The 57,483-nt window shown below is 60.3% G+C and carries 52 protein-coding genes and 1 tRNA gene (2 of these 53 running past the window's edge); 17 read left to right on the top strand and 36 right to left on the bottom strand.

The genetic code is table 11. The features are described from left to right. The 3 genes in view from glgB to CAF87_RS04175 are tightly spaced (at most 39 nt apart) and all read right to left on the bottom strand, a layout consistent with a single transcriptional unit that may run on beyond the window. On the bottom strand, window positions 1-1,823 hold the 5' portion of the coding sequence (gene glgB / locus CAF87_RS04185) for a 1,4-alpha-glucan branching protein GlgB (RefSeq protein ID WP_085731138.1). 409 nt of this gene lie to the left of the window's left edge; only the first 1,823 of its 2,232 coding nucleotides appear in the window; its start codon is at window positions 1,821-1,823; its stop codon lies off the left edge, out of view. Between the two features lie 2 nt (window positions 1,824-1,825). Then, complete coding sequence (treS, locus tag CAF87_RS04180) at window positions 1,826-5,167, bottom strand: maltose alpha-D-glucosyltransferase (protein ID WP_085731139.1); 3,342 nt, start codon at window positions 5,165-5,167, stop codon at window positions 1,826-1,828. 39 nt (window positions 5,168-5,206) lie between these two features. After that, window positions 5,207-7,204 (bottom strand): alpha-1,4-glucan--maltose-1-phosphate maltosyltransferase, encoded by a 1,998-nt coding sequence (locus tag CAF87_RS04175; RefSeq protein WP_085731140.1) that lies wholly within the window; start codon window positions 7,202-7,204, stop codon window positions 5,207-5,209. A 218-nt stretch (window positions 7,205-7,422) separates the two neighbouring features. Here CAF87_RS04175 and CAF87_RS29205 point away from each other — a divergent pair, with 218 nt between their 5' ends. Then, complete coding sequence (locus CAF87_RS29205; RefSeq protein ID WP_167443771.1) at window positions 7,423-7,581, top strand: hypothetical protein; 159 nt, start codon at window positions 7,423-7,425, stop codon at window positions 7,579-7,581. Here CAF87_RS29205 and CAF87_RS04170 read toward each other — a convergent pair whose 3' ends face one another. Beyond that, window positions 7,582-8,082 carry an MgtC/SapB family protein gene (locus CAF87_RS04170; protein WP_085731141.1) on the bottom strand — a complete coding sequence of 167 codons (501 nt, stop codon included), beginning with the start codon at window positions 8,080-8,082 and terminating at the stop codon, window positions 7,582-7,584. A 122-nt stretch (window positions 8,083-8,204) separates the two neighbouring features. Here CAF87_RS04170 and CAF87_RS04165 point away from each other — a divergent pair, with 122 nt between their 5' ends. From CAF87_RS04165 to mapR, 3 genes are all read left to right on the top strand, one after another. Beyond that, window positions 8,205-8,438, top strand: a complete 234-nt coding sequence (locus CAF87_RS04165; protein ID WP_085731142.1) for a DUF3203 family protein — start codon at window positions 8,205-8,207, stop codon at window positions 8,436-8,438. Between the two features lie 195 nt (window positions 8,439-8,633). Further along, a complete protein-coding gene (gene ccoG / locus CAF87_RS04160) occupies window positions 8,634-10,064 on the top strand; it encodes a cytochrome c oxidase accessory protein CcoG (RefSeq protein ID WP_085731143.1) in 1,431 nt (476 codons plus the stop codon). Window positions 10,065-10,149: 85 nt separating this feature from the next. Then, window positions 10,150-11,559 carry a GntR family transcriptional regulator MpaR gene (gene mapR, locus CAF87_RS04155; RefSeq protein ID WP_085731144.1) on the top strand — a complete coding sequence of 470 codons (1,410 nt, stop codon included), beginning with the start codon at window positions 10,150-10,152 and terminating at the stop codon, window positions 11,557-11,559. A gap of 55 nt (window positions 11,560-11,614) precedes the next feature. Here the strand turns inward: mapR and CAF87_RS04150 are convergent, their stop codons facing one another. The 8 genes from CAF87_RS04150 to CAF87_RS04115 all read right to left on the bottom strand — a co-directional run bounded on the left by CAF87_RS04150 (window position 11,615) and on the right by CAF87_RS04115 (window position 24,991). After that, on the bottom strand, window positions 11,615-12,361 hold the full coding sequence (locus tag CAF87_RS04150) for an SDR family oxidoreductase (protein ID WP_085708225.1): 747 nt from the start codon (window positions 12,359-12,361) through the stop codon (window positions 11,615-11,617). A gap of 84 nt (window positions 12,362-12,445) precedes the next feature. Beyond that, window positions 12,446-14,527, bottom strand: coding sequence for a bifunctional diguanylate cyclase/phosphodiesterase (locus CAF87_RS04145; protein WP_085731145.1), 2,082 nt, complete (start codon window positions 14,525-14,527; stop codon window positions 12,446-12,448). 205 nt (window positions 14,528-14,732) lie between these two features. After that, window positions 14,733-16,202 (bottom strand): efflux transporter outer membrane subunit, encoded by a 1,470-nt coding sequence (locus CAF87_RS04140; RefSeq protein ID WP_085731146.1) that lies wholly within the window; start codon window positions 16,200-16,202, stop codon window positions 14,733-14,735. After that, window positions 16,199-19,306 carry an efflux RND transporter permease subunit gene (locus tag CAF87_RS04135; protein ID WP_085731147.1) on the bottom strand — a complete coding sequence of 1,036 codons (3,108 nt, stop codon included), beginning with the start codon at window positions 19,304-19,306 and terminating at the stop codon, window positions 16,199-16,201. The genes CAF87_RS04140 and CAF87_RS04135 overlap by 4 nt, the downstream gene beginning before the upstream one ends. Beyond that, a complete protein-coding gene (locus tag CAF87_RS04130; RefSeq protein ID WP_085731148.1) occupies window positions 19,303-22,407 on the bottom strand; it encodes an MdtB/MuxB family multidrug efflux RND transporter permease subunit in 3,105 nt (1,034 codons plus the stop codon). The genes CAF87_RS04135 and CAF87_RS04130 overlap by 4 nt, the downstream gene beginning before the upstream one ends. Then, a complete protein-coding gene (locus CAF87_RS04125) occupies window positions 22,404-23,711 on the bottom strand; it encodes an MdtA/MuxA family multidrug efflux RND transporter periplasmic adaptor subunit (RefSeq protein WP_085731149.1) in 1,308 nt (435 codons plus the stop codon). Before CAF87_RS04125 ends, CAF87_RS04130 begins: the two co-directional genes overlap by 4 nt. 203 nt (window positions 23,712-23,914) lie before the next feature. Beyond that, window positions 23,915-24,415, bottom strand: a complete 501-nt coding sequence (gene tpx / locus CAF87_RS04120) for a thiol peroxidase (protein WP_085731150.1) — start codon at window positions 24,413-24,415, stop codon at window positions 23,915-23,917. Window positions 24,416-24,547: 132 nt separating this feature from the next. Continuing rightward, complete coding sequence (locus tag CAF87_RS04115; RefSeq protein ID WP_085731151.1) at window positions 24,548-24,991, bottom strand: polyketide cyclase; 444 nt, start codon at window positions 24,989-24,991, stop codon at window positions 24,548-24,550. A gap of 132 nt (window positions 24,992-25,123) precedes the next feature. On the opposite strand from CAF87_RS04115, the gene CAF87_RS04110 reads away from it, so the two are divergent. After that, complete coding sequence (locus CAF87_RS04110; protein WP_085708233.1) at window positions 25,124-25,549, top strand: YciI family protein; 426 nt, start codon at window positions 25,124-25,126, stop codon at window positions 25,547-25,549. A 64-nt stretch (window positions 25,550-25,613) separates the two neighbouring features. On the opposite strand, the gene CAF87_RS04105 is transcribed toward CAF87_RS04110, so the two are convergent. The 4 genes from CAF87_RS04105 to CAF87_RS04090 all read right to left on the bottom strand — a co-directional run bounded on the left by CAF87_RS04105 (window position 25,614) and on the right by CAF87_RS04090 (window position 29,749). Further along, window positions 25,614-26,285: a DUF3313 domain-containing protein gene (locus tag CAF87_RS04105; RefSeq protein WP_085731152.1), complete on the bottom strand. Its 672-nt coding sequence runs from the start codon at window positions 26,283-26,285 to the stop codon at window positions 25,614-25,616. A 210-nt stretch (window positions 26,286-26,495) separates the two neighbouring features. After that, a complete protein-coding gene (locus tag CAF87_RS04100; RefSeq protein ID WP_085731153.1) occupies window positions 26,496-27,470 on the bottom strand; it encodes a hypothetical protein in 975 nt (324 codons plus the stop codon). A 129-nt stretch (window positions 27,471-27,599) separates the two neighbouring features. Continuing rightward, window positions 27,600-28,079 carry a DUF934 domain-containing protein gene (locus CAF87_RS04095; protein ID WP_085731154.1) on the bottom strand — a complete coding sequence of 160 codons (480 nt, stop codon included), beginning with the start codon at window positions 28,077-28,079 and terminating at the stop codon, window positions 27,600-27,602. Then, window positions 28,076-29,749 carry a nitrite/sulfite reductase gene (locus CAF87_RS04090; protein WP_085731155.1) on the bottom strand — a complete coding sequence of 558 codons (1,674 nt, stop codon included), beginning with the start codon at window positions 29,747-29,749 and terminating at the stop codon, window positions 28,076-28,078. Before CAF87_RS04090 ends, CAF87_RS04095 begins: the two co-directional genes overlap by 4 nt. Window positions 29,750-30,072: 323 nt before the next feature. Here CAF87_RS04090 and ccoN point away from each other — a divergent pair, with 323 nt between their 5' ends. Both ccoN and CAF87_RS04075 read left to right on the top strand, forming a co-directional pair. After that, complete coding sequence (gene ccoN / locus CAF87_RS04080; protein ID WP_085731156.1) at window positions 30,073-31,500, top strand: cytochrome-c oxidase, cbb3-type subunit I; 1,428 nt, start codon at window positions 30,073-30,075, stop codon at window positions 31,498-31,500. 15 nt (window positions 31,501-31,515) lie between these two features. Next, on the top strand, window positions 31,516-31,737 hold the full coding sequence (locus tag CAF87_RS04075) for a CcoQ/FixQ family Cbb3-type cytochrome c oxidase assembly chaperone (protein WP_085731157.1): 222 nt from the start codon (window positions 31,516-31,518) through the stop codon (window positions 31,735-31,737). 63 nt (window positions 31,738-31,800) lie between these two features. Here the strand turns inward: CAF87_RS04075 and CAF87_RS04070 are convergent, their stop codons facing one another. After that, entirely contained in the window at window positions 31,801-32,310 is a 510-nt protein-coding gene (locus CAF87_RS04070) for a GNAT family N-acetyltransferase (RefSeq protein ID WP_085731158.1), read from the bottom strand. Between the two features lie 380 nt (window positions 32,311-32,690). On the opposite strand from CAF87_RS04070, the gene CAF87_RS04065 reads away from it, so the two are divergent. Further along, window positions 32,691-33,062 carry a DUF6124 family protein gene (locus tag CAF87_RS04065; protein WP_085731159.1) on the top strand — a complete coding sequence of 124 codons (372 nt, stop codon included), beginning with the start codon at window positions 32,691-32,693 and terminating at the stop codon, window positions 33,060-33,062. Between the two features lie 68 nt (window positions 33,063-33,130). Here CAF87_RS04065 and CAF87_RS04060 read toward each other — a convergent pair whose 3' ends face one another. The 13 genes from CAF87_RS04060 to CAF87_RS04000 form a co-directional block, all read right to left on the bottom strand. Further along, window positions 33,131-34,108, bottom strand: a complete 978-nt coding sequence (locus CAF87_RS04060) for a LysR family transcriptional regulator (protein WP_085731160.1) — start codon at window positions 34,106-34,108, stop codon at window positions 33,131-33,133. A 91-nt stretch (window positions 34,109-34,199) separates the two neighbouring features. Then, the gene (locus tag CAF87_RS04055; protein WP_085731161.1) at window positions 34,200-35,147 is read right to left on the bottom strand and encodes a peptidylprolyl isomerase; all 948 of its coding nucleotides are present in this window, start codon (window positions 35,145-35,147) and stop codon (window positions 34,200-34,202) included. Next, entirely contained in the window at window positions 35,144-35,611 is a 468-nt protein-coding gene (locus CAF87_RS04050; protein ID WP_085731162.1) for a YbjN domain-containing protein, read from the bottom strand. Before CAF87_RS04050 ends, CAF87_RS04055 begins: the two co-directional genes overlap by 4 nt. 17 nt (window positions 35,612-35,628) lie before the next feature. Then, the gene (locus tag CAF87_RS04045; protein ID WP_085731163.1) at window positions 35,629-36,258 is read right to left on the bottom strand and encodes a DNA repair protein; all 630 of its coding nucleotides are present in this window, start codon (window positions 36,256-36,258) and stop codon (window positions 35,629-35,631) included. 17 nt (window positions 36,259-36,275) lie between these two features. Beyond that, entirely contained in the window at window positions 36,276-37,973 is a 1,698-nt protein-coding gene (locus CAF87_RS04040; protein ID WP_085731164.1) for a putative porin, read from the bottom strand. Between the two features lie 39 nt (window positions 37,974-38,012). Beyond that, window positions 38,013-38,717 (bottom strand): energy transducer TonB, encoded by a 705-nt coding sequence (locus tag CAF87_RS04035; protein ID WP_085731165.1) that lies wholly within the window; start codon window positions 38,715-38,717, stop codon window positions 38,013-38,015. Between the two features lie 3 nt (window positions 38,718-38,720). Next, window positions 38,721-39,146: a biopolymer transporter ExbD gene (locus CAF87_RS04030; RefSeq protein WP_007955109.1), complete on the bottom strand. Its 426-nt coding sequence runs from the start codon at window positions 39,144-39,146 to the stop codon at window positions 38,721-38,723. Window positions 39,147-39,157: 11 nt separating this feature from the next. After that, entirely contained in the window at window positions 39,158-40,957 is a 1,800-nt protein-coding gene (locus CAF87_RS04025; RefSeq protein WP_085731166.1) for a DUF2341 domain-containing protein, read from the bottom strand. Window positions 40,958-40,971: 14 nt separating this feature from the next. Then, window positions 40,972-42,567: a ShlB/FhaC/HecB family hemolysin secretion/activation protein gene (locus CAF87_RS04020; protein ID WP_085731167.1), complete on the bottom strand. Its 1,596-nt coding sequence runs from the start codon at window positions 42,565-42,567 to the stop codon at window positions 40,972-40,974. Between the two features lie 71 nt (window positions 42,568-42,638). Further along, the gene (locus CAF87_RS04015) at window positions 42,639-43,250 is read right to left on the bottom strand and encodes a transposase (protein ID WP_085731168.1); all 612 of its coding nucleotides are present in this window, start codon (window positions 43,248-43,250) and stop codon (window positions 42,639-42,641) included. Window positions 43,251-43,454: 204 nt separating this feature from the next. Beyond that, entirely contained in the window at window positions 43,455-44,663 is a 1,209-nt protein-coding gene (locus CAF87_RS04010) for a DSD1 family PLP-dependent enzyme (RefSeq protein ID WP_170929577.1), read from the bottom strand. 74 nt (window positions 44,664-44,737) lie between these two features. Continuing rightward, a complete protein-coding gene (locus CAF87_RS04005; protein WP_170929578.1) occupies window positions 44,738-46,066 on the bottom strand; it encodes a D-arabinono-1,4-lactone oxidase in 1,329 nt (442 codons plus the stop codon). A gap of 76 nt (window positions 46,067-46,142) precedes the next feature. Continuing rightward, window positions 46,143-46,496 carry a cytochrome c5 family protein gene (locus tag CAF87_RS04000; RefSeq protein ID WP_085731171.1) on the bottom strand — a complete coding sequence of 118 codons (354 nt, stop codon included), beginning with the start codon at window positions 46,494-46,496 and terminating at the stop codon, window positions 46,143-46,145. A 284-nt stretch (window positions 46,497-46,780) separates the two neighbouring features. Between CAF87_RS04000 and CAF87_RS03995 the strand changes: the two genes are divergently transcribed. Both CAF87_RS03995 and CAF87_RS03990 read left to right on the top strand, forming a co-directional pair. Beyond that, a complete protein-coding gene (locus CAF87_RS03995) occupies window positions 46,781-48,406 on the top strand; it encodes an NADP-dependent glyceraldehyde-3-phosphate dehydrogenase (protein WP_085731172.1) in 1,626 nt (541 codons plus the stop codon). A 70-nt stretch (window positions 48,407-48,476) separates the two neighbouring features. Continuing rightward, on the top strand, window positions 48,477-49,517 hold the full coding sequence (locus tag CAF87_RS03990) for an FUSC family protein (protein ID WP_170929579.1): 1,041 nt from the start codon (window positions 48,477-48,479) through the stop codon (window positions 49,515-49,517). A gap of 2 nt (window positions 49,518-49,519) precedes the next feature. On the opposite strand, the gene CAF87_RS03985 is transcribed toward CAF87_RS03990, so the two are convergent. Continuing rightward, window positions 49,520-50,413, bottom strand: a complete 894-nt coding sequence (locus CAF87_RS03985; RefSeq protein ID WP_085731173.1) for a DMT family transporter — start codon at window positions 50,411-50,413, stop codon at window positions 49,520-49,522. Window positions 50,414-50,552: 139 nt separating this feature from the next. Here CAF87_RS03985 and CAF87_RS03980 point away from each other — a divergent pair, with 139 nt between their 5' ends. Further along, window positions 50,553-50,990, top strand: coding sequence for an Lrp/AsnC family transcriptional regulator (locus tag CAF87_RS03980; protein WP_007955121.1), 438 nt, complete (start codon window positions 50,553-50,555; stop codon window positions 50,988-50,990). A 39-nt stretch (window positions 50,991-51,029) separates the two neighbouring features. Continuing rightward, window positions 51,030-51,356 carry a YceK/YidQ family lipoprotein gene (locus CAF87_RS03975; protein WP_085731174.1) on the top strand — a complete coding sequence of 109 codons (327 nt, stop codon included), beginning with the start codon at window positions 51,030-51,032 and terminating at the stop codon, window positions 51,354-51,356. Window positions 51,357-51,420: 64 nt separating this feature from the next. On the opposite strand, the gene CAF87_RS03970 is transcribed toward CAF87_RS03975, so the two are convergent. After that, complete coding sequence (locus CAF87_RS03970) at window positions 51,421-52,092, bottom strand: Bax inhibitor-1/YccA family protein (protein ID WP_027613775.1); 672 nt, start codon at window positions 52,090-52,092, stop codon at window positions 51,421-51,423. A 122-nt stretch (window positions 52,093-52,214) separates the two neighbouring features. Between CAF87_RS03970 and CAF87_RS03965 the strand changes: the two genes are divergently transcribed. From CAF87_RS03965 to CAF87_RS03955, 3 genes are all read left to right on the top strand, one after another. Next, window positions 52,215-52,302 (top strand) — tRNA-Ser (locus tag CAF87_RS03965). Between the two features lie 210 nt (window positions 52,303-52,512). Further along, on the top strand, window positions 52,513-52,722 hold the full coding sequence (locus CAF87_RS03960; RefSeq protein WP_085731175.1) for a hypothetical protein: 210 nt from the start codon (window positions 52,513-52,515) through the stop codon (window positions 52,720-52,722). Window positions 52,723-52,798: 76 nt separating this feature from the next. After that, on the top strand, window positions 52,799-53,212 hold the full coding sequence (locus CAF87_RS03955; RefSeq protein WP_085731176.1) for a hypothetical protein: 414 nt from the start codon (window positions 52,799-52,801) through the stop codon (window positions 53,210-53,212). Window positions 53,213-53,298: 86 nt separating this feature from the next. Here the strand turns inward: CAF87_RS03955 and CAF87_RS03950 are convergent, their stop codons facing one another. From CAF87_RS03950 to CAF87_RS03935, 4 genes are all read right to left on the bottom strand, one after another. Further along, window positions 53,299-53,778 carry a hypothetical protein gene (locus CAF87_RS03950; protein WP_170929570.1) on the bottom strand — a complete coding sequence of 160 codons (480 nt, stop codon included), beginning with the start codon at window positions 53,776-53,778 and terminating at the stop codon, window positions 53,299-53,301. A 378-nt stretch (window positions 53,779-54,156) separates the two neighbouring features. Then, the gene (locus tag CAF87_RS03945; protein WP_085731177.1) at window positions 54,157-54,717 is read right to left on the bottom strand and encodes a fasciclin domain-containing protein; all 561 of its coding nucleotides are present in this window, start codon (window positions 54,715-54,717) and stop codon (window positions 54,157-54,159) included. A gap of 820 nt (window positions 54,718-55,537) precedes the next feature. After that, on the bottom strand, window positions 55,538-55,810 hold the full coding sequence (locus tag CAF87_RS03940) for a hypothetical protein (RefSeq protein ID WP_085731178.1): 273 nt from the start codon (window positions 55,808-55,810) through the stop codon (window positions 55,538-55,540). Between the two features lie 116 nt (window positions 55,811-55,926). Then, window positions 55,927-56,346, bottom strand: a complete 420-nt coding sequence (locus CAF87_RS03935) for an Imm50 family immunity protein (RefSeq protein ID WP_085731179.1) — start codon at window positions 56,344-56,346, stop codon at window positions 55,927-55,929. A gap of 346 nt (window positions 56,347-56,692) precedes the next feature. On the opposite strand from CAF87_RS03935, the gene CAF87_RS03930 reads away from it, so the two are divergent. Together CAF87_RS03930 and CAF87_RS03925 are read left to right on the top strand one after the other, a co-directional pair. Then, entirely contained in the window at window positions 56,693-57,457 is a 765-nt protein-coding gene (locus CAF87_RS03930; RefSeq protein WP_085731180.1) for a hypothetical protein, read from the top strand. Continuing rightward, window positions 57,442-57,483, top strand: partial view of an SOS response-associated peptidase family protein gene (locus CAF87_RS03925; protein ID WP_085731181.1) — the beginning only. Its footprint extends 639 nt past the window's final position; only the first 42 of its 681 coding nucleotides appear in the window; it begins with the start codon at window positions 57,442-57,444; its stop codon lies off the right edge, out of view. Before CAF87_RS03930 ends, CAF87_RS03925 begins: the two co-directional genes overlap by 16 nt.

Below are 57,483 nucleotides of genomic sequence, written 5' to 3'. Positions count from 1 at the left end.
TGGAGCAGATACCAGTCCAGTTGCTGATCGTGATTCCACTCGCGCCACTGGCCGAACTCGCAGCCCATGAACAGCAGCTTCTTGCCCGGATGGGTCCACATGAAGCTCAGATAGGCGCGCAGGTTGGCGAATTTCTGCCAGCGGTCGCCGGGCATCTTGTCGATTAGCGAGTGCTTGCCGTGCACCACTTCGTCGTGGGAAATCGGCAGGATGAAACGCTCGGACCAGGCGTACACCAGACCAAAACTCAACTCGTTGTGATGATGGGCGCGGTACACCGGGTCCTGCTGAATGTAGTGCAGCGAATCGTGCATCCAGCCCATGTTCCATTTGTAGGCGAAACCGAGCCCGCCCTGCTGGGTGCTCTGGCTGACACCCGGCCACGCCGTGGACTCCTCGGCGATCACCAGCGCGCCCGGCGCTTCCAGCGCCACCACATCGTTCAAGTGGCGAAGGAAATCGATGGCTTCCAGATTCTCGCGACCGCCATGCCGATTGGGCACCCACTCCCCCGCCTTGCGCGAATAGTCGCGATACAGCATCGACGCCACCGCATCGACCCGCAGCCCGTCGACGTGGAAATGCTTCAGCCAGTGCAACGCCGACGCCAGCATGTAGCCGTGCACTTCGGTGCGGCCCAGGTTGTAGATCAGCGTGTCCCAGTCCTGATGGAAACCTTCCAGCGGATTGCCGTATTCGTACAGTGCGGTGCCGTCGAATTGCGCCAGGCCATGGGTATCGGTCGGAAAATGCGCCGGCACCCAGTCGAGAATCACCCCGATACCGGCCTGATGACAGGCGTTGACGAACGCAGCGAATTCATCCGGCGTGCCGTAACGCGCACTCGGCGCGAATTGCGACAGCAGCTGATAACCCCAGGAACCGCCGAACGGGTGCTCCATGATCGGCATCAGTTCGATGTGGGTGAAGCCCAGCTCCTTCACGTAGGGAATCAGCCGCGCGGCCAGCTCCGGCCAGGTGTACTGACGCGCCACTTCGCCGAGATCGTCGAGTTCACATTGCCAGGATCCGGCATGCAGTTCGTAGATCGACAGCGGCGCATTGTGTTGCTGGCGCTCGCGGCGGCCGGTCATCCAGTCCTGATCCTGCCAGTCGATCTGCAGCGGCGAGGCGATTTTCGACGCAGTGTCCGGCGGCAGACTGGTGGCCAGCGCCATCGGGTCGGCCTTCAGCGGCAGGATGCCGTGGGACCCGAGGATTTCGTACTTGTACAGCTCCCCCGCTTGCAGGCGCGGAATGAACAACTCCCACACGCCGGACGGATGCCGCAAGCGCATCGGGTGCCGGCGTCCGTCCCAGACGTTGAAGTCGCCGACCACCGATACCCGTCGGGCATTCGGTGCCCACACGGCAAAGCGCACACCGTCGACGCCATCGACGGTTTTCAGCTGCGCGCCGAGGCAACTGCTGAGGTCGCGATGGTTGCCTTCGGCGAACAGATACAAGTCCATTTCACCGAGCAACTGGCCAAAACTGTAGGGATCTTCCGCAACCTGCTCACCACCGGCCCAACGGGTACGCAACAGGTAGGGCCGCGTGTCCTCGAAATGGCCGACGAACAGCCCCGGTGTTTCGGTAGCCTCCAGCGGACCACGCTCTTCGCCACTGTGTTTATCCAGTACCGAAACGCTTAACGCGCCGGGCAGATACGCCCGGATGAACTGCCCGCCGGCACCATCGCCGTGGGGCCCGAGAATGGAAAACGGGTCCTGATGTTCTGCGCGCACCAGGGCATCGATGTCCCTCGCCCCGGGCAGCAAACGCTCTTTAACTTGACCCTGCTCCTTGTTCGAGAAACTCATGACTACTCTCCACCAAGATCGGAAAAGGGTTCCAGCCCCGTCAGTAACCCATACAGACCGTGCAACGGCACGGGTAGCCAGGTGGGGCGATTTTCGGCTTCATAGGCCACTTCGTAGGCCGCTTTCTCCAGACCGAATAACGCCAGTGCGGCGTCGGCACCTTCAGGATCCTGCCAGGCATGATCAAGACTAGCTGCCGCCCGGCGATATGCCTCGACAAATGCTTCGCGGGCCTCACGCAAATAGCGTTCGGCGACCCGGCGACGCGCCGCCTCAGCCTCGGGACTGTTGTCGACGTTGTGTACGTTGATGGTCATCGCGGCGGCGTAATCGAAGGAACGCAGCACCCCGCTGACATCCTTGTACGGACTGTGCTTGCCCCGGCGCTCGGCCAGTGGCCGCGCCGGTTCGCCTTCAAAATCGATCAGGTACGCATCGCCCTTGATCACCAGTACTTGCCCCAGATGCAGATCGCCATGAACGCGGATGCGCAAGCCGCCGGCGGATTTTTTCGCCAGCTCCTGCACATGGGCGAGGATGGTTTTCTTGTGGTCGAGCAGACGAGCGACAAGCTTCTGATCCGCTGCATCGAGTTCGCCCTGATGCTGCTTGAGCAACTTCAGCGCGTGCTCGACCTGAGCGCCGACATCCTTGCCGGTCGCCTGCGCATCCTTGGTCGAGCTGATCTGCGGTGCGAAGTCCTTGTTGTCGCTCGGTGCTGCCAGCACCTGATGCATTTCCCCCAGACGCTGCCCCAGCATACCGGCGAAATCCTTCAGCTCGCCGAGGGCGTTGTAGTGTTGCGACTGTTCGGACACGGCGTCCGCCAGCTCATCGCGCAACGCCCGTTCGAGGTTGTTCTGCGTCCATTCCCAGGCATCGCCCTGATTGCTCAGATAGCCTTGGGCGATCATCAGCAGGTTGTCTTCGCCCCTCCCGTCGCGACGAATCACCGAGCCGAGCAGTGGGGAAATATTGGCAAATCCGGCCGCTGTCAGGTAAGCGCTCATCTCCAGTTCCGGGTGTACGCCAGACGCGACTTTGCGGATCAACTTGAGCACCAGGCTGTTGCCGATCACCACCGAACTGTTGGATTGCTCGGCAGACAGATAACGCACTTCGGATTCCGCGCCGAGGCCAAGTTTGTCGAGATGCGGCGTGGCTTCGAAACGGATTTCGCCATCGCTGGATTCCAGCACCGTGCCGCTCTGCATGCCTTGCAGAACAGCGCGTATAAACGCTTCAAGACTGAAGGCGTCAGTGATCAACCCGACCTGACGCACCCGGCGCACTCGCGCCAAAGCCAGTTGCTGCGGCAACGCCGGCCCTACCTGATCTTCCGAAATGAAACCAAAGGGCAGCTGATAACGGCTGGTCTGCCCGTCACTGTGTACTTCGATTTCGCTGAGCAACACCGGATGCTGTGCGTCGCCGAAGCGCACGCCGTAGGCGAGTTTCACCTGGTCGATGGCGGCGTCCTTGCCGGCGAACCAGCGGCGGTTTTGCAGCCAGTTCGGCAGGATGCCCTGTTCGAGGGTGGCGCGGGACGGCGCCTCCAGCAGTTCCTCCATGCGTTTTTTCAGCACCAGCGTGGTGAAATCCGGCAGGCTCTGCGCGGGTTCAACGTGCCAGCTCGGCATCTGGTTTTCCGCCGCCAGGCCAAACCAGTAGAAGCCGTAAGGCGCCAGCGTCAGCAGAAAGTTGAGCTGGCCGATGGGCGGAAATGCGTTACCACCTAGCATTTCCACCGGCACCATGCCGACGTAGGCCGACAAGTCCAGTTCCACCGCTTGCGCGCTGCGCGACACGTTGGCCACGCACAGGATGATTTCATGCTTGCCGTCGGGCCCGGTGTATTCGCGGGTATAGGCCAGCACGCGTCGGTTGGCCGGCGACAGCATTTTCAAGGTGCCGCGACCGAACGCCTTGGACTGCTTGCGCACGGTCAGCAGACGTCGGGTCCAGTTCAGCAGCGAATGCGGATCGCCGGCCTGGGTTTCGACGTTGATCGACTGATAGCCGTACTGCGGATCCATGATCGGCGGCAGCACCAGACTGGCCGGGTCGGCCCGGGAGAAGCCGCCGTTGCGGTCGATCGACCATTGCATCGGCGTGCGCACACCGTCACGGTCGCCCAGATAGATGTTGTCACCCATGCCGATTTCGTCGCCGTAATACAGGGTCGGCGTGCCGGGCATCGACAGCAGCAGACTGTTGAGCAGTTCGATGCGCCGACGGTCGCGCTCCATCAGCGGCGCCAGACGCCGGCGAATGCCGAGGTTGATCCGCGCACGGCGGTCAGCGGCGTAGTAGTTCCAAAGGTAGTCGCGTTCCTTGTCGGTGACCATCTCCAGCGTCAGTTCATCGTGGTTGCGCAGGAAGATCGCCCATTGGCAGTTGGCCGGGATCTCCGGAGTCTGGCGCAGGATGTCGGTGATCGGAAAGCGATCTTCCTGGGCCAGCGCCATGTACATGCGCGGCATCAGCGGGAAGTGAAACGCCATGTGGCATTCATCGCCATTCACGCCCTCGGCGTCGGTATCACCGAAGTACAGCTGGGTGTCTTCCGGCCATTGATTGGCCTCGGCCAGCAGCATGCGATCCGGATAATTGGCGTCGATTTCGGCGCGGATCTGCTTGAGGACGTCGTGGGTTTCCGGGAGGTTTTCATTGTTGGTGCCGTCACGTTCGATCAGGTACGGAATCGCGTCCAGTCGCAGGCCGTCAATGCCCATGTCCAGCCAGTAACGCATCACCGACAGCACGGCTTTCATGACTTGCGGGTTGTCGAAATTCAGGTCCGGCTGGTGCGAATAGAAGCGGTGCCAGAAGTATTGGCCGGCCACCGGGTCCCAGGTCCAGTTGGACTTTTCGGTGTCGAGAAAAATGATCCGCGTACCGTCGTATTTCTGGTCGTCATCCGACCACACATAAAAGTCGCGGGCCGCTGAACCGGGTTTGGCCTTGCGCGCGCGCTGGAACCACGGGTGCTGATCCGAGGTGTGGTTGATGACCAATTCGGTGATGACCCGCAAACCACGCTTGTGCGCCTCGGCGATGAAGCGCTTGGCGTCGGCCATTGTTCCGTAATCACTGTGTACACCGCGGTATTCAGCAATGTCGTAACCGTCATCGCGCCGTGGCGACGGGTAGAACGGCAGCAGCCAGATGGTGTTGACACCGAGTTCGGCGATGTAATCGAGTTTGGCGATCAGGCCGGGAAAATCGCCAATCCCGTCGTTGTTGGAGTCGAAAAATGATTTGACGTGAACCTGATAGATCACCGCGTCCTTGTACCAGAGCGGGTCCTTGATGAAGGTGGCTGACTTGGGTTTCTTCGCCATGTGAAACTCCTGTTCAATGCATGAATGCGTCGGCCCGGATCAGGCTGCGGTTATCCGCCAGATCCCGAACGGCTGATGAGCCGGGTCGATCCGCATGAACTGGTACTTGCCGTGCCAGTCCCAGCGATGGCCGTTCATCAGGTCTTCGCCGTGGGTGGTGGCATCGTCCGGCAGGCCCATTTCCCACAGTGGCAATTCGAAATTGGCCTCCTGCGGGTGATGCGGGTCGAGGCTGACGGCCACCAGAATGAAATTGCTGCCATCGGCGCTGCGCTTGCCGAAGTACAGAATGTTGTCGTTCCAGGCGTTGTAGATCTTCAGGCCCAGATGGCTGTGCAGCGCCGGGTTCTGCCGGCGGATGCGATTGAGTTGGGCGATCTCGGCAATGATATTGCCGGGCTGGTTGAAGTCGCGGACGCGGATCTCGTACTTCTCGGAGTCGAGGTATTCCTCCTTGCCCGGCACCGGCACCGATTCGCACAGTTCGAACCCCGAATACATGCCCCACAGGCCCGACCCCATGGTCGCCAGCGCCGCACGGATGAGAAATCCGGGCCGCCCCGACTCATGCAGGAACGCCGGATTGATGTCCGGGGTGTTGACGAAGAAATTCGGCCGGTAGCACTCGCGCCACGGCGATTCGTTGAGTTCGCTGAAGTAACTCGCCAATTCAGCCTTGGTGTTGCGCCAGGTGAAATAGGTGTAGCTCTGGGTGTAACCGACCTTGCCCAGCCGCGCCATCATCGCCGGGGTGGTGAACGCCTCGGCGAGGAAGATCACCTCCGGGTGCAGCGTGCGCACATCGGCAATCAACCACTGCCAGAACGGCAGCGGCTTGGTGTGCGGGTTGTCGACGCGAAAGATCTTTACGCCCTCCTCGACCCAACCGACGACGATGTCACGCAGCTCGACCCACAAGCTCGGAATCGCTTCCGGCGCGTAGAAGTCGACGTTGACGATGTCCTGGTATTTCTTCGGCGGGTTTTCCGCGTATTTGATCGTGCCGTCCGGCCGCCAGTTGAACCAGCCGGGGTGCTGCTTGAGCCAAGGGTGATCCTGGGAACACTGAATCGCAAAATCGAGGGCGATTTCCAGACCATGATCAGCGGCAGCCGCCACCAGTCGACGAAAGTCTTCACGAGTGCCGAGTTGCGGGTGAATCGCTTCGTGCCCGCCCTCTTCGCTGCCGATCGCATAGGGGCTACCCGGATCGTCCGGCCCCGCAGTCAGGGAATTGTTGCGGCCCTTGCGATGGCTGCGGCCGATCGGGTGGATTGGCGTGAAATACAACACATCGAAACCCATGTCCTGGATCATCGGCAGGCGCGAGTGCACATCGTTGAAAGTGCCGTGACGGGCGGGATCGTCGGTGATCGAGCGGGGAAACAGCTCGTACCAACTGGCGAACTCAGCCAGTTCACGCTCGACGTCCAGCGGAAACTCGGCGCTGATGCTCAGATACGGGCGGTGATCAGCCTCGGTCATCATCTGTGCACTCTGCGGGTGCAGGAACAGCGCGACCTGCTCGGTTTCGAGCAGACCGGATAATTCGTGGTGCAACGCTGCAAGCCGCTCGCTGAGCGAGCCTTCGCTACGTTCGGCGGCCTGTTGCACCATCGTGCGGCCTTCTTGCAGTTCCAGGCTGACCGGGACGGCGGCGGTGTGTTTTTTCTCCAATTCGTACTGAAAGCTGGCGAACTGGTCGATCCAGGCTTCGATCAGGTACAGATAACGGCCCATGCGCTGGGGCCGGAACCGGCCTTCCCAGCCATTGTTGCCCTGATCGCTCATGACTTCGCTTTGCCAGATTTCCTCGCCTTCCTCGCGCCAGCGGATGCGCACCGCCAGTTTGTCGTGGCCGTCGGCGAAGATCTTGCTGGTGACCACGATTTCGCGCCCGACCACAGCCTTGACGGCAAACTGCCCGCCATCAAGCGATGGCCGGGTGTTTTCAATGACGATGCGTGGCAGCAGCAACGCCTGCGACAGCGGGATTTGCGGGTTGTAGCTCTGTTCGGAGGTTTTTTCAGCAGTCATTGAGCATCTCTCCTTAACGCCCCAAGGACGCTCGTTTGCCTGTTTGGCGATCACGGCCGGGCCTGCGCCTGACGATGAACTCTCTCAGGCTCCGAGCGACCCTCGCCGGCAAAAGTTCACAGGGATTTGCCCCGCCACAAAATCGGATCGATTTCGCGCAGAAGTGGTCAACCCACTTAAGCACTTCTCACGCCATGTGCCACACGGAGGTTCATCTGATGACGATTCCGATCCCCGCTGAAACGCCCGATCCGAACATCGACAAACCGGTGCTGCCCGAAACCGAGCCGCAACCGATCCCGGAACAGGAGCCACCGGGCACCACGCCGCCGCCCAAGGAAGAGCCACCGTCGACCATGCCGCCGGTGATTGTCTGATCAGGGCTCATGGTCTTTTTCGAAGACTTTGACGATCCGCGGCATGACATTGAAGATCCCGAGTGCCAACAACGTACTGAGCAACGCCGTCGCTTCGCGGCCCAATCCGGCCGCGACGCCGATGGCAGCGGTCATCCACAGACCGGCAGCGGTAGTCAGGCCCTTGACGTGACCTTCATCGCCTTCATGATTCTTCAGAATGGTGCCGGCCCCGAGGAAGCCGATACCGGCGATCACTCCTTGCACTACCCGGCTCATCGCGTCGGCCTGTGATCCGGACAATTGCGGCACCAGCACAAACAGCGCCGCACCCAGAGCCACCAGCATGTGCGTTCGGACCCCGGCAGCCTTACCCTTGTGCTCGCGCTCGAATCCCAGGATCCCGCCCAATACCGCCGCCATCAACAGGCGCACGGTGATCCGCGTCAGCTGCGATGCATCGCCGATGTCGGCAAATTCCGCTTGCAGGGTTTCCCACACTTCATGCCACCAGGCGTTCATCGCGCAGTCCTTGTGAAGGGATCATGGACGGTGGACAGCGGCGACCATTAATCGGTTGCGTAGAACGATCACGCAGGTGGGCGCCCTAACCTTTCAATACCCTTGGAAAAAAGGACAGCCCCATGACCGTGCGCATCGAAAACCAGACCTGTTTTTTCGCCACCGAGAACGGTGAACAGATTCGCCTGTGCGGCGACCTGACGGTCATCACCGACAGCGAAAAATCGATGTCCGCCGTGGAAATCGAAGGCCGGCGCGTTTACATCACAGAAGCCGAAGCCGATGCGCTGACCGTCGCCGGTGCCAGGGACGGACGCAAACATCTCAAGGCCACCGACAGTGATTCGGTGATTTGAATGACCCTGGTCAATATCCCGCGCAGCCGTCCGGGATAGGCGTCTGCGCCCCGCTCCGCCCGCTGCTTCAAGTTGTCGCAGGGCCGGGCGCAAAAACCATCTGATACGCTTTTTATTGAAATACCTGAGTCTGTTATGCAAACAGATCGGCGCTCATAGTTCACTGGCCTGATGGAGGCTGATGAGCGAACGACCATGAGCGAACGAATCCCCGTCCGAACCGTAGAAGCGTCTCCCCAGATAAAAAAAGTACCGGCGCGCCCAATGAAGGCGAAACACGCCACCAGCGACAACCAGATCTTCACCCGCAGCTTCACTGGCCTGTTCCGCACCTTGCGCATGAGTGGCGCGGGGTTTCTGTTCCTGCTGTTTTTCGGCACCGTGTGGCTGAACTGGGGCGGGCGTCAGGCGGTGCTTTGGGACCTTTCCGAAAGCAAATTCCACATCTTTGGCGCGACCTTCTGGCCCCAGGACTTCATTCTGCTGTCGGCGCTGCTGATCATCGCCGCGTTCGGCCTGTTCGCCATTACCGTGTTCGCTGGCCGGGTCTGGTGCGGCTACACCTGCCCGCAGAGCTCGTGGACGTGGATTTTCATGTGGTGCGAGAAGATCACCGAAGGTGAACGCAACCAGCGGATCAAACTGCAAGCGGCACCCTGGAGCCTGAACAAACTGGCACGGCGTGCGGCCAAGCACACGCTGTGGCTGGCGATCAGCGTGCTGACCGGCCTGACATTTGTCGGCTACTTCACCCCGATCCGCCCGTTGGCCGAAGAGCTGCTGACCTTGCAGATCGGCGGTGTCAGTCTGTTCTGGGTGCTGTTTTTCACCGGCGCCACCTACATCAACGCCGGCTGGTTGCGTGAAGCGGTGTGCATGCACATGTGCCCGTATGCGCGGTTCCAGAGCGTGATGTTCGACAAGGACACCCTGGCGATTTCCTACGACGCGGCCCGAGGCGAAAACCGTGGCCCGCGCAAACGCGAGGTGAAACCGGCCGAAGCCGGCCTCGGCGATTGCATCGACTGCCAGTTGTGCGTGCAGGTCTGCCCGACCGGCATCGACATCCGCGACGGCCTGCAAATGGAATGCATCGGCTGCGCGGCGTGCATCGACGCCTGCGACTCGATCATGGACAAGATGAATTACGCCCGCGGCCTGATCCGCTACACCTCCGAGCGCGAATTGCAGGGTGGCAAGACGCATCTGCTGCGTCCGAGGCTGATTGGTTACGTCGCGGTACTGGTGGTGATGATCGGCGCCCTCGCCCTGGCCCTGGTCGAACGGCCGATGGTGTCGCTGGACGTGACCAAGGACCGTGGCCTGTTCCGTGAGAACGGACAGGGTCAGATCGAAAACATCTACACCCTCAAAGTCATCAACAAGACCCAGCAGCGCCAGGACTACAACTTGAGCCTGGTGGATGGCGATGGCTTCCAGCTGCAAGGCAAGACCGAGCTGAGCCTTGCTGCAGGCGAGATCATCGATGTGCCGGTGTCGGTGGCGATGACCACGGATCGCCCGGCCAGCAGCTCGCAGACCTTGAGTTTCAAGATTGCCGACAGCGATGAGCCTGAGATTTATAGCGTGGCGAAGAGCCGGTTTGTTGCGCCGATGAATCGGTGAGGCTTTAAGATGCAACCCTTTGTGCCAATGGCGCTGCGCCCATTGGCACAACCGTTTTCCAAATCCCATCCATTGCAGGACACCGATGAAACGCTACGAAAAATTCGCCGACGACATCGCTGAACTGATCCGCTCCGGCGTCCTCGGCCCCGGCCAGCGGGTGCCGTCGGTGCGCTACGCGAGCCAGACCTATGGCGTCAGCCCGTCCACGGTATTCCAGGCCTATTACCTGCTGGAACGTCGCGGTCTGATCCGCGCCCGGCCGCGCTCCGGTTACTTCGTCAACACCCACGCCCCGAGCCCGTTCTCGGAGCCGGTGATCAGCAGCCAGGTCAACGAATCCACCAAGGTCGACGTCAGCGAACTGGTGTTCTCGGTGCTGGAATCGATCAAGGACCCGAGTACCGTGCCGTTCGGCTCGGCATTCCCCAGCCCGGAACTGTTCCCGCTGCAACGCCTGTCACGTTCGCTGGCCAGCGCAGCCCGGGAAATGGACCCGCGCATGGTGGTCACCGACATGTCGCCGGGCAACCCGCAACTGCGCCGACAGATCGCCCTGCGTTACATGGTCGGCGGGCTGATGCTGCCGATGGAAGAACTGCTGATCACCAACGGCGCCCTCGAAGCGCTGAACCTGTGCCTGCAAGCGGTGACCGAACCCGGTGATCTGGTGGCCATCGAGGCCCCGGCGTTCTACGCCAGCCTGCAAGTGCTGGAGCGGCTGAAGCTCAAAGCCGTGGAAATTCCCGTGCACCCGCGCGACGGCATCGACCTCGGCGTGCTCGCCCAGACCCTGGAGCGTCATCCGATCAAGGCCTGCTGGTGCATGACCAGTTTCCAGAACCCGATGGGCGCAACCATGCCCGAGGCCAAGAAACAGGAACTGGTGGAACTGCTGAAACGGCATCAGGTGCCGCTGATCGAAGACGACGTCTACGCCGAACTCTATTACGGCCAACAGGCGCCAAAACCGGCCAAGGCGTTCGACACCGAAGGTCTGGTGATGCATTGCGGCTCGTTCGCCAAGAGCCTGGCCCCCGGCTATCGCATCGGTTGGGTTGCCGCCGGACGCTATGCGCAGAAGATCGAACGCCTGAAACTGATGACCTCGCTGTGCGCCTCGATGCCGGCCCAGGCGGCGATCGCCGACTACCTGCAACACGGTGGCTACGACCGGCACCTGCGCAAACTGCGCTACGCCCTGGAAGAACAGCAAAGCGCGATGCTCGCGGCCATCGCCCGCTACTTCCCGGCGCAGACTCGCGTGAGCCAACCAGCGGGCGGCTACTTCCTGTGGCTGGAACTGCCACCGCAGATGGATTCGTTGAAGTTGTTTCAGATGGCGTTGGCGCAAGGCATCAGCATTGCGCCGGGGCCGATATTCTCGCCGACTCAAAGATTCAGCAATTGCATCCGGTTGAACTACGGCAGCCCGTGGACCGAGAGTTCGGAGAAGGCGATGGAGACGTTGGGGCGGATTGTGCGGTCGTTCTGATGTGAACGTTCCCACGCAGACGCGTTCGACGCCTCGACGTGGGAACGATCCTTGATTAACGCCCGCCGCCGAGATCGACGAAGGTCCCGGTGGCATACGAAGCCTTGTCCGACAACAACCACACAATCGCCTCCGCCACTTCATCCGGTCGCCCGCCTCGGGCCATCGGAATCGCCGACTCAAGCTTGCTGACTCGATCCGGATCGCCACTCAGCGCGTGGAAATCGGTGTAGATGTAGCCCGGACGCACCGCGTTGACGCGAATCCCCTCGCCCGCCACTTCCTTGGAGAGACCAATGGTGAAGGTGTCGAGGGCGCCCTTGGACGCGGCGTAGTCGACGTACTCGTTCGGCGAGCCCAGGCGTGCGGCGACCGAAGACACGTTGACGATGCTGCCACCCTGCCCGCCGTGTTTGGGCGACATGCGCAGGATCGCGTGTTTGGCGCAAAGGATCGGCGCCAGAACGTTGGTTTTCATGATTTTGAGGATGCGGAACTCGGACATTTCGTCGACCCGCGATTTGTGCCCGACGGTGCCGGCGTTGTTCACCAGTGCGGTGACCCGGCCCAGCTCTGTGTCGACCCGGTGAAACAGGCCGATCACTTCGTCTTCGATGCTGACGTCGGCACGTACGGCAATGGCGGTGGCGCCGCGCTCACGTACCTGGTCGAGTACGTGGTGGGCCGCCTGTTCGTCAGACTGATAATTGATGCAGATCCGATAGCCTTGCTCGGCAGCCAACAGCGCAGTGGCGGCCCCGATTCCGCGCCCGCCGCCGGTGATCACAATGACTTTGTCCATGCTGGCCTTCCCCCCAATGCACACGTAACAGTCGGGGCAAGAATAACCGTCATTGCGGGGATTTGCATGGCCTGCGTCGGCCGTTCAGCTCGCCGCCAATTGTTTGCCGCGCTCGATATCCTGCAGGAAGCGATCGGCCGGCATCGGATGGCCAAGCAGATAGCCTTGCAGCGAATCACAGCCCAGTTGCGTCAGGAAGTCCTGCTGCACGCCGGTCTCCACACCTTCGGCCACGATGCGCAGGCCCAGCGCCTGACCGAGCGCGACAATCGCCGAGACGATGGCGGCATCATCGCTGTCATGCTCCAGGTCGCGGACGAAACCGCGATCGATCTTCAACTCGTTGGCCGGCAGGCGCTTGAGATACATCAGGCTCGAATACCCGGTGCCGAAATCATCGATAGACAGGTCGACGCCCATGTCGGACAGTTCCTGCAACACCGTCATGCTCGCGTCGGCATCGCTCATGGCGGTGGTTTCGGTGATTTCCAGGGTCAGACTGTTGGCCGGCAAGTGGTGAGTGGCCAGTGCCTTGGCGACACTTTGAACCAGCCCGATGTGGCAGAACTGCAACGCCGACAGGTTCACCGCGATCCGCCAGTCGGTGTAGCCCTGCACATACCACTCGCGCATCTGCCGGCAGGCTTCGTTCAGTACCCATTCGCCGATTGGAATGATCAGTCCGGTCTTCTCGGCCAGGTCGATGAACTTGTCCGGCATCAGCATGCCGTGAAGCGGATGCTCCCAGCGCAGCAGCGCCTCGGCACCCACCGGACGCCCGTCGGCCGCGTGGAATTTTGGTTGGTAATGCAGGCTGAACTGGCTGTTCTCCAGCGCAGCACGCAGGTCCTGCAACAGTTGCAATTGCTTGCGGGCGTTGCTGTTCATCGAAACGTCGAAGAAGCTGTAGCCGTTCTTGCCGCCACCCTTGGCGTGGTACATCGCGGCGTCGGCGTTCATCAGCAGTTCCTGAGCGTTCTGACCGTTACCCGGATACAGCGCAATGCCGACGCTGGCGGAAATCTGCAGTTCATGCTCGGCCACGCGGAACGACTGCGCGATCAAGCCAACCTGACGCGCCGCCAGACCCAGCGCATCGTTGGGCTCGGTCAGGCGCACCAGCAGGACAAACTCATCGCCACCGATCCGCGCCAGCGTATCGAGACTGCGCAAATCTTCGCGCAGACGCACTCCCACTTCACGCAGCAACTGGTCGCCCATGTGGTGACCGAAAGCGTCGTTGACCGGTTTGAAGCCGTCCAGATCGATGAACATCAGCGCAAAACAGCCGCCCTGCTCGTTGACCTCTTTCATCGCTTGATTGATGCGGTCATCCAGCAACATCCGGTTCGGCAGGCCGGTCAGGGTGTCATGCAGGGCCAGCTGGGTGAGTTCGCGGTTGGCCACGGTCAACGAATGGGCCAGATCGGCAGTGCGCGCTTCGAGGCGGGCATCGAGTATCGAGGTCAGCAGTGCGATGCTCAGCACCGCGAGCGTGGTGATCAGCACCAGATTATCGAGGCCATTGCCGTTCAGACCGCTGAGCGCTGCGCCGCAGAAGCTGCCTTCGGGAAACCGCGCCGCCGCCATGCCGGTGTAGTGCATGCCGACAATCGCGATCCCCATGACGATGGCAGCGCCGGCACGGAACAGGCGCACATAAGGCGATTGCTGACGCAGGCGGAAGGCAATCCACAATGCCGCCGCCGAAGCGCCGACGGCGATCAGCAACGAAGCGCCGAACAGGGTCGGGTCGTAATCGATGCCCGGCTGCATGCGCATGGCGGCCATGCCGGTGTAGTGCATGGCACTGATGCCGGCGCCCATGATCAAGGCGCCGAAGGCCAGTTGCCAGGCCGGTAGTTTCAGCTGGCTGACCAGCCACAGCGCAAAACCACAGGACAGCACGGCGATCAGCAATGAAAGCGCCGTGATCGGAATGTCATAACCCAGGCTGATCGGCAGTTTGAAGGCCAGCATGCCAATGAAGTGCATCGACCAGACGCCGATGCCCATGGCGAACGCGCCGCCGGCCGTCCATAAATGCACGGCGCGGCCCTTGGCGGTGGCGATGCGACCCGTGAGGTCAAGCGCGGTATAGGACGCGAGGATCGCCACACACAGCGAAATGAAGACCAGCGTGAAGGAATAACTACCGATGAGCATGCGAATTCTCGTGACCATCCCACCGTACCGCTTCCGTTCTCGGCGGGGCCAAATGCGCCGATTGTACTGATTGCACAGAAGAACGCACTGACAAAGTAATCAAATGGCCATCAAGCCGATGAAACGCTTGTTTGATCGTTCGACAAGGCTCTAAACCGGCAGTCACGACACCAATCGTTCCCACGCTTTGCGTGGGAATTCAGCGTCAGGGATTCTGGCTGGTTTCCAGTTGCCCGTCCCAGCCACCGCCCAGCGCCGCAATCAACTGCACACTGGCAATCAGTCGACTTTGCAGGATGTTGAGCACCGTCCGCTCGTTGCTCAACGCCGTGGCTTGCACCACAACCACGTCGATGTAGGCAATCAGCCCGGCCTTGTACTGGTTCTGGGTCAGACGCAAGGAATCGCGCGCAGCATCAAGGGCTTCCTGGCGTACCGCCGCCTCCTCTTCGTACACCTTCAACTGCACCAGGTAGTTTTCCACTTCGCGGAAGCCATCGAGCACGGTCTGCCGGTATTTGGCCACAGTCTCGTCGTACTTCGCTTCGGTGCGGTCGACTTCCGCCGAGCGCCGGCCGCCGTCGAACAGCGGCAGGCTCATTTTCGGTCCTACCGACCAGAATCGGTTCGGCAGACTGATCAGATCCCGCGAAGTACTGCTGCTGTAGCCGCCGCTCATGCTCAGGCTGAAGTCCGGGTAATACGCCGCTTTCGCTACTCCGATATTGGCGTTGGCAGCGATCACCGAGCGTTCTGCCGAGGCGATGTCCGGGCGACGTTCCAGCAATTGCGACGGCAGGCTCAACGGTATCTGCGGCAGCTTCGGGATGTCCTGGGTTTCAGCAATCTTGAACTGTGCCGGCGGCTGGCCGGTGAGCACCGCGATGGCGTTTTCGAACTGCGCCCGTTGCCAGATCAGGTCCACCAGATCGCCCTGGGTGGATTTGAGCTGCGTCTGTGCCTGCGCCACGGCATCACGACCGGAAATTCCGGCGTTGTACTGGTTCTGGGTCATTTTCAGCGAACGCTCGTAAGCCTCCACCGTCGACTCCAGCAAACGCTTCTGCTGATCGATCACCCGCAATTGCAGGTAGTTCTGGACCAGTTCCGACTGCTGGCTCAGGCGCATCGCCGCCAGATCGGCGAAGCTCGCCTGGGCGCTGGCTTCATTGGCCTCCAGGCCACGGCGCAGTTTGCCCCAGACATCGGCCTCCCAACTGACGCCCAGTTGTGCGTTGTAGGTGTCACGAATACCGCTGGACGAACTGCTCAGGCTCGAACTGCTGCTGCCGGTGCCCTGACTGGAACGAGTCTTTCCCGCGCTCAGGTCGATGCTCGGGTAAAACGCCCCGCGTGCATCACGCACCAAGGCCTGGGCTTGACGGTATTGCGCCTCGGACTGGGCGACGGTCTGGTTGGAACTGTTGAGCTTTTCGATCAACTCGTTGAGCTGACGGTCGCCGTACAGTTCCCACCAGGCGCCACGAGCCAGGGAGTCGGCAGGACTGGCCTGACGCCAGCCTTCGGCCTCTTTGTACTGGGCAATTTCTGCGGTCTGCGGGCGCTGGTAGTCCGGGCCGACGGCGCACGCACTGAGCATCGCCACGCACAGCGACAGGCTCAGCAAACGCGAGCCGCGGACACTGGCCAGTTGGATAAGCGAACGGTCATTCATAGCGGAGTTTCCAGAGCGGCATCGGTACGTACGCCACGCCACTTGTTGAAGCGGTGGCGGGCCTTGTCGAGATAGAGGTAAACCACAGGCGTGGTGTAAAGGGTCAGCACCTGGCTGAAAATCAGCCCGCCGATGATCGTCAGGCCCAGTGGCTGGCGCATTTCCGCGCCTTCGGCCCGGCTGAGCAGCAACGGCAAGGCGCCGAGAATCGCCGCCAACGTGGTCATCAGGATCGGCCGCAACCGCTGCAGACAGGCGCTGCGGATCGACTCCAACGGCGCCATGCCCTGATGACGTTCCAGTTGCAGCGCCAGATCGATCATCAGAATCGCGTTCTTCTTCACGACACCGATCAACAGGAACAGCCCGAGCAACGAAATCAGGCTGAATTCGCCGCCCAGCGCATAGATCGACAGCAACGCACCAACCCCGGCCGACGGCAGTGTCGACAGAATCGTCAGCGGATGAATGTAGCTTTCATACAGCACGCCCAGCACCAGATACACCGCCAGCAACGCACCGAGGATCATGAACGGCTGGCTCTTCTGAGTGGCCGCGAAGGCGTCGGCGGTGCCGGCCATTTTCGCGATCACGTCTTCCGGCAGGCCGACCTTGGCGATCGCTCGCTCGATGGCCGCGCTGCCCTTCTCCACCGTCACGCCTTCGGCCATGTCGAACGCGATGCTTTCGGAGGCGAACTGACCTTCGTGGCTGACCCGGTCGTCTTCCAGGCTGCTTTCGTAGTGGGCGATGGTCGACAGCGGAATCCGTGCGCCATCAGCGGTGATGACCTGCACCTGATTGAGGGTGACCGGATCCTGGGCATACTTCGGATTGACCTCCATCACCACCTGATACTGGTTGAGGCTGTCGTAAATCGTAGAAATCTGCCGCTGGCTGTAGGCGTTGTTGAGCACGGCGGTGACCATGTTCATGTCCACGCCCAGGCGCTTGGCCTGATCGCGGTCGACGATCAGCGTCACCTGCTGCGCACCGCGCCCTTCACGGGCATCGATGGCGGTCAGCTCCGGCAAGGCCCGTAACGCGGTGACCACTTTCGGGTACCACTCGCGCAAGGCACCCAGATCACCGCTTTGCAGGATGTAGCTGTATTGCGAGGTGGTCTGCTCGCGTCCGCCGCCGAATTGCAGGTCCTGGTCAGCCATCAGCATCAATTGCGCGCCAGGCACCTTGGGCATTTCCTTGCGCAGGCGCTCGATGACTTTCTGCGCCGAGATATTGCGGTCCTTGATCGGCTTCAGGCGCACCAGCATGAAAGCGTTGTTGGTGCCGTTGTTGCCGCCGATGAACCCGGCGACACTCTCGACCGCTTCGTCCTTGAGCACCGCGCGGCGGAAGGTCTCCATTTTCGGCTGCATCACGCTGAACGACAGACCGTCGTCACCACGCACGAAACCGATCAACTGGCCGGTGTCCTGTTGCGGCAGGAACGTTTTCGGCACCACCACATACAGCGCGACGTTCACACCGACCGTGATGATCAGGCTCAACAGTGTCAGGCGCCGGTGACGCAGCACCCAGTCGAGGCTGGTGGCGTATTTGCCGACCATCCAGTCGTTGGTACGGCGGCTCCAGCGTTGCAGACGATTTTCCTGGCCCGGCGTATGCGGTTTGAGCCAACGGGCGCAGAGCATCGGCGTCAGGGTCAGGGAAACCACCAGCGACACCACGATGGCCGCGGCCAGCGTGATGGAAAATTCGCGGAACAGGCTCTCGATGATCCCGCCCATGAACAGGATCGACAGGAACACCGCCACCAGCGACACGTTCATCGACAACAGGGTGAATCCGACTTCCTTGGCCCCGAGGTACGCAGCCTTCATCGGTTTGACGCCTTCGTCGATGTGCCGGGAAATGTTCTCCAGCACCACGATGGCGTCATCCACCACCAGCCCGGTGGCGAGAATCAGCGCCATCAGCGACAGGTTGTTCAGCGAAAAACCGTAGAGGTACATCACCGCAAAAGTGCCGACCAGCGACACCGGCACAGCCAGGGTCGGAATCAGGGATGCACGGAAGTTGCCGAGGAACAGGAACACCACCAGGATCACCAGCGCCACGGCGATCAGCAGGGTCATCTCCGCTTCGTGCAAAGTGGCCTTGATCACTGGCGAACGGTCCATCGCCAGGTTCAGCTTCACGCTGGCCGGCAACACGGCCTGCAACGCCGGCAACTGCGCCTTGATCTCGTTGACCGTTTCGATGATGTTGGCGCCGGCCTGCCGGTTGATCACCAGCAACACCGCCGCATCGTCATTGAAGAAACCGCTGTTGTAACGGTCTTCCACGCCATCGGTGACCTTGGCCACGTCCTTCAGACGCAACGCGGCACCGCCGTTGTAGTGGATGATCAGCGATTCGTAGTCCTTGGCTTTCTCCAACTGGTCGTTAGCCTGGATCTGCCACAGACGCTGGTCGTCCTCGACCGAACCCTTCGGTCGACGCACGTTGGCGCCAGCGATAGTCTTGCGCACATCGTCCAGCGCCACGCCGTACTGGTTCAGCGCCTGAGGTTCGAGTTCGATGCGCACCGCCGGCAGGGAGCTGCCGCCGATCTGCACTTCACCGACGCCCTGCACCTGGGACAGACTCTGGGACAGGATGGTCGAGGCCAAATCGTAGAGCTGACCTTTTTCCAGCACATCCGACGTCAGCGACAGCACCATGATCGGCGCCTGTGACGGGTTGACCTTCTTGTAGGTCGGCATGCTGCGCATCCCGCTCGGCAGCAGGTTGCGCGAGGCGTTGATCGCCGCCTGCACTTCCCGCGCCGCGCCGTTGATGTCGCGGTCGAGGTCGAATTGCAGAATGACTCGGGTCGAGCCCTGACTGGAGCGGCTGCTCATGGTGTTGACGCCGGCGATGGCGCCGAACGAGCGCTCCAGCGGCGTGGCCACAGTCGAGGCCATGACCTCCGGGCTCGCACCGGGCAGGCTCGCCTGCACCACGATCACCGGGAAGTCCATTTGCGGCAGCGGCGACACCGGCAGCAGGCCGAAGCTCACGCCGCCCAGCAGCATGATCGCCAGGCTCAGGAGCATGGTCGCCACTGGGCGCTTGATGAAAGGACCGGACAGGTTCATGGCTGTTCTACCGGCTCCACGGCCGAAGGCGCACGGCCCCAGCGCCGACCGAGGCGGTCGAAGTACAGGTAGATCACCGGGGTGGTGAACAGCGTCAGCACCTGACTTACCAGCAAGCCGCCGACCATCACCAGACCCAACGGCTGGCGCAATTCAGCGCCGGAACCAGTGGCCAGCATCAGCGGCACCGCACCGAACAGTGCTGCCAGCGTGGTCATCAGAATCGGCCGGAACCGCAACAGCGCCGCCTGATAGATCGCCTGCTCCGGCGCCATGCCCTGGGTGCGTTCAGCGTCGAGAGCGAAGTCGATCATCATGATCGCGTTCTTCTTCACGATACCGATCAGCAGGATGATGCCGATGATCGCGATCATGCCCAGGTCATTGCCGCTGAGCAGCAACGCCAGCAAGGCGCCAACCGCCGCCGACGGCAAGGTCGACAGAATCGTGATCGGGTGGATGTAGCTCTCGTATAGCACGCCCAGCACGATGTACATGGTCACCACCGCCGCCAGGATCAGCAGCAAGGTGCTCGACAGAGAAGCCTGGAACGCTTCGGCCGCGCCCTGGAACTGAGTCTGCACGCCAATCGGCATGCCAATGTCTTTCTGCACCTGCTCGATGATGTCCACCGCATGACCCAGCGCCACGCCGTGGGCAAGGTTGAAGGACATCATCACCGCCGGGAACTGGCCGATGTGAGTGATCGCCAGTTGTGCCTGACGCTCCTCGACATGGGCCAGGCTCGACAACCGCACCTGACCGCCATCGGTGGTCTTGACGTGAATCTGGTCCAGCGCCTGCGGGCCGATCTTCTCTCCTGCCTGAGCCTGCAACACCACGCGATACTGGCTGGCCTGGGTGTAAATGGTCGAGATCTGCCGCTGGCCAAAGGCGTCATACAGCGCATCGGTGATATTTGCCACTGACACGCCAAGGCGCGAGGCCGCGTCACGGTCGATCACCAAGAACACCTGCAAACCCTTGTCCTGCAAATCGCTGGCGACGTCGGTCAGCTCCGGCCGCTGTGCCAGTGCTTCCACCAGACGCCCGCTCCACAGGGTGAGCAATTCGGAGTCCGGCGACGACATGCTGAACTGATACTGGGTGCGGCTGACGCGATCTTCGATGGTCAGGTCCTGCACCGGCTGCATGAACAGACGGATGCCTACCAATTTGTCCAGTTGCGGTTGCAGGCGAGCAATCACTTCTGAGGCCGTCAGGTCGCGCTGACCGTGGGGTTTGAGGTTGATCAACAGCCGACCGCTGTTGAGCGTGGCGTTATCACCGTCAACGCCGATGTAGGACGACAGGCTCTCCACGGCCGGATCTTCCAGAATCACCTTGGCCAGCGCTTGCTGACGTTCACCCATTGCAGCAAAGGAAATTGACTGCGGCGCTTCGGAAATACCCTGGATCACCCCGGTGTCCTGCACCGGGAAGAAACCCTTGGGCACCACCATATAAAGGAACACGGTCAGCGCCAGCGTACCGATGGCCACCAGCAGGGTCAGCGGCTGGTGCTTGAGCACCCACTGCAACTTGCGCCCGTAGGCGGCGATCATCCAGTCGATAAACGCGCCGCTGGCGCGGTAGAAACGGCCCTGCTCATGTTCCTCAGGCTCACGTTTGAGCAGACGCGCGCACATCATCGGTGTCAGGGTCAGCGAGACCACGAGAGAAATCAGGATCGCCACCGCCAGGGTAATGGCAAACTCGCGGAACAACCGCCCCACTACGTCGGCCATGAACAGCAGCGGAATCAGTACCGCAATCAGCGACAGGGTCAGGGAAATCAGGGTGAAGCCGATCTGTTTCGCGCCCTTGAGCGCAGCCTGCATCGGGCTGTCGCCTTCCTCGATGAAGCGGGCGATGTTCTCCAGCATCACGATCGCATCGTCGACCACGAAACCGGTGGCGATGGTCAGCGCCATCAGCGTCAGGTTGTTGACCGAGAAGCCGGCCAGGTACATCACGCCAAACGTACCGATCAGCGACAGCGGCACCGCGACAGACGGAATGATGGTGGCACTGGCACGACGCAGGAACAGGAACGTCACCATCACCACCAGCGCGATGGCGATCAGCAGCTCGTGCTGCACGTCGGTGACCGAGGCGCGGATGGTCTGGGTGCGGTCGGTCAGCACAGTGACTTCAAGGCCGGCCGGCAGGTTGTCGGTGATGCTCGGCAGCAGCGCCTTGATCCGGTCGACCACCTCGATCACGTTGGCGCCCGGTTGACGCTGAATATTCAGCAACACCGCCTGATTCTGGTTGGCCCACGCCGCCAGACGCTCGTTCTCGGCACCGTCGACGATCTGCGCAACATCCTTGAGCCGCAGCGGCGCGCCGTTCTTGTAGGCCAGGATCAGGTTCGCGTAGTCCTTGGGCGAGGTCAGCTGGTCGTTTGCATCGAGCATCGACACCCGAGTCGGCCCGTCGAAGTTGCCTTTGGGCTGGTTGACGTTGGACACGCTGATCAGCGTGCGCACGTCCGACAGGTTCAGACCGTTGGCGGCGAGCGCCTCAGGGTTGACCTTGATCCGCACCGCCTGACGCTGGCCGCCGGCGATGCTGACCATACCGACGCCGCTGATCTGGGCGATCTTCTGCGCCATGCGCGTGTCGACCAGATCGTTGAGTTTGGGCAGCAACATGGTTTTCGAAGTGATGGCCAGGGTCAGCACCGGGGTGTCCGCCGGGTTGACCTTGTTGTACACCGGCGGCGCCGGCAAGTCGGTCGGCAGCAGATTGGTCGCGGCGTTGATCGCGGCCTGCACCTGCTGTTCGGCGACGTCCATGTTGATGTCGAGGCTGAAACGCAGGGTCAGCACCGACGCGCCGCCGGAACTGGTCGAAGCCATTTGCGTCAGGCCCGGCATCTGCCCGAACTGGCGCTCAAGCGGTGCGGTGACGGCGCTGGTCATCACGTCCGGACTCGCGCCCGGGTACAACGTCATGACCCGAATGGTCGGGTAATCGACCTGCGGCAAGGCCGAGACCGGCAACAGGCGATAGGCAATCAGGCCGGCCAGCACGATGGCCAGCATGCTCAGCGTGGTGGCGACCGGACGGAGGATGAACAGACGCGAAATGTTCATGCGCCCTTCTTGGCCTTGTCGGTGACAGCGGCGTCAGGCGCGGTTGCAGCCGACTTGCCTTGCAGGTGTTCGGTCGGGGTCGTCGGCACGTCCAGGCTGTCATTGACCACTTCCACTTCGCTGCCTTCCTTCAGACGGTCGGTGCCTTCCAGTACTACGCGGTCGCCGGCGGCCAGGCCTTCGGTGATCACAGTGTTGTTGCCGTCGCTGGCGCCGATTTTCAATTGGCGGATGGTAACTTTCTTGTCGCCGTCCAGTGCGTAGACGAAAGTGCCGTTGGTGCCGAACTGGATCGCAGCCGACGGGGCGAGCACGACGCCCTTGAGAGTGTCGGCCAACAGATGGACGTTGACGAACTGGTTGGGGAACAGCGACTGATCGCGGTTTTCGTAGCGTGCCTTGAATTTCAGGGTCCCGGTGGTCACGTCGATCTGGTTGTCGAGGCTCTGCAGCACGCCGCTGGCCTGCAGTTTGGTGTCGCTACGGTCCCAGGCTTCGGCCGGCAGCTTGGCGCCGCTGTGGTAGCGGGCCAGTACGGTTTCAAGGGTGTTTTCCGGCAGCGTGAAGACCACGCTGATCGGCTGGGTCTGGGTGATGACGGCGAGGAACGTGGTGTCGTTCGCGGTTACAAGGTTGCCGACGTCGAGCTGACGCAGACCGACGCGTCCGGCAATCGGTGCGCGGATCTTGGTGAATTCGAGATTGAGCTTGGCGTCGTTGACCGCCGCCTGGTTGGTCTTCACGGTGCCGAGGAACTGGCCGACCTGTGCTTCGGCGGTGTCCAGGGTCTGCTTGGCGATGCTGTCCTCTTTATACAGACCGCGATAGCGCTCGACATCGACCTGGGCGTTTTTCAGCTGTGCCTGGTTCTGCAGCAAGGTGCCTTCAGCCTGAAGCAAGGCGTTCTGGTACGGGCGCGGGTCGATCTCCGCCAGCAGGTCGCCGGCCTTGACCATCTGCCCTTCTTCGAAATAGATCTTCACCAGCTCGCCACTGACCCGGCTGCGCACGTTGATGGTGTTGAGCGCGGTCACGGTGCCCAGGGCCTTGTAGTACAGCGGGAAGTCACCGGTCACTGCCGGCGCCACGCGCACCGGGATCGGACCTGCCGCGCCGCCGAAACCTGGACGCATCATCCCCGAACGACCGGTATGACCGGCCGCGGCTTTCTCGCCGCCCTCCTTGTGGGTCGATCCGGCGGGCCAGAATTTCCAGCACAAGCCAGCGATGACCAGCAGGACAAGCAGGCTCAGCAGCCAGCGACGGGAGTTTCGGGAGGACGATTGCATGGAGTGATTAACCATTGGGCGCGTGGGCTTCTTTTACGGGAGGCTGAACGATAAGCACTGGTGGGGGTAAAGCAAAGCAGCTTTACCGGCAATTTACCTTCAACTTACGTTTCAAGGTGTGAGCCAAAACACTGATACACAAATGAAAACGGCCTGGACAGGGCCAGGCCGTTAACAATTGTAAATGCGCTGATTTCAGCGCATTTACTTGAGACCGCTTACTTCAATACAGCGAGGGCCGCATCGTAGTTCGGTTCTTCAGCGATTTCCTTGACCAGTTCGCTGTGCAGCACGTTGTCGTTTTCGTCCAGCACGACTACCGCACGGGCGGTCAGGCCTTTCAGCGGGCCGTCAGCGATGGCCACGCCGTAGTTCTGAATGAATTCGGCGCCACGCAAGGTCGACAGGTTCTGTACGTTTTCCAGGCCTTCGGCGCCGCAGAAACGGGCTTGGGCGAATGGCAGGTCAGCCGAGATGCACAGCACCACGGTGTTGGCCAGTTCGTTGGCCTGAGCGTTGAACTTGCGCACGGACGTGGCGCAGGTCGGGGTGTCGACGCTTGGGAAGATGTTCAGCACTTTGCGCTTGCCGGCGAAGTCTTTCAGGGTGACGTCGGACAGATTGCCGGCTACCAGGGAAAAGGCTGGCGCCTTGGAACCGGCTTGTGGCAGTTGGCCGTTGACTTGAACCGGGTTGCCTTTGAGCGTGACTTGAGCCATGAACGGAGTCCTTCTTAACGTTGTTGGGAAAGCATGCAAGAGGCGGAAGTTAACCACGAAATTGTCCGACGACCTATGCCTGAACTGAAATTGTCATGTGCCACCTCGCAGGATTGGATACAACCTTGAATATTACCCAAGCAATTGCAGCATGTTGCGATGGCGGGCCTCGAATATTCGCCGCATGTAACCGTTCACCAGCAATCGCTCGCTCAACGCCCCGCCAATCGCCGAATACGTCACGCGGTCGGTGTACAGCGTACCGCCTTCACCCGCTCCCACCCGATGTTCATGACGAAAGGCACGCAGCGGCCCCTTGAGCATTTCGTCAACAAAATGGGTGTCGCTGACTTCGCGGATCGTCACCGTCCAGTTCGACGGGATCAGATTGAACATCCAGTGTCGGAAACGAAATTGCCGCCCAGCTTCGATACGCAGATTGTTCAGGTCGATATCCCCCAGCGGCGTGACGCGTTCGGGAAAGATCTTCGGGAAATTGACGCCTTCCAGGCAGAAGTCGAGTACCTCGCTCGGAGTGCGGTCGGGGATCAGGGTCGTGAGTTCCAGTGTGGGCATGGCGGACACATTCCGTATGAAGGCGATGCTTGTTAAAACGCGAGTCTGCATCTTTTCTTTAACAACCTGTCGATTCAAGCCCCCGCCATTCGACAAAGCATTGAATCCCTCACTTTCCAGCGGAGAAACACCATGCGCTTCATGATCATTGTCAAAGCCAGCCAGGATTCCGAAGCCGGCGTAATGCCCAGCGAACAATTGCTGACCGATATGGGCAACTACAACGAAGAACTGTCCAAGGCCGGCATCCTGGTGTCCGCCGATGGCCTGCACCCGAGCAGCAAAGGCGCCCGGGTACGTTTCAGCGGCGAAAAACGCAGCGTGATCGACGGCCCGTTCGCCGAAACCAAGGAGCTGATCGCCGGTTACTGGATCTGGGATGTGAAATCGAAGGAGGAAGCCATCGAGTGGGTCAAGCGCTGCCCCAATCCAATGCCGGGCACCGAGGCCGAAATCGAGATTCGCCAGATATTCTGCCCGGAAGACTTTGGTGCCGAGTTCACCCCGGAGCTGCGCGAACAGGAAGAACGGATTCGCGAACAGGCCAAAAAGCACTGACTCCCGCGTAGACACAGTCCCCACGGTTCATACCGTTGGGACTGGAGCGTTGCTCAGCCTCGCGTCACTTGGCCTTCATCTTTAGATACGACTGGTGCATGTCCGACGCCCAGCCATCGATTACGGCTTTCACGTCATCGGCCTTCATTACCTGAGAATCGTTTTCCAGAGGTTTCCCAGTACCCTTGCGCACGACCTGCGCCACCACCTTATTGTTGCCGCCATCGATGAACACCGCTTCGGTGGCCAGGGTGGTTTCCTGATCGCGGCTGCCGCTGGCGGTCGTGACCGCTGCCGCCACCAAGGCGATCGGGATCACTTCATAGGCATGCAGGCCCTCGGTCTTGCTGCTGACGGCGGTGATGGCCGCGCGCACAACGATCACGCCCGGGCCGGGCCCGGTGGCCAACGGCAGAGACTTGCCCACTTCACGCTTGAGCGCCTGATCATAGTAAGCCGTGATGTCGTTGAGGGTCTGCTGCGGAATTTTCATGGTTGGCTGAGGCTTGGGATAGAGCTGGGTCGGTTCGATATACACGCTGGTGAACTTGTTGATATCGAGCTTGGGATCGACCCAGCGCATCACCACGGCACCGGAGGGTGATTTAGCCTCCTTGAGTTGGCTGTAATCCTTGAGGAAGCCCGAATACTCATCCGGAGCGACGGTGTTGCTGGAGCAACCCACCACGCCAAGCGTGGCAATGCACAGGGTGCTCATCATTAGGGCTAGCTTCATGCTGTAACTCCTGTCAGAAGGCCTGATTTATTGCATCGGGGGAGTTACAGGTATAGCTAAAACCACAGGCTTTGCGCTTGCCGGACAAGATATTCATGCCATCACGCAGAGTAACCCCGTGGAGGTCGGTACAGGGTTTGTGGCAGGGGTGACGGGAAATGCATCCCGCCGCCCTGCCAGAGATGCGGCAGAACCCGATTCAGATCAGACTCACCAAGTCGACGTCTCCCCGCTCCGCAAAGCCATCTCCCGCCGACTGTGAAGCCGCATCGCCTTGATCAGCGACACCGTGCCCACCAGCAACAACGCCGCGCCAAACAGGAAGTCGATGTTGTACAGCTGGAAATCCTGCACCGGCCCCACCAGCACCGTGCGCACCACGCCGATCCCCACCAGCGTGGCGAGGAAGTCGATCCCCGGCTCATCACGGTAGAACACCAACAGCAAAGGCAGGCACAGCACCAGCAGCATCAACAACACCACAACCTTGAACGCGCCTTTGCGCTCGACACTGAAGGCGCATTCGTGGTGGCCGTAGGCTTTGTAGTCCTCATCGCGAGCCATCACGCTTTTCTCGTTGATGTAGTCGGCGCGGTTGTACTTCTGGATGGGCGTGAAGGTATTGGACATCTCCATCAGTGTGGTGATGTTCTTGAAGCGCAGGTCAACGCGTTCGTTGCCCTTGAGGTAGTACAGGACTGGCTTGTAGCCGTAGCGATAAGTATCGAAAGGAAACTCGGTGACCCGCCCCTGAACGCCGATCGGGCGCGATTCGAGTTGGGCGAACGCACTCTTGTCGGTCGAGGCGAGGTTGCGACTCAGCGGCAGGACTTTCACTTGCTCAAGGAAGATCGGCGTGGCGCCGTAAGTCCACTGCAACGGTTCCAGGCGCAGACGCAGTTCGTTGCGGCCCAGGTCATAGCGGTTGAAGGTGCGTTCGGACACCACCACCGCACCGCTGAGCATGAACTCACCGCGCAGGTTGTTGGTGACGCGCAAGGTCAACTGATCCTTGCCCAGCAGCGCCGCATCCGAGGATGGCGGCGTACCGCACCACGCGGTGCTTTCGCCGACACCGCCGAGCTGACCGCCGCGGCTTTCGTTGAATACGTAGATGTAACCGGCCCACAGCGTCAGCATCAAAAGCAACGCGGTGAGGCCCAGAATCTTTTTGCCCGGACCCACTGATCAGACTCCCTTCTTCGTTCCGTCGTCCAGCCGAAAACCCGCTGGCGACGGGGACTCTACCAAAAGGCCAGCATCGACCCAAGGAAAAATCCCCGATTCATCAGGGTTCTAGGGGTTTCCCCTGCATCACCTGCGCCGAAACAACGGCCGCGGCTCGATCACCGAGCGCCCGTACAACACGCTCATCCCCGCCAGCCCCTTGAGCGCATCCTCGACGGATTTGTCCTCGCGCACGGCAAAGCTGTCGAAACCGCACTGGCGCATGTGGCTGAGCTGGTCGCGCAGCACATCGCCAATCGCCCGCAACTCGCCTTTCCAACCAAAACGGCTGCGCAACAGATAGGCCTGGCTGTAGGCGCGACCGTCGCGAAAGCTCGGGAAGTCGAGGGCGATCAATGGCAGCGAAGTCAGCCATGGCAGCAGGCTTTCGACGCCGTCGTCCGGGCCCAGCCAGACCGCATGGGTCGAGGGCGATTCGAGCCAGTGAGCCAGCGGCAGAATCAACATCCCGGCGCCGGGCTCTGTTTCAGGGGAGCGAATCAGCGTCCACGGATCATCGAGCACGATTCGCGCCCCGCTCGCCTCCATGCGCAGCAGATTGTTCATGCCGGCACCTCCAGCGCTTTCGGGTAGACCCGCTCCTTGAACGGCTCCAGTCCGATGCGCGCCACGGTATCGACGAACAACTCTTCGGCCTCGCGATAACACACGAAGGTGCCGATGATCCGCTCGATCACCTGCGGCACTTCGGCGGCGCTGAACGACGGGCCGATGACTTTGCCCAGCGCGCTGTTCTTGCCCTGTGCCCCGCCGAGGGTGATCTGGTACCACTCGCTGCCGTTTTTATCGACACCGAGAATCCCGATGTTGCCGATGTGGTGGTGGCCGCAGGCATTCATGCAGCCAGAGATATTCAGGCTGATGTCGCCGAGGTCGTGCAGGTAATCGAGGTTGTCGAAACGCGCCTGAATCGCCTGGGCAATCGGGATCGATTTGGCGTTGGCCAGCGCACAGAAATCACCGCCGGGGCAGGCAATGATGTCGGTCAGCAGGCCGACGTTGGCAGCGCCCAGCCCCTGCTCTTTCGCCAATTGCCATAGCGTATACAGCTCGGATTTGGGCACATCCGGCAGGACGATGTTCTGCTCGTGGGCGATGCGTATTTCGCCAAAACCGAAGCGCTCGGACCAGTCGGCCACGGCCAGCATCTGCAAACCGGTCACATCCCCCGGTGGCGAAGCCAGGCCCGGTTTGGTCGACAGCACCACGCTGGTGTAGCCCGGCACCTTGTGCGGCTGCACGTTGCGCGCGACCCAGCGCGCGAACGCCGCGTTCTCCGCCAGGTGCGTGCCGAAATCCAGATCCGTATCCGCCAGCGTGCGATAGCTCGGCGGCACAAAAGCACTGGCGACTCGCTGGTATTCATCCTCGGTCAACTGCGCCGGGCCGTCCTTGAGGTGTTGCCATTCCTCCTCGACTTCCTTGGCGAACGCCTCGATGCCCAGCGCCTTGACCAGAATCTTGATCCGCGCCTTGTACTTGTTGTCGCGCCGGCCGTGGCGGTTGTAGACCCGCAACACCGCCTCGACATAGGACAGCAAATGCTGCCACGGCAGACCGTCGCGGATCTGCAGACCAAGGATCGGCGTGCGCCCCAGACCTCCGCCGACGATCACCCGCAGCAGCATCTGGCCGTCACGGCCGGGGTAAAGGTAGAGGCCGATGTCGTGCATCATGATCGCCGCGCGATCCTGCTTCGCCGAACAGATGGCGATCTTGAACTTGCGCGGCAGGAACAGGAATTCCGGGTTGATCGTCGACCATTGCCGCAGGATCTCAGCCAGCGGACGCGGGTCAATCAACTCGTCCGCCGCCACCCCGGCGAAGGCTTCGGTGGTGATGTTGCGCACGCAGTTGCCCGAGGTCTGGATCGCATGCATGTTGACCTGCGCCAGGCGTTCGAGGATGTCCGGCACCTCGTGCAGCTCGATCCAGTTGAACTGCATGTTCTGGCGGGTGGTGAAGTGGCCGTAGCCACGGTCGTAATCACTGGCAATGCTCGCCAATGTGCGCATCTGTTCGGCGCTCAGGGTGCCGTAGGGAATCGCCACCCGCAGCATGTAAGCGTGCTTTTGCATGTACAGGCCGTTCTGCAGGCGCAGCGGCAGGAATTCTTCTTCGCTCAACTCCCCGGCCATGAAGCGCTCGACCTGATCGCGAAACTGCGCAACGCGCTCGAACACCAGCGCCCGGTCGTAATCGTCGTATTGATACATGCAGCGGCTACCTCATCAGAACTTCAGCACACTCCTGTGGGAACGAGGCTTCTAGAGATTGCGCGATCTGGCGCAATCTCTAGAAGCCTCGTTCCCACAGATTCCTGAAAGCACTATGACGTTGCAGCGCAGCCCGTTACAGATTCACCTGAACGCATAAAAACCGTATCAGGGCGCGGCAGATGGCCGCAGGCAGCGCTTCGATCTGATCCGCATAAATGAACAATTCCTGAGCCTGTTTTGTTTCTGGCGGGGTTTCTACAGTGCAGGTCGTGCCAGACCGGGTGGCCTGGCAAGACTTTGCAACCGCGGAAGAATTGACCATGAGCACAGCAACAATCGGACAGGCTTATAACTACAAGGTCGTCCGCCAATTCGTCATCGCGACTGTTTTCTGGGGTGTCGTGGGCATGGCGATGGGGGTATGGATCGCCTCGCAACTGGTATGGCCGGACATGAATCTGGACCTGCCGTGGACCACCTTCGGCCGCTTGCGACCGTTGCACACCAGCCTGGTGATTTTCGGTTTCGCCGGCAGCGCGCAATTCGCCGCCAGTTACTACGCGGTGCAGCGTACCTGCCAGGTACGGCTGTACTCGGACAAACTCGCCGCCTTCACCTTCTGGGGCTGGCAATCGGTGATCGTGATCATGCTGGTCACCCTGCCGATGGGCTTCACCACCACCAAGGAATACGCCGAGATCGAATTCTCCGGCGCGGTGTGGATGGCGGTGGTCTGGGTCGCGTACGCCATCGTGTTCTTCACCACGGTGGTGCAACGCAAGACCAAACATATCTACGTCGGCAACTGGTTCTTCGGCGCGTTCATCCTGGTGATCGCCATGCTTCACGTGGTCAATCACCTGTCGATTCCAGTGGACTGGTTCAAATCCTACCCGGTGTATTCCGGCGCCACCGACGCCATGGTGCAGTGGTGGTACGGGCATAACGCAGTGGGGTTCTTCCTGACTACTGGCTTCCTCGGGATGATGTATTACTTCGTGCCCAAGCAGGTCAATTGGCCGGTGTACTCGTACCGGTTGTCGATCGTGCACTTCTGGGCCCTGATCACCCTGTACATCTGGGCCGGCCCTCACCATTTGCACTACACCGCGCTGCCTGACTGGGCGCAGTCGCTGGGTATGGCGATGTCGCTGATCCTGCTGGCGCCGAGCTGGGGCGGGATGATCAACGGGATGATGACGCTGTCCGGCGCCTGGCATCAGCTGCGCACCGACCCGATCCTGCGCTTCCTCGTCCTGTCGCTGGCGTTCTACGGCATGTCGACGTTCGAAGGCCCGATGATGGCGATCAAGACCGTCAACGCCCTCTCCCACTACACCGACTGGACCATCGGCCACGTACACGCCGGCGCCCTCGGCTGGGTGGCGATGATCACCTTCGGTGCGACTTACCACATGGTGCCCAAGGTCTTCGGCCGCGAACGGATGCACAGCACGCCGCTGATCAATCTGCACTTCTGGCTGGCGACCATCGGCACTGTGTTGTACATCGCTTCGATGTGGGTCAACGGCATCACTCAGGGCCTGATGTGGCGGGCGATCAACGAAGACGGCACGCTGACCTACTCGTTTGTCGAAGCGCTGCAGGCCAGTCATCCGGGGTTTGTCGTGCGCTTTGCCGGCGGGGTGTTCTTCCTGACGGGCATGTTGCTGATGGCCTACAACGTATGGCGCACGGTGCGGGTGGCGGACGTTGCGATTGCCCACCGTGAAGCGCAGATCGCCTGATCAAGGGAGCCGGTCATGTTCGATGTTTTCTTGAATGTGTTGGGTGTGGTGTTCTTGTGGCTGGCGGTGGAGTACTGCTTGCGCCATGAGACGACCGAGAGCCTGGATGACGCAAGTCTGACGCCGTTTGCCGATGATCCGGAGGTGGCGCGGCGGGTTGAGCTGGCCACTGGCAAGACCGTGAAAGCGGTGGCGCCGGAAACGGCGAAGCCGGGCTGGATCAATCTCGACATGTAGCCGCAAATGGCTGTCCACTGTTGATCGTTCCCACTCCGCGTGGGAACGATCTTTCACAGCAATTCAGACCCTGCGCAGACGCGCCATGCTCAGGGTGTCGACCCACTGCCCGTCGCGCACGGCGTAATCGCGGAACAGGCCTTCGGTCTCGAAGCCGAACTTGCGATAGAGCCCGATGGCCGCTTCGTTGTCGGCGTACACCGAAAGCTCGACCCGGTGCAGGTTCATCCAGTTGTCGGCGACGTCCAGCGCCGCTGCCAACAACTTCGAACCGACACCCTTGCCCTGCCACGCCACCGCAACGGCCATGCCGACACTGCCGGCGTGGCTGCGGCGCACACGGGAAAAAGCCTCCAACCCCAGATGACCGATCACCGCACCTTGATGCAACGCCACCAGTTTCACCATCCGCTCGTTTTCCGGCATCAGTCGTTGACGCCAGATCTCGGCAGACTGAAACGGCATCTGCAACACCTGCCGGGTCACGGCCGGGTCGTTGTACAGCGCGGTGACGCCTTCGACGTGGGATTCGCTGAAGCGTTCGAGGTGAATGGCGGGGTTGTGCTCAGGCATGAAAGATCCCTCCTGGATCAGTGCGTGGCCGGTCACTGTAAACCGCTTTTTCACGGATTCGCCATGCCTGTTTAAAGCCGTTGACCGAAACTTCCGGCAAGCCACAACGCCTTGCGCCATTGCCTACGCATCCGCGAGAATCCGCCGGCTTGTGTGCCTTGAGGGCGGGCTCTATCGTTTCCGGGTCGTTGACGAATCAGCGATCGGGTCTCGCAGCCCGCGATCTCTAGACGCACAACACCCTCCAGTTTTATGGCGGCTGTACGTGGGAGACCTTCGGGTCTGCCGGTTCTAGAGTCCCGGTCTGCGACCCGCGTATAGCTGCCACCTCTTCGTATCGCAGCGAATCGTGGCGGCTCCATGACTCTGGAGATTCAATCATGATCAAACCAACGCCAAACCCACCCGAAACCGACACGACCTCGCCCTACGAAACCCTCGACTCAAAGAAATCCCACGAAGCCGCCGACCGCGCCCTCGATCACTACCTCAATCCGTTCCACCCCAGAAAACCGCTGCTCAAACCCAACACCCGCTACCTCATCGCCCCCGGTATCCCAAATGAAGAACTGCTGGCCGACGCCTGCGAAACCCTGACCTCGGCCAAAACCATGGCCAGCGACTTCGCCGGGATGATCGATGCGCCGCAGCGGCATGTGCTGTTGGGGATTGCGCAACTGATCATGCTGGGGGAGCTGGCGGTGAATCGGGTGCTGGATAACCTGGACACGGCGGCTGAAGCCCGGCCCTGATCGACCAGATCGTTCCCACGCTCCGCGTTCCTACGCAGAGCGTGGGAACGATCTGAAAACCTACGTGGTTATTCAAACCACTCCTGCCGCTCATTGAACGTGCGTTGAATCAACTCAACCAAGGTCTGCACCTCCTCAACCGCCTGCGATTCACTGTTCACCGCCAGCCACACCTGCAACCGCATCGCCTCCTCAAACAACCCCGGCAACGCCACCAACCCGCGATCAAACCGGCTCATGTACATCGGCAACAACCCGATGCACGCACTGCAACGAATCATCTCCAGCATCAGTTCATAAGACTGCATCTGCACCACGCCAGCCAAGCGCTGTTCGACCAGTTCATTCCACGGCCGGAAGCTGTCGATCTGCCGGTCATGCTGCCATTGCACCAGCATGAAATCGGCAAGGTCGTCCGGGCTTTCGGGGCGTGCAGTTACGCGGGAGTAGCGTTTGGCAATGTGCGGCTGGTATTCCAGTTGCGCGAGGCGTTGCGGTTCGCTGGTGGCGAAGGTCGGGCCCGGATGCGGGGTTTCGCCGTGGGCGAGCCACAGCACGATGTCGGCACTGACCGCGCGCAGGGCCAGTTCGCTGTCGAGGGCGATGATTTCCAGGCGCACGCTGGCGTTGCGGCGCAGCAGTGCGATGAGGTCGCGGCCGAGGATGTCGTGCAGGATCGATTCGGCGACGGCCAGCCTGATCAGGGGTTGCTCGATCACCGGCAGTTTGCGTTCGTGAGCCAGGGCCACCAGTTGCGCCTGCAATTGCTGACCTTCGCGGGTCAGCGTCAAGGCACTGCCCTGAAAGCTGAACAGCGCGCATTGCAGTTGCTGTTCGAGTTGCGCCAGTTGCTTGCGCAGCAGGGTCGAACGCACGTTGAGGCTGCGGGCGGCCTGCATGAAGCAGCCGCAGCGGGCGCTGACCAGAAAGTATTGCGCGATTTCGCCCTCGATCTTCGCAACCTGCGCCAGCCAGGGTTCGGCCTTTTCCTGCGGCCAGCGAAAATCGGGGCTGCCCTGTCGTCCTGCGGGTTCGGTGAATGACATCGATGACTCCCTGTCGATCTTTGTTTTGGTGTGCCGCAAGCCAGTTTTCTGAATCCAGTGATTTCCCTGTGGGACTTCGGTGATGCTGAAATCAGCGTTTTTCCTCCAGCACCTTGTTGAGTTCCGCCCCGTCGATGCTCAGGGTCGCGGTATTGAGCATGCCGTCCAGGTATGCCTGGGCGATCTGTTCCTGACGCTGGGCACGCAAGGCCTGAGTCAGTTGGTCGCGCAGCTCGTCGAGGGTCGCGGTGCGGGCCGGTTGTTGCTCGGTGAGTTTGATCACGTGAAAACCGGCGCTGCTTTGAACAGGATCGGAAACCGCGCCAACTTTCAGTCGCGCCACCGCGCCACGCACTTCCGGTACCAGTTGCTGCAATGGTTGCAGGCCGGTATCGCCGCCGCGCTCGGCCGTGAGGCGATCCTGGGAAAACTCTTTGGCCAACGCCGCGAATTCCGCCGGAGTTGCCTGGGCTTTCTTGCTCAGATCCGCAGCCTGCTTACGCACCGCATCAAGGTTCTGCGGCTCATTCACGCCGAGGAAAATCTGGCTGACCCGATACAGCGCTGGCGTCTGCCAATTGGCCTTGCCCGCGTCATAGGCCTGCTGCAACTCGGCGGCGCTCGGATAGTCCGCCGGCACTTTGCTGACCGACTGCAAATAGTCGCGAAACACGATCTGCTCGGTGGCCGCACGAGTCTGCCGCACCACGTCCGGACGCTGCGCCCAGCCCTGGGCGTCGGCCTGTTCCAGCACGGCCTTTTCGGCCAGGCGTGAACGTATCCAGCGCTCCAGTGCCTCACGATTGCCGCGCAATTGTTCGCGGGTCTGCGGCGGTACGGCGGCCAGCAACGCCTGCAATTCCTCCGGCGTGACCTGCTGATTGCCCAGTCGAGCCACCGCCGGCCCGGCATTCGTCGCGATCACCGGCGCCGGTTGCTGGGCGGCGACCGGGTCATTGCCCGGCCGCACCACCAGCGCCACGGCCACCACCAACAGCGCCACCGCAGCGGCGCTGATCACCATGGCTGGTTTCGTCACAGCGCGACTTCCTCTTGCTCAACCTTTGGAGCCTGGGCGGAAGCGGCGTTCTGGGTGAAGTCACGCAGGTACACGATGAATTCCTGCAACAGGCGATCCCACAGTTCCAGGTTGCCGCGCAGGTAATCGCTGCTGACGCCAGCCGCTACCACCACGTCCATCTCCATCACCAGAAATTCGCCCTGCAACGACAACCGGGCAAAGCGGCGGGTAGCGTTCCACTGCTCGGCCACACCCGCCGGCAATTCACCCTGTACGCGCAGTGCGCAGCTGAAGGTGAAGTCAACGTAGCTGCCCTGCTCCACCACCGCCGGGTTGCCGAAACGCACCGCGTAACCGATGCCCTGACTGGCGCTCAGCAGTTGAACGATGCCGTTCTGTTCGGTCTGGTTGACCCGATAACCGGCGGCTTGCAGCACTTCGGTCAGGGATTTCGGGGAAACGTGGCTGATCAATTGAGTCATGACTTCTTCCTTGTTCATCAGTGTGCGAGCGCCGCTTGCGGCGCATCGAATTGTGTCTTGTACAGGTCATCGCCGAAGCCCTGAGCCAGTTCATCGAACTTGACCCGGGCGCTGCCGGCGAAGGGCTGGCGGATCTTCATCACCTCGGCCACATCGATGTTTTCGTAGGCGGTGAGGATCTGCTTGGCCACGCCGTACATTTGCTGATTCTTGACCGAACATTGCTGCACTTGTGTGTCACGTTCGGCCAATTGCGCTTGAAGCTTAGACCGTTCTGCCTCTTTGGCACGGGCCAGGACCAATAGCTCTTCGTAGGCCTTCTTGAACTTGCCGGTCTGCTCGTTACTGGCCGCGACTTGCGCCTGGGCCTGGCTGTGCAGGCTTTGCTGCTGCCCGGCCAGCTGCTCGGCGAGGCCTTTGGCCTTGGCCAGTTCGGCGGTCAATTGCTTGATTTGCGCCTGGGCACCCTTGGCCTCATTCTGCGCCGCCAGTTGCGCGGCGCTGGCCTGGGCCTGCTGGCTTTGCAGGGTTTGCAGTTGCTGGGTGGTGCTGCGCAATTGCGTGCGCAGGCGTTCTTCCATGCCTTCGGCGCTCGCCCCGGTGGCGATCAACATCCCGAGTCCAAGCCATAAAAAGCGGATTTTCATAACCCTCTCCCGGCGCCTTAGAAGCGCGTGTTGATCTCGAGCTGCAAGACGTCGATGTCGAACGGCGCGCCATACACCGCCTCGGTGCTCATCCAGCGACCGGTGGCGTAGACGTTCTTAGCCAGACCGTAGTTGCCCCCGAGGATGTAACCCTTGGCGTTGGTGCCGCCGAGGTGGAACGACGAGTCGTTGAAGCCGTCCGGCAAGGCGTCAGGCTGGATGTACTTGTAGCCGGCGAAAAGGTTCCAGTCGCCCTGCTTCTTCAGGTCCAGAGCGTTGCCCAGGGTGAACTGCACCATCCACGCATTGGCACCGCTTTCGATGTTGCCGCTGCTGTCGAGGTTGTTGACCAGTTGCCCGGCCGCACGCTTGCGCATGTCGCCTTCGTCGTAGCCGAGGTTGTGAATGTAGTTGCCCTGGCTGCGCAGTTTGAAGTCGGCAGGCAGGTCGGCGTCCCAGACCAGATTCAGGTCCAGCAGGTTGAACTCCGACGCCAGGCCAACGAATTGCGGCTGCGGCGTGGTGCTCGGGTTGAGCGGGTTCGGCGTGATGTCGCGCAGCAGGAACACGCTGTTGCCCTTCTGCATGAACGCTGCGCGGGTGCCGTCACTGTCGCAGCCCGGCGCGCCGGCCCACGGCTCGCAGGGGCTGGAGCGCTGGCCCTGAATGTCTTCAAAGCGGTAGTAGGCCAACGCGCCTTTCAGGCGGTTGTTGCTGTTGATCGCCCACTTGGCGCCGACCTGTGCGCCGTACAGCCACTTGTTGTCGCTTTCTTCCTTGTCGAAGCCGTTGCTGGTGGTGGTGTCGCTGGTGTAATCCACCGGGAACGCACCGACGGTGCCGAACACGCCCCAATCGCGGCTGAGCTTGTGGTCGAAGATTGCCGCCACACCATCGAAGTTCAGGTCGTTGGAATACAGCATGTCGGTAGACATGAACGGGTTGGCGAAACGACCACCGGTCAGGGTCAGCTCATCCGACGGCTTCCACGTCAGGTAACCCTGATCGAGCCAGATGTCTTTCTTGGCAAAGCCGCCCCCAAGGTTCTGGGTGGTCGACACCGGGTTGTTGTCCGAGCCGGTGCCGATGCGGATGCCGGCCGTCCATTCGGGCGAAATCTCCGCTTTCATGCCCAGACGCGCACGCAGGCGGAACAGGTTGGTACGGTCTTCACGGGTGTTGAGCAACGGCGGCAATGCGGTGCTGCTGTTGGGGTTCACGTCGTACGGGCCATTGTTGTTGAGCTTGGCGAAGTCGACGATTTCGTTGCTGTTGCTGCCCGAGTAGTAGCGCGACTCGTCCCGTAGGCGAATATCGCCGTCGAAGCTGATGCGAGAAGCCCAGTCCGGGAAGGTGTTGGGGGCGGCCCAGTTTTCCTTCTTCGCGGTAGCCATGACTTCGGCCTTGACCTGATCGCGGATCTGATCACGCACCGCGGCCGGCACATATTGCACCCGCACATCGCCTGGTGCGGCGACCGGCCCGGCTGCCACAGCGGTGGACGCCGCAGCCTGTTTGGCCTGGGCCGCTTCGTTCTGAGCCTGGGCGATCAGTGCGTCGGCCTTGTCCTGTTTCAGAATGCCCTGCTCGACCAGCAAGCGGATCAGATTGATCGTGGCGTTTTCCGAGGGCGCAGGCGCTGCCACGGCCTGACCGACCAGGGTCGCGATGACCATGCCGACCGCCAGGGACAATCGATTCACATTGGAAATCATCTGCACACAACTCCTTTTCATACAGCTTTATGAATTCGGTTAACCCGGACGCCGCCCTTGCAGGGACATGCGCACAGGCAAGGTGATGGAGGCCGGTGGCCGTTCGCTCAGATGGGGCGCGTTTCGCAACGCGGCCAGCACCTGACTGTCGATCTCGGGGTTGCCGCTGGACTTGATCAGCTCGACCCGGGTGATCTCGCCGACGCTGCTCAGCCACACATCGGCCTGCAGCGAAAACGCGAGGTTGCGCAAGTCCGGGTTCTCCCGAAGCAGCTTCTGGAACGTGAACGCGAGGAACTGGCTGTACGTACCGTTGCCCACACGTCCACCACCGGCGCCCGCCATGCCGCCGCCCTTACCCGCGCCGATGTTGAAGGCGTCGTTGCCGCTCTGGGCGTCGCCGTCCATTTGCATCGGGTTGGCCAGGTCGTCCGCCGGCGATGGCGGTGCTTCTTCCTCGGGTTTCACTTCCTGTGGCTCGGGCGTCGGCTCCGGCTCGACGACTTTTTCTTCCACCGGCGTTTCCGGCTCCGGCGGTTTCTCCGGCGGCGGAGGTGGCGGTGGCGGCAACGGAATGATCGTCGGAACCTTCGGCGCTTCCCGGCGGATGCCGCTCATGTCGTTGGCCCACTGCCACAGGAACCACGCGGTGAGTGCGCCGAGGATCAGTCCGGCGCCCCACTTCACATAGCGCACTGGCGACTTCTTCACCGGCAGCGGTTCGATTGGCATCTGTGCAGTCATGACTCAGCCCTGCGTCGGTTTGCCGGTGACGAGACCGACTTGGGACAGTTCGAGCCGGCGCAACAGATCCAGCACTTCGATGACCTTCTGGTATTGCACCGTGGCGTCACCGCGCACGATCACCGGGAAGTCCGGGTTCTGCGCTTTCTCGATGCGCAGGCGCTCTTCCAGCTCCGGCAGGGTCACCGGGTAGGCATCGAGGAACACCTGCCCGCCGTCGTTGACCGAAATCGCCTTGGTCTTGGCCTCGGACAGCGACACGGCAGCGCTGGCCTTGGGCAGATTGATCTGGATCCCGGAGACCTGCGCGGTGGCGGTGAGGATGAACATCACCAGCACCACCATCAGCACGTCCACCAGCGGGGTGATGTTGATGCTGTCCACCGCTGCATCTTCATCATCGTCGTGGGAGGCATTTACGGACGCCATGTCAGTGCTCCTCAGGCTGGTACGGAATGGTTGACGTGATGACCGCGCTGATGCGCCGCTTCACTGGACTGGCCTTCGCCGTGCATCTCCGCCAGACGGGTGATGAACTCGTCGACGAACACACGCATGTCGGCGCTGACTTCCTTGTTACGGGTGATCAGGCGGTTGTAGCCAAACAGCGCGGGGATCGCGACGAACAGGCCCATGGCGGTGGCGAGCAAGGCAGCAGCCATACCCGGCGCAATGGCGTTGATGTTGACGTCACCGGCCATGGCCGTGCCGAGGAACACCACCATGATCCCCAGCACGGTGCCGAGCAGACCGATGTACGGGCCGCCGGCGATGGCGTTGGACAGGGTCGAGAGTTTCGAGCTCAGTTGCTGGTTTTCCCGGGTGCGCACGCCGTCCATGGAGCAGCGGATGGCTTCGATGGTCGCCGCCGAAACCGATGAGGTATCGGCGCCCTGCTCGCGGCGGGTGCGGATCTCTTTCACCGCTACCTGGTACAGGCGCCACAGCGGTGAGTGCTGAAGACGCTGGGCGAGTTGCGTGTCGTCGGCGAACATTTCCAGGCGGGTACCGACCTTGGCGAACTGCACGCGGAAGTCTTCGTTGGCAGCGGTGACGCGGCTCAGGGTGCGGTTCTTGCGCAGCATGATGATCCACGACTGGAACATCATCAGCACCAGCACCGCGATAATCACCCAGGCGTCCACCGGCACCGCGTTGAGCAGGAAGCCGAGGCTGCCGAAACCGAAGCCGGACTGTTCTTCATCGACGCCATAGGCCACCAGTTTCGACTCGGCGCCCTGGGAAGTGGCGTCGGCCAGCAACAGCGGCGCCGAACGGGCGAATTTCGACAGGCGCAGTTCATCGATGGCGCCCACGAACGGCTGGAAAGGACTTTCGTGCAAGTCGGCGCCGATGGCCATGACCGAATTGAACGCCGGCATCGCCTGAGCCAGTGCCGCGCCTTCGCGTCCGTTGATGTACAGCGTCACTTTCGCGCCTTCGGCAGTCATTGCGACGTGCTGCCATTGGCCCGGATTCAGCGGTTGCGTGGCCACGGCGCGCTGCCCGTCGATTTCCACGAACGGTACGCCCTGATTCACACCGACCAGCAGGCTGTTGGCGCCTTCGCGGCGGGCCAGGATCAGTTGCTCGCCGTTGGCCTGATCCAGTCGCAACCAGGCACTGAAGGTGAACGCGCTGCCAGCGTTGTGCTGCAGCGACGGACTGGCCGGCAGCAGCAGCGGCTGGCCGCTGAACTGCAAGGCCCGCCCTACTACGCCGTCGATCGCGGCGCCGGTGGCGCTCTGCGCGGTGTTGCCGTAGGCGGTGGTGTCTTTCGCCGGGGTGCCGGTGGCGCCATCGAAGTGATAGAGCGCGGTGTAATTCGGATCGAATGTGAGTTGGCCGTTGCCGGTCGCCGGAGCTTTCTGGTTGCCGTAGTACATCCAGATGTCCTGACGCTGACCGCCCTCGACATTCGGCACATCGACCCAGATCAGCGCCATGCCCATCAGCGCATCGAAGCTTTCGATCTGGTGGTTGAGCACGGTCTTGTCGTCGGCGGCGACAAAGCGCAGGTCAGAGCCGTCCTCTTTGACGCCGTCAAAGGTGAAGTTGCCGGTGTGCAGGCGCACCAGCAGCGCGGTGCGGCCAAGGGCCTGATTGATCCCGGCTCCTTGTGGCGTGGTGTCGACGGCGATCTGTTTGCGGTAGTGCCAGTCGTCCTGCCACCAGGCCTGAGCCGTGGCCGGGAGCACGAAGCCCAGGCAGATCAACAACGAAAGGAATAGGCGCTGCATGGAAGTGCTCCTTGTTAGAAAGTGGCCTGTAGGTTGAAGTGCAGGCGCGATTCCTGTTTCGAGGTGTTCGGCCCTTCGAGTAGCGGGTAGCCCCAGTCGACGCTGCCGGACAGCCATTTGCTCAGGCTGGCGCGGGTGCCGAGACCGACACTGGCCAGGGCGTAACTGGCGTCCTGGTCCGGCAGTTCGTCGCGCAGATAGAGTTGCGCGCCTTCGGCGAAGGCGTAGAAGCGCCAGTCCTGCATCCACGTGCCGGCGTACTTGGCCAGCGACGGTGTGCGGACTTCCTGGCTGAACAACACACCGTCATCGCCGGTGCGTTCGGCGGCCAGATAGCCGCGTACCGAAGTCGCGCCGCCGGCAGAGAATTGTTCGTTGGAAACCAGTGGCCCCGACGCCAGCTGGAACGCGGCTTTGCTCGCGCTCTGCCAGTCGTTGTCGAAGGTCCAGGTGAAACTGGTATCGCCCTTGAGCACGGCGAAACTCGGCTTGGCGCGGTAGCGCTTGTAGTCGAATTCTTCGTCGGAGCTGCCGTAGCCGAAAATGCTGCGGGTAGCCGCAACCAGGCTCAGGCCGAGGCCGAGCTGGCTTTTTTCGGTGTAGCGATAGCCGTTGTAGGCGAAGGTGAACGGCGCGTATTTCAGCGGCACCTTGTCGCTCTCGCCGGACAGGGTCAGGCGTTCGTCGAAGTCCTTGAAGTCGATGCCGGCCGACAGCGAGTTTGACCAACTGCCGCTGGACGGAATGGTGTAGATCGCCGACACACCGTAGGAATGGCCCTTGCCGAGCACGTTGCTGCCGCCGATGGTGGCGACGTTGCTGTCGGACTGGTAACCGGAGAACTGCACGCTCCAGCGGTCGGTCAGCGGCGCGGTGTACGAGCCGGACCAGACCTTGGCGTTGTCGGTGTCCTGCGGCGCCGTGAAGTAGGTCAGGTTGATGCTGTGGCCGAGCTGCCAGAGGTTGTTGTAGCCGAGGCTGGTGACGGCCCGCAGCTTTTCGGTGTCGGCGCTGTAGTCGTTGTTGAGGCCGACGCTGGCGGTCCACGGGTTCTGGTCTTCGACTTGCAGATCGACGTCCATGGTGCCGGGGCGCTGACCTTCGCGCACCAGCGGCATCACCTGCCGGCCCGGGGTCTTGTTGAGTTGCGCCAGTTCGCCCTGGACCTTGGCGAAGTCCGGCACCTCGCCTTCCTTCAGCGCCGGGACGTTGTCGCGGATGTCCAGCGGCGAATAGTGTTTGGCGCCGACCACCCGCACCCGGCCGACCTTGGTTTCGCTGACTTGCAGATAGACGATGCCGTCGGCCACTGCCTGCTCCGGCAGTTCGACGAACACCGATTGATAGCCGCGTTCCTGATAGACCTTCTGCAAGGCGTCCCGCGCGCCTTCGATGTCGCTCAGGGCTTTTTGCGGGCCGAGGAACGGGTACACCGCTTCTTCGATGGCCCGGGCATCGAGCACGGTGTTGCCGCGCACGAAGTATTCGTTGACGTCCACCAGCCGCTGCGCACCTGCGTTTGCGGCCTCCTCGGCGAACGCCGGCTGCACGCCGGCCGTCACCAGCAGCCAGCCCCACAGCGCCAGCCGTGACGTGAAAATCTGCTCCACACTACCCCCTGAAATTCGCGATGACCTGTTGGCGCTCATGCGCCTTGCGTGTGCATCAATGACTGGCGTTGTTAATTGCTGACGTGCGTGGCCCCGGTGTGCTTGCTCAGCCAGGTGTGCAACAGCGCGAAGTTCAACGAGAACTCGGGCATTTGCAGCAGCGCGCCGCAGAACACTTCACCGATGATTTTCTGGATGAGCTGCACCGCACGCGGCTCGTTGAGCAGCGTGGCGATGTCGCGACTGAGGACGTTGAAGCTCCAGACTTTCTGGTTCAGGCCCAGGCCGACGAACCAGCGGAACAGCAGGTTGTAATTGAGCTGTTCGTAGAGCTGCTGCTCGCTGGGCACCGAATACAGCAGTTGCAGGAGCAGGATGTGCATGACCGTTTGCGCCGGGATCAGCATGCCGGGCTGGGCGTTGAGCTCGTGCAGGAGATCGGCGTGGGCGTCGAACAGGTCGTCGATCTGCGGGCGCAGCAGCACCAGCGAATGTCCCGGCGGAATGTAGCTGGAGACCTCTTTCAAGGCGCCCTGCCAGTCATCCTGCGACACGATCCAGACCCACGGCGCGCCGTAGCGATACACCGAAACCGGCTTCTTGCGCGCGGCTTCGACGATCTTCGACAGGCGTTGATCGAGTTCCTGCATGCCCACTTTCGAGTAGCGTTCCATAGTCCCCATTGCCTCACTCCCGGCGTCCCGCCTCGGCTTGTGAAAAGCGCCCTGTTGGGCCCCTCAAGCGCGTTACATAGGCATGACCGGACTGGCGATGTGCTACCGAACTTTTGTCATAAAAGCTTCATTACAGAAATTGATCGGGAAACTGCGGGCATAAAAAACTGTGCGAACTGGCTCGCTCCCACAGGTATTCGTCGTGATTTAATGTCAGGAATAAACCGGCCAGGTATCGATGATCTTGCCCCCCCGCATCGCCAGCAGATCACCGAATTGCAGCAGAACGGCTTCTGTCTGGGTTGGTCGTAGAAAGACCTGATCTTCTACGTTCAGCCCTACCGCATTCGAACCATTGACCATCTCCTGATTCGAACTTCGCCCGTAAACGCCATTGCTCTGCAGCCCCGGCGGCGATTCGAATTCGGCCATCCAGTTGCCGCCGTAGATGAAGAAGGTCTGGCGCTGGTTGGCGTCCCACCACGAAAACAGCTTGGACTTGTCGTCCAGCGCCGGAATATTCACCGCCCCGGTGCTTTTCAGCACCGGCGTGGCGATGTACGCGGCGGGTTCGTGTTCGACCAGCGACGGCAAGTCGTAATGAGTCGGCTTGAGCATCGCCGTGCCGACCGACACTTCGCTGCTGAGATTTTCGTTTTCGTGCATGCGATAACTCGGGCTGCCGGCGGTGTTCAGGCACAAGCCGTCATGCCACAGCGCCGGGTATTGCCGTCGGATGAAGTCGACACAGCGCTGATAAATCACCATCACCTTGGCAAACAGTTCCTCGGGCGAGCCGAGAATCCCCGGAACGCCCATGCCCACGAACGGGTCGTAACCCATGAAGCCGGCGAATTCCAGGTGCTGCGGGTTTGCGGCGATCAGCGCGAGCATCTGCCCGAGCACGTTCAGATCACTGACCCCGCCCCGGTGCAGGCCGACGTCCAGTTCGATGTTGATCCGCATTCGGGTGCCCAGTCCCTGGGCCAGCGCGAGGTATTGCTGCAGGCGTTCGGGGTTGTCGATCAGCCATTGCAGTTGTTTCGCCGGGTCGAACGGGCCTTTGTGGGTCTGGTAGAAAATCTCCGCCGAACGCACCGGTAGCGGCTTGCCGAGCAGGATGTCCGATTGCGGAAACGTCACCGCATCATGATTGAGAAACGGCTGATGAAACGACATCAGTCGCTGCGTCCCTGCCCGTTGGCCGATGTAGCTGAGCAGGCCCGGTGACGGCAGGGATTTCTCCACCAGCCGCAACTGCTTGCCCGCACGATTGACCGAACGCATCACCACGTCGATGTTGTGGTCGAGGCGATCCAGATCGATCAGCAACACCGGGCGCATCGGGCCTTTGCTCTTGAGTTCATTGTTCAGCGCCCGGAAATAGTCGCTGTAAGGCCCGCCGCGATCCCCCGGCCGCAGCCATGCACCACCCCCCACCAGCAAAGCGCCGACCCCCAAAGTCCCGAGCACGAAATTACGTCGATTGACCGCCATCAGCTCACCCCCAAAATCGACGACAGATGCCCGTTGAGAAACTTGCCGCTCGGGTCCAGCGCCTGGCGCACCTGAATGAATTCCTGCCAGCGCGGATAGAGCGTTTGCAACGTGCGGGCGTTGAGCGTGTGCAACTTGCCCCAGTGCGGGCGGCCGTTGTACTTCCAGAAGATCGGCTCGACGGCGGCGAAGAAGTTGTGGTGGTCCATCTGGTAATGCTGGTGGACCGAGATCGAGCAACTGTCGCGACCTTCGAACATGCTCAGCGGAATGTCGTCGGCCTTCACATAACGGTATTCGATGGGAAACCAGGTGCGCAGGTCCTTGTCGCGGATCAGTTTGAGAATCTCGCGCAGGCACGCCGGGCCGTGTTCGGCGGGCACCGAATATTCCATTTCGTTGAAACGCACGGTGCGCACGTTGGCGTAGATGTCGAACGAGTCGCCCACCCGATCTTCGAAACTCGCCAGATGCCGCAGGCTGTTGAGCAGCGAACTGCGCAGGCCCGGGAAATCGCTGCCGTACTTGTCGATCTTCTCGATCAGGGTCACGAACTCGTTGCCGCCCTCCTCTTCGGGCGGGATCGGTGGCGTGGCCGGGTCGGTGGTTTCGTTGAGAGCGATGGACAAGGCGTAGTCGGAATGGGTGACGACGAGCATTTCCCAGTGCTGGTTTTCCGATGTGTTCTTGTCGATGTCTTCCAGCAGTTCTTCGGTCTTGGCGATCCACTGGCGTTCACGCAGGCGATAGGCCGGGCGGTTTTGCAGGCGGATTTTGGTCGCTACACCCAGCGCGCCGAGGGACACCCGGGCGGCGTTGAACACTTCGGGATGACGCTGGCTGTCGCAGTCCAGCACCTCACCGCTGGCGGTCACCAGTTGCATGCCGCAGACGTGGGCGGAATAGGACTGGAAGGTTTTGCCGGTGCCGTGAGTCGAGGTGGAAATCGCTCCGGCGAGGGTCTGGTAGTCGATGTCGGCCATGTTTTGCAGGGCCTGGCCGACGTCCTTCAGGGGCACGCCCATACGCGACATCGGCGTGCCGGCGGCGAATTCGGCTTGCAGGGTTTTCGGATCGTGATCGAGCAGGCCGTTGAAGTAGCTCAGCGACAGCAACGTGCCGTCGGTGGGCACCAGTGCGCTGAAGGAATGCGCCGAGCCGACCGGACGAATCTTGCCCGGTGCCTGCCGGATCACCGCCGTCAGTTCATCCAGATTCTTCGGCGCCACCCGCGCCGCCGGCAGGCAACTCTGGCCGCCCGACCAGTTGCGCCACGGGATCAACCGGGGTGCGCGCATCAATTGGCCCAAGGCCGGATTCGTCGCCAGCGCACTGAAAGCGCCGACGATGCTTGCCCGTTGCAACAGCTGACGTCGAGTCAGATCCATCGTCATGCGCGCACCCTTATTGTGGCAGCGGCTGATCGGCCATGAAGCCGATCAACTGGAGGAATTGTTCTTCCGAGCATTCGACGCACTGGCCCATCGGCGGCATGCCGTTGTAGCCGTTGATGGCGTGGTCGAGCAGCGTGTCGGCGCCCTGCTGGATGCGCGGCTCCCAGGCCTTGCGGTCGCCGGTCAGCGGCGCATTCGCGGCGGGGTTGGCGTGACAGAGCTGGCAGCTGTTGGCGTAGATCTGCGCCAGCGCCGGGTCTTTGGGAATGGCGTTGTTGGTGCTGGCCGGGGGTTTGGCGTCTTCGCCGCAGCCTGACAGCGTCAGGAACAATGGCAGCAGTAAAGTGAATCGGCTTGCCCGCATAACAATCCTCGCGTGTGGCATCACTTATTGTTGTGATCACACCTTAAGGCAGCGATGCCAGGACGTTGAGGGCATTGCGGGCCAGCGAAGGGGGCATCCGGGGCCAGTCGGGTTCCCTCAGGAGTCGGGCACTCCTGTAGCGTTCGCGGTGTCGCTACCCCTCTGCCCTGCCCCTCTGCCATGCGCCTTTGAGTGACATTCGCGTGACATTTGCGGGTTTAAATTTCGGCGCATTCAGGCGTATAACCGTTACAGACTTTTTCAATGACACGCGGGGTAGCGACATGACCACAGCAAACATCCTTGGCAACCTGTTCCCTTCTGTCAGCGACATCCCGGAAAAATACCGCCTCGACAGTCAGGTCGAGCAACGCGAATACCTGGTCGATGGCGAGTTGCGCCGCTGGGACGGCCCGCTCGCTACCGTGCGCAGCCCGGTCTATCTGCACGGCGAAAACGGCGACGAACAAGTGATTCTCGGCAGCACGCCGCTGCTGGACGCCGACACCGCCCTCACCGCCCTCGACGCCGCCGTCCGCGCCTACGACCGGGGCCAGGGCCTGTGGCCGACCATGCGCGTGGCCGAACGTATCCAGCACGTCGAAGCCTTCCTCGGGCGCATGCGCCAACAGCGCGACGCCGTGGTGAAACTGTTGATGTGGGAAATCGGCAAGAACCTCAAGGACTCGGAAAAAGAGTTCGACCGCACCTGCGACTACATCGTCGACACCATCAATGCGCTGAAAGAACTCGACCGTCGCTCCAGCCGTTTTGAACTGGAACAGGACACCCTCGGCCAGATCCGCCGCGTTCCGCTTGGCGTAGCGCTATGCATGGGCCCTTACAACTATCCGCTGAACGAAACGTTCACCACGCTGATTCCGGCGCTGATCATGGGCAACACCGTGGTGTTTAAACCGGCCAAGCTCGGCGTCCTGCTGATCCGTCCGCTGCTCGAAGCCTTCCGCGACAGTTTCCCGACCGGCGTGATCAACGTGATCTACGGCAGCGGCCGCGAGACCGTCAGTGCGCTGATGGCCAGCGGCAAGATCGACATCTTCGCTTTCATCGGCACCAACAAGGCCGCCAGCGACCTGAAGAAGCTGCACCCGAAACCGCACCGTTTGCGCGCCGCGCTGGGGCTGGATGCGAAGAACCCCGGCATCGTCCTGCCGGAAGTCGATCTGGATAACGCGGTGAGTGAAGCGGTTACCGGCTCACTGTCGTTCAACGGGCAGCGCTGCACCGCGCTGAAAATCCTGTTTGTGCATGAGGATGTGGTCGAGAGTTTTATCGAGAAAATCAACACCAAACTGGCCAGCCTCAAACCGGGCATGCCGTGGGACAACGGCGTATCGCTGACACCGCTGCCGGAGTCGGGCAAGGTCGATTATCTGCATGGGCTAGTGGCCGACGCGCAAAACCATGGCGCCCAAGTGGTCAACCCGAATGGCGGCGAGTCGCGGGAATCGTTCTTCTATCCGGCGGTGCTGTACCCGGTGACGCCGCAGATGCGCGTGTATCAGGAAGAACAGTTCGGTCCGGTGGTGCCGATCGTGCCGTACCGTCACCTCGACACCGTCATCGACTACGTGCTGGAATCGGACTTCGGCCAGCAACTGAGCATCTTCGGCACCAACCCGGTAGCGGTCGGTCGTTTGGTCGACACTTTCGCCAACCAGGTCGGGCGGATCAACCTCAACGCCCAGTGCCAGCGCGGCCCGGACACCTACCCGTTCAACGGCCGCAAGAACTCCGCCGAAGGCACGCTGTCGGTACACGATGCGTTGCGGGTGTTTTCGATCCGGACGCTGGTGGCGACCAAGTTCCAGGAGCCCAACAAGGACCTGATCAGCGAAATCATTCGCGGGCGGGATTCGAATTTCATCGCCACCGATTACATCTTCTGAGGAGGAATCACCGCTGAGCACTTTCAGCCCTCACCGCTGGCCGCCGCTGTTGCGGCGGATTCTGCGGCCGCTGTTGCGGCGGATTCTGCGGCCGCTGCTGGATCCGTACCGTCGCTACCGGCATGCACGGTTGATTCATGCGGTGCGGGTAGCACTGGGACTGCTCGCGACAATCCTGCTGACCACCGGCATCAACCTGCCCCACGGCGAGTGGGCGTCGGTGACCATGCTGGTGGTGATCGGAGGTTTGCAGCACCACGGCAACATCGGCAAGAAAGCCGCCGAACGCGCCACCGGCACCTTGATCGGTGCCGGCGTCGGTCTGTTATTAGTGGCTCAACAGGCCTGGCTGGGGATGCCGTGGCTGACTTATTTTGCGATGGCGGTGGTGTGCGGATTCTTCTCGTATCACGCTATCGGCAAGGGCGGCTACACCGCCCTGCTCTCGGCCATCACCGTCTTCATTGTCGCCGGGCATGGCGACAACCCGATCACCGACGGGCTGTGGCGCGGGGTCGATATCCTGATCGGTATCGCCCTGGCCCTGGCCTTTTCCTTCGCCCTGCCGCTGTACGCGGTGTATTCGTGGCGCTACAACCTGGCCGACGCGTTGCGCGATTGCGCCACCGTGTACGGGCGAATCATCAGCGGTGAACCGGTTTCGGCCGATGAACACTTGAAACTGATGGGCCGGTTGAACACGGTGATGGTGCAATTGCGCTCGCTGATGCCATCGGTGTCCAAGGAGGTGAAGGTCTCGATGACCGAACTGGACGCGATCCAGCGCAACCTGCGAATGTGCATCAGCACCCTGGAAATCCTCGGCAATACCCGTCCGGACACCAACGACCCTGAAGCCATGGCACACCTGCAATCGGCGTTGAAGGCCGAGCACCGGGAGATCCGTGTGCAACTGATCGGTATGGCACGGGCCTTGAAAACCGGTGCAACCCTGCGTCTTGGGCGCCCGCTGGAATTGCCGGACGCCAGCCTCGACGCCCCGGTCTACAGCCCGTTGGATGGCTACCGTCTGCTGACCCGGCAACTGGCGTCCAACATCGGCGAAATGCGCCAGCGTCTGGCGAAAACCGCACCGCGCTGGAACATTTGAGGTTACTGCGCCGCCAGACGCCGCGACTTGAAGCCCCAGCCCTGTTGCATGCCGGCGGCAGCCAGCAGGATCGCCGCCACCCCGATCCATTGCAGGGTTTGCAGTTGATGGCCGAAGGCGAACCAGTCAACGAAAATCGCCGCAATCGGATAGATGAACGACAGTGCGCCGGTCAGTGCGGTCGGCAGTTTCTGGATCGCCCCGTAGAGCAACACATACATCAGACCAGTGTGGACGATGCCAAGCGTCACCAGGCTGGCCCAGGCACTCGGTGCCTGCGGCAGCGCTGAAAAATGCGCGAACGGCGCGAGCAGCAGCACGCCGGTGCAGACCTGGATCAAGGCAATCAGGTGTGGCGGCGTGCCGGTCAGGCGCTTGATGATCAGCGCAGCGATCGCGTACAGAAACGCCGCCCCCAGTGCCAGTGCGATCCCCATCAGGTAATCATTGCCGCCCTCGCCCTGCCCGCCGTGGGCACTGACAATGGCCAACATTCCCATAAACGAAATCGCCAGCCAGAACAGTTTTTGCAGAGTAATCTTCTCGCCAAGAAACAGGGCAGCCAGTCCTACCAGCATGAACGGCTGCACGTTGTATACCGCCGTACCGATGGCAATCGAGGCCCGTGAATAGGAGGCGAACAGCAGCACCCAGTTGCCAACAATCGCCACGCCGCTGAGCACGGCCAGCAGGAACGTGGTACGGGTCAGGATGTCCGGGCGCAAAAAACCGAAAGCGGCGCAGATCAGCAACAAGGTGCCGGCGCCGAATACGCAGCGCCAGAACACCACGTCCAGCACCGGTTGCCCGGACACCAGCACAAACCAGCCGATCGTCCCGGATATCAGCATGGCAGCGGTCATTTCGAATGAGCCGCGACGGATTGTTTTGTCCATCATCAATCTCCTTAATGTGTGGCAAAAGTATGCCAAGCGAGACCGGAGGTTCTCCAGCGCAAAAAGCAGGCTAAACTCGATTTCTGCCTTTTTTATCAAGGGTGATTTGCGTTATTCGCCTAATGCGGGAGTTATTTGTATGACCGACGATATCGACCAGATCTTGATCGGGGCCTTGATGGAAGACTCCCGGCGTTCGCTCAAGGCCCTGGCGCAGATCAGCGGATTGTCTTCACCAAGCGTGGCCGAGCGCTTGCGCCGATTGGAAGAGCGCGGAGTGCTCAAGGGCTACACCGTGGAGATCGATCCGAAGTGCTTCGGCTACCAGTTGCAGGCGATTGTCCGCGTGCGGCCATTGCCGGGGCAGTTGCAGGAAGTGGAGCGGCAAATCATGTCGATTCCCGAGTTCACCGAATGTGACAAGGTCACCGGCGAAGATTGCTTTATTGCCCGCCTGCATGTGCGGTCGATGGAGCAGTTGGATACCTTGCTCGACCGACTCAATACGCTGGCCGAAACCAACACCGCGATCGTCAAGAAGACCCCGGTCAAACGACGATTGCCGCCGATGGCGTGAGCGGCGCAGATTGTTTTTTTCCAGCGAAGGATTCGCGGCATGAAAATTCGGGTGGTGATACTGGCGGCATTGATGCTGACAGGTTGCGGAACCATACAGACCGTGGCGCTCAGCGATAAAACGAACGTCGATCAGTTGAAGGCGAAAAAAACCTACTGCGGTGCCGTACCGCGCATCTATAGCGGCGTGACATACGACTTCTGCATGCTTCACGCCGAAAAACCGGATGACGTCGATGCGTTCAATTACAAGAACCCGTCCCTCGGGCTGGTGGTTGACGGAGCCGTTTCCGGGGTGCTGGATACGTTTCTGCTGCCCTATACGATTTACAAGCAACACGCCGATGGCAGCATGATCATCAACTGATCACGTTTTTGCAGACAACAAAAAACCCGCTTTCGCGGGTTTCTTGTTTATAGCGGTGTAGCAATCAGTCATCGCGGCTCATGATGCCGAAGATCTGCAACAGGCTGATGAACAGGTTGTAGATCGATACATACAGGCTGATGGTCGCCATGATGTAGTTGCGCTCGCCGCCGTGGATGATGGCGCTGGTCTGGAACAGAATGCAGACCGACGAGAACAGCACGAAACCTGCGCTGATCGCCAGTTGCAGGCCGCTGATCTGGAAGAACATGCTCGCCAGCGTCGCACCCAGCAACACGAAGAAACCGGCGGTGATGAAGCCACCGAGGAAGCTCATGTCCTTGCGGGTGATCAGCACATAGGCCGACAGGCCACCGAACACCAGTGCAGTCATCGCGAACGCGGAGCTGACCACTTCAGCGCCGCCCTGCATGCCCAGGTAACGGTTGAGGATCGGGCCGAGCAGGAAACCCATGAAACCGGTCAGGGCAAACGCCGACACCAGGCCCCAGGCCGAATCACGGAGTTTGTTGGTGAGGAAGAACAAACCGTAGAAACCGATCAGCACCACGAAAATATTCGGGTAGCCGACGCGCATCTGCTGGGCCACGAAAGCCATCACACCGCTGAAAGCGAGGGTGAGCGCCAGCAAGCCGTATGTGTTGCGCAGGACGCGGCTAACCTCTAGCTGCTCAGCCTGCACGCTGTTGTGAACTGCGTAATCCTGTTCGCGCATGGCGACACTCCTGTTGGTTTGAAACGTTCAGTCGCAAAGATCATAACAGACGCTCTGTAACAAGCCATGCACAGAGTTTGACAGTGTGTTTCATTCAGGTATTATGGCGCCCGCAACGCAACGGAGGTGTGGCCGAGTGGTTTAAGGCAACGGTCTTGAAAACCGTCGACTGTAACAGGTCCATGAGTTCGAATCCCATCGCCTCCGCCATATTTGATACGACAAAGCCCTGATTATTCAGGGCTTTGTCGTTTCTGGCGTTTACGAAAATTTCTGCCTTTCGATATGTGTTCCATAACTTTTGTGGGCGCGTTCCATAACTCCGACCGATTTCTCCCCTCTCCGGCGTCCTGCCAATCGTTAAACACTCTTCATGTAACACGGTGCTACGCTGATGCCTTGGCTGACAAGGAAACCAAAATGCCCAACTCCGACCTCCTCCCTTCCCTGCTCTTCAAGATCAACGAAAACCAACTCGCACTCGAAGCCGCCATCATGGAACTGTCCAACTGGGTCGAGCAGCGCGGATCGGCTGATGTCGCCGAGAACGTCCGCGGCGCACTCTGGACGATGGACAAAAACGAAGAGTTCATCAAGATGACCCTGGCTGTTTTGATGGCGCCAGACTGACCGCTTTCGGCCAAAAGCAGTCATCGCGACGATGCCGTACGATACACGCCTACCGGTAGATCATTAGGGCTTACCCATGCAATTTCATGGTTTCGAATTCGGGCATATTGAGGTTGAGATTCAAAACCGTGCGTATGACCTTCATAACTTCTACCAAGCCAGCACCATTAATTACGACATCATGGATAGGTCGGCTGTACTCATCTTTACTCGACGGACTGAAGCCTGGGTGCCGACCGAAGAAGCACACAAGATTACTATCAGCTTCCATGAGGTCGATTACTTTTCATCAAGTGGGCGGAATGATTACCCAATCGATGGCGACGATAGTGTTATTCATTCGATCGGAGCCGTGGAGTCCAACGCAGAGACACAGGCCTTTTACCTGACAGATCACATCCAACCAGATCATCATCTTGTCATGTGCTTCGAGTCTGGTCTTACATTACGAATACAGGCCGCTGAAGCACGATGCAAAATCGATTTTTAAACGGCAAAAATTTAGAAAAGGGGACAGAAAAGGGGACGGATTTATTTTCCAGAATGGGAAGTTCAGCTCGATCACCCGCTCTTGGGTCACGCTCTACCCATTTCCTCATACGAAGCATCGACGAACATGATGTGTTCATCGCAAGCCGCTTCAGTTACATCCCGGATTATTTCAGCAAGAGTATCAACATCCAACCCCTGAGCTTCGATGCAGGCCAGGCGTCCGGGTGACCAATCTATGACAGAGCACTGTGGATACTTCCCTAGCAGTGCGGACAGGGCCTTCTGAGGCTGCTCTTTGCAGGTGTACATGAAATCAAAGTACGGGGCGCTGGTGTCCTGAAGCGAGTACACCAGAGCCCAAGCATTTGATGGACCGGAAAAGTACATCGTGACGTAACGATGTGCCCATTCTGGCCCGCCATGTTTGATGAGGCGAAGTACTTCGACGATTGAATGACAATCGGGGATTCGGATCATGCGATGAGGGTCAAACGTTCGGCCAGGCACAGGTTGGACTGCTACTTTACTGAGCAGAAATGCAGTCATTCTTGCTTTCTTATTCATCGTATTGTCTCGAGTTCGAATGTCCGCTTTTGGCCGAAAGCAGCCGCTCGTGAGCAGGTCACTGGGATCATTAACTCAGGCGCGTTCTTACCCGTTTAGGTGACCTTCCCCACAGAGTTACTGAGGTGAAGATGACTACCAGTGCAAATGAGTAGGGTCCATATCTTCCATCAAATTCGAGCCCCCACATGATCAACAGACCCAGTACGCAGAAGATGCACAGTATTTGGGTGCTGTAGACGATAGAAGCAGTCGAAATATTTTTCATAATTCAACCTCGAAGACGCCTGGCTCTACTCTTCGAAGAATAGCTGAGCAAGGCCAGTGTCCTTCACCAAAAATCGGAGCCGCTCTATTTTTTCCGCCAGCTCGCATCACCTACTTCGGCATCAAAACTGTATCGACGACGTGTATGACGCCATTAGACTGCATGACATCGGCGATGGTAATGGCTGCTTTACCGCCTTTAGCGTCCTCCACCCACAATTTGCCATCGTGAAGCCAGACAGTCAGAGGTTCCCCCTGAACGGTGGTCAGCATGACTTTGCCACCATGCATTTTGGCGTCCCCCATCAGTTGCTTGGCGGTATGAGTACCAGGCACCACATGGTAGGTGAGGATCTTGGTCAGATCTGCTTTGTGCTCGGGCTTGACCAGCGTGTCGACTATTCCGGCCGGCAACTTGGCAAAGGCCTCATTGGTAGGAGCGAAGACGGTGAACGGACCTTTGCTGTTGAGCGTATCGACCAGTCCGGCGGCTTTGACAGCCGCAACAAGCGTCGTGTGGTCTTTAGAGTTGACGGCATTCTCTACGATAGTTTTGTTTGGATACATGGCTGCCCCGCCAACCATCACGGTATCCGCAGCAAAGCAAAGGCCGGCGTTGAAGCATAGAAGGGTAAAGCAGGCAATCGCAAAGCGTTTGATGAGCATGTGCATGATGCATCTCCTGGATCATTCGACCCTTCTTATGAGGGGTGACAGATTTACGTAGGAGACTCCAAACTGGATGCACATCTTTAAAAATAAACTTTCAACCCGGTTTTGATAGGCGCCATTGAGCGGCAGCTTCTGGCCGATTGCTGACTGTCACGGAGGTCTGCAATCGGCAAAAAGCAGTCACTGCCAATGGTTAACCATCGCGAAATCATCCACTAAACTAATGCGGACACCCACCCAGGAGACATTCTCTCCATGCAAAGCTCGTCTTTATTGGCGTGTCCCTCCTGCTCCTCAAAGTTGAGTCGAACGGCGCAACGGCGCATGACTCCTTTTTTGGGGGAGTTTCCCGTAGTCCCGTGTGTTTCTTGTGGGGCACCTTTGCGATGGCATGTGGCTCTTCATCGCAGACTTCGGGTTGGCGGGATGATCTTCCGGCTCGGGGTCTGCGGCATTGCTATAGCATTGCCGTTTGTTTTCCTATTGAGCAAAAATCACTGGGCAATAGTTGTCACGGGGGGCAGCATCATACTTTCATTCGTTGGGATACTTGTCACCGCAACCCGGACAGTTACCCCTTTCGTTGAAGTCATAGAGGGCGATGCAGCAACGCGTTGATGACTGAACGAGAGAATGGGGACAGATTTTTATGAAAAATATATCTGTCCCATTTTTTGGTCGTCTCATTTTTGATTTCAAGTGGTGATGATTGCCGAGCTAGCGGTGAATCAGGCGCGGGATCACATCGAAGTCGCCTAACCGGTCGGTGGCTGCTTCTACAGCGCGACTTGTGTGAGATGCCTGGCGCCCGTTCAGCATTTCAGAATGCTGCATCATGAGCGTCCATGGCTTGCGTCAGGCTCGGATACCATTCACTTCGCTCGCTCGGTGAAGTCTCGATGAACAACTCAATCAGTTGGCGATCAAGGAAGAGCTGCACAGCGTCGTCCAACGGCAGGCTATAAAAGTCAGCGCTTTGCACCGCGTACTGTGTAGTCTGGAGATTTAAGAAACAAACGTATCTCACGGCCCTCGAATCGCTCAGCCGACGCCAGGTGATGATCTGCTGATAGGAGTCACCCAAAAATCCCATGTTTATTACCCTCCGTGTGCTGCGGCGCAGCAAGTGAAGGTATAGCAGTTGATTACCCACCTCTGGTTCTGGCGGTGCACAGGGTTTTGGGAGTTAAGAAGAATGGCGCCGGATCATTAATCTAAAAGGTTCGTCAATTCGCCAACTGCGACTGTGGTGCAGCGGATGGCTCCGCCAAAACCCCAGATCGAAACCAGTTCTGCAACGATTGATGAATCCTGCAAACGATTGAATTTAATTGAATCGAGTACGTTCTGTTGGTTGAAGTCCTTCAGCGACAAATCCTGGAGACCATTGAATATCAGTTCAATCAGTAAGCTTTTGCGACAACCGTATTCAAAGTCCGCTTCACCCGCACCCACCACTTCATACTCACGATAATGAATGCAGAGCTTTGCGACGGTATCTGTGTCGGCTTGATGAAATGGCCGCGACACCGAAAACGAAATGACTTCCGCATCGTGAAACGATGGCCAGAAACCAATGTTGCCAATCACAAGCCCTGCTCCCTGTATCAACTCTTCTGCGGCGCCCATGGCTTGCCTCTCAAATGAAATCGTTGACAGATTTTAGAAGAGAAAAGAGGACGACGTCGGCTTGGGCGTGGCGACTGTCGGGAGAGAGGTCAAAGACATGAGAAAAGGGACTGATTTTTTCTGATGAAGTGCCGCGCCTGGACGGATGCGGCCACCTGCGAATGTCTGCATATGGTCAGAAGCGGTCAGCCATGAGCGTCCGCTTTTGGCCGTTAGCTGTCGCTTGCACACGTCCGCTTTTGGCCGGAAGCAGTCACATGACTGCAGCTCGTCGCCTCACCCTCGCCCACGTTACCCGGCCTAGATTACTGTACATGCATACAGCTTTTGTACAGTGAATCTTTCCATGAATTTCGATCAAGCCAAATTTCTCCGGCTCCAACAATGGCGCGCGACTCTCGATGACCAGGACTTTCGCATGCAGAACCCGGAGGCACACCGGGAAACGCTTCATCAAATGGCTGCCGCCCTGCATACAGAGGGACTGATCGACCAGCTTGAGCAGTTCGATATGAACGAGATGGCAGACGCTGCCTACTGGCATTCTGTCGAGGAGCTGCAAAACTCGCCGGGCCAGTACCGAGGAGCGTCGACCTACAATGTCGTTCAGATCGACACCGGAAGGCTGCTTGGCAAAATCAACCGGTCGATATTCAACTTCGAAAGCGACGAACCACGCGGCGCCTCCTTTACCTACGACGGCAAGGTTTACTCTGGCGCAGACGGTGTGCGGCTGACCTTGGGGCTTTCCCGGAACATTGGGACAATCTCAGGCCTGATGCTGGAATTGAACGGGCGCCTGTATCAGCTAGTTGAAACCGAACGAGTCGTTCGCGGTGTTGATTACAAGCCAATGGATGATCCATACGCTTACCGCGCTCTGGTTGATGTTGCGCAAGTCGCCCAGGAAGAGCGCGACCTACACGCCTTTGAAAAGGTGCGCCCTCACATCGAGTCGGCGGCTTTTTGCATGTGCCCCACCTGCCTCGATCGATTTGATGCGCGTGATGACTGCCCAACTTGCACCGGAAAAGGTTTTGTGACGAAGTCGGCACCGACGGGTCTACGCTGGAGGAACCATGCGAGGAACGGGCAATGTGTGGACGACTAACCCAGTACAGCGGCATTCACGACTTC

Source organism: Pseudomonas sp. R38(2017) (assembly GCF_002112395.1).
In the GTDB taxonomy this organism is placed as follows: domain Bacteria; phylum Pseudomonadota; class Gammaproteobacteria; order Pseudomonadales; family Pseudomonadaceae; genus Aquipseudomonas.
The sequence above is the reverse complement of the archived record's forward strand: the minus strand, read 5'-3'. Positions and strand labels throughout refer to the sequence as shown.

Coding starts and splice junctions, on each gene's coding strand:
- CAF87_RS03950 (WP_170929570.1), bottom strand. CDS start 53,778: ATGAATAAGAAAGCAAGAATGACTGCATTTCTGCTCAGTAAAGTAGCA.
- CAF87_RS04175 (WP_085731140.1), bottom strand. CDS start 7,204: ATGACTGCTGAAAAAACCTCCGAACAGAGCTACAACCCGCAAATCCCG.
- CAF87_RS04170 (WP_085731141.1), bottom strand. CDS start 8,082: ATGAACGCCTGGTGGCATGAAGTGTGGGAAACCCTGCAAGCGGAATTT.
- CAF87_RS04030 (WP_007955109.1), bottom strand. CDS start 39,146: ATGGCGTCCGTAAATGCCTCCCACGACGATGATGAAGATGCAGCGGTG.
- CAF87_RS03930 (WP_085731180.1), top strand. CDS start 56,693: ATGAATTTCGATCAAGCCAAATTTCTCCGGCTCCAACAATGGCGCGCG.
- CAF87_RS04090 (WP_085731155.1), bottom strand. CDS start 29,749: ATGTATCAATACGACGATTACGACCGGGCGCTGGTGTTCGAGCGCGTT.
- CAF87_RS04045 (WP_085731163.1), bottom strand. CDS start 36,258: ATGAAAATCCGCTTTTTATGGCTTGGACTCGGGATGTTGATCGCCACC.
- ccoN (WP_085731156.1), top strand. CDS start 30,073: ATGAGCACAGCAACAATCGGACAGGCTTATAACTACAAGGTCGTCCGC.
- CAF87_RS03975 (WP_085731174.1), top strand. CDS start 51,030: ATGAAAATTCGGGTGGTGATACTGGCGGCATTGATGCTGACAGGTTGC.
- CAF87_RS04105 (WP_085731152.1), bottom strand. CDS start 26,285: ATGAAGCTAGCCCTAATGATGAGCACCCTGTGCATTGCCACGCTTGGC.
- mapR (WP_085731144.1), top strand. CDS start 10,150: ATGAAACGCTACGAAAAATTCGCCGACGACATCGCTGAACTGATCCGC.
- CAF87_RS04130 (WP_085731148.1), bottom strand. CDS start 22,407: ATGAACATTTCGCGTCTGTTCATCCTCCGTCCGGTCGCCACCACGCTG.
- CAF87_RS04015 (WP_085731168.1), bottom strand. CDS start 43,250: ATGGGGACTATGGAACGCTACTCGAAAGTGGGCATGCAGGAACTCGAT.
- CAF87_RS04115 (WP_085731151.1), bottom strand. CDS start 24,991: ATGCCCACACTGGAACTCACGACCCTGATCCCCGACCGCACTCCGAGC.
- CAF87_RS04125 (WP_085731149.1), bottom strand. CDS start 23,711: ATGGTTAATCACTCCATGCAATCGTCCTCCCGAAACTCCCGTCGCTGG.
- CAF87_RS04035 (WP_085731165.1), bottom strand. CDS start 38,717: ATGACTGCACAGATGCCAATCGAACCGCTGCCGGTGAAGAAGTCGCCA.
- CAF87_RS03955 (WP_085731176.1), top strand. CDS start 52,799: ATGCAATTTCATGGTTTCGAATTCGGGCATATTGAGGTTGAGATTCAA.
- CAF87_RS04025 (WP_085731166.1), bottom strand. CDS start 40,957: ATGCAGCGCCTATTCCTTTCGTTGTTGATCTGCCTGGGCTTCGTGCTC.
- CAF87_RS03995 (WP_085731172.1), top strand. CDS start 46,781: ATGACCACAGCAAACATCCTTGGCAACCTGTTCCCTTCTGTCAGCGAC.
- CAF87_RS04060 (WP_085731160.1), bottom strand. CDS start 34,108: ATGTCATTCACCGAACCCGCAGGACGACAGGGCAGCCCCGATTTTCGC.
- ccoG (WP_085731143.1), top strand. CDS start 8,634: ATGAGCGAACGAATCCCCGTCCGAACCGTAGAAGCGTCTCCCCAGATA.
- CAF87_RS04140 (WP_085731146.1), bottom strand. CDS start 16,202: ATGAATGACCGTTCGCTTATCCAACTGGCCAGTGTCCGCGGCTCGCGT.
- CAF87_RS04075 (WP_085731157.1), top strand. CDS start 31,516: ATGTTCGATGTTTTCTTGAATGTGTTGGGTGTGGTGTTCTTGTGGCTG.
- CAF87_RS03945 (WP_085731177.1), bottom strand. CDS start 54,717: ATGCACATGCTCATCAAACGCTTTGCGATTGCCTGCTTTACCCTTCTA.
- CAF87_RS04150 (WP_085708225.1), bottom strand. CDS start 12,361: ATGGACAAAGTCATTGTGATCACCGGCGGCGGGCGCGGAATCGGGGCC.
- CAF87_RS04135 (WP_085731147.1), bottom strand. CDS start 19,306: ATGAACCTGTCCGGTCCTTTCATCAAGCGCCCAGTGGCGACCATGCTC.
- CAF87_RS03985 (WP_085731173.1), bottom strand. CDS start 50,413: ATGGACAAAACAATCCGTCGCGGCTCATTCGAAATGACCGCTGCCATG.
- CAF87_RS04000 (WP_085731171.1), bottom strand. CDS start 46,496: ATGCGGGCAAGCCGATTCACTTTACTGCTGCCATTGTTCCTGACGCTG.
- CAF87_RS04165 (WP_085731142.1), top strand. CDS start 8,205: ATGACCGTGCGCATCGAAAACCAGACCTGTTTTTTCGCCACCGAGAAC.
- CAF87_RS04110 (WP_085708233.1), top strand. CDS start 25,124: ATGCGCTTCATGATCATTGTCAAAGCCAGCCAGGATTCCGAAGCCGGC.
- CAF87_RS04065 (WP_085731159.1), top strand. CDS start 32,691: ATGATCAAACCAACGCCAAACCCACCCGAAACCGACACGACCTCGCCC.
- CAF87_RS03935 (WP_085731179.1), bottom strand. CDS start 56,346: ATGGGCGCCGCAGAAGAGTTGATACAGGGAGCAGGGCTTGTGATTGGC.
- CAF87_RS04095 (WP_085731154.1), bottom strand. CDS start 28,079: ATGAACAATCTGCTGCGCATGGAGGCGAGCGGGGCGCGAATCGTGCTC.
- CAF87_RS04050 (WP_085731162.1), bottom strand. CDS start 35,611: ATGACTCAATTGATCAGCCACGTTTCCCCGAAATCCCTGACCGAAGTG.
- CAF87_RS03960 (WP_085731175.1), top strand. CDS start 52,513: ATGCCCAACTCCGACCTCCTCCCTTCCCTGCTCTTCAAGATCAACGAA.
- CAF87_RS04145 (WP_085731145.1), bottom strand. CDS start 14,527: ATGCTCATCGGTAGTTATTCCTTCACGCTGGTCTTCATTTCGCTGTGT.
- CAF87_RS03940 (WP_085731178.1), bottom strand. CDS start 55,810: ATGGGATTTTTGGGTGACTCCTATCAGCAGATCATCACCTGGCGTCGG.
- treS (WP_085731139.1), bottom strand. CDS start 5,167: ATGGCGAAGAAACCCAAGTCAGCCACCTTCATCAAGGACCCGCTCTGG.
- tpx (WP_085731150.1), bottom strand. CDS start 24,415: ATGGCTCAAGTCACGCTCAAAGGCAACCCGGTTCAAGTCAACGGCCAA.
- CAF87_RS03970 (WP_027613775.1), bottom strand. CDS start 52,092: ATGCGCGAACAGGATTACGCAGTTCACAACAGCGTGCAGGCTGAGCAG.
- CAF87_RS04040 (WP_085731164.1), bottom strand. CDS start 37,973: ATGATTTCCAATGTGAATCGATTGTCCCTGGCGGTCGGCATGGTCATC.
- CAF87_RS29205 (WP_167443771.1), top strand. CDS start 7,423: ATGACGATTCCGATCCCCGCTGAAACGCCCGATCCGAACATCGACAAA.
- CAF87_RS04070 (WP_085731158.1), bottom strand. CDS start 32,310: ATGCCTGAGCACAACCCCGCCATTCACCTCGAACGCTTCAGCGAATCC.
- CAF87_RS03980 (WP_007955121.1), top strand. CDS start 50,553: ATGACCGACGATATCGACCAGATCTTGATCGGGGCCTTGATGGAAGAC.